The sequence below is a fragment of the uncultured Lutibacter sp. genome (assembly GCF_947493565.1).
Taxonomy (GTDB): Bacteria; Bacteroidota; Bacteroidia; order Flavobacteriales; family Flavobacteriaceae; genus Lutibacter; species Lutibacter aestuarii.
In genome coordinates, this window is the sequence record NZ_CANLRG010000007.1 from 115,344 (window position 1) to 173,014 (window position 57,671).

At 29.6% G+C, this 57,671-nt stretch carries 45 protein-coding genes and 1 tRNA gene (2 of these 46 cut by a window edge); 18 read left to right on the plus strand and 28 right to left on the minus strand.

The features are described from left to right. The 4 genes from rpsB to polA form a co-directional block, all read right to left on the minus strand. Positions 1 to 341, minus strand: partial view of a 30S ribosomal protein S2 gene (rpsB, locus tag Q0714_RS10375; RefSeq protein ID WP_298264743.1) — the 5' end (the start) only. Its footprint begins 394 nt before the window's first position; 341 of the gene's 735 nt are visible here — the first part of the coding sequence; the start codon lies at positions 339 to 341; its stop codon lies off the left edge, out of view. A 172-nt stretch (positions 342 to 513) separates the two neighbouring features. Continuing rightward, positions 514 to 900: a 30S ribosomal protein S9 gene (gene rpsI, locus Q0714_RS10380; protein ID WP_298264744.1), complete on the minus strand. Its 387-nt coding sequence runs from the start codon at positions 898 to 900 to the stop codon at positions 514 to 516. Next, complete coding sequence (rplM, locus tag Q0714_RS10385; protein WP_298264745.1) at positions 900 to 1,355, minus strand: 50S ribosomal protein L13; 456 nt, start codon at positions 1,353 to 1,355, stop codon at positions 900 to 902. The genes rpsI and rplM overlap by 1 nt, the downstream gene beginning before the upstream one ends. Positions 1,356 to 1,544: 189 nt before the next feature. Then, on the minus strand, positions 1,545 to 4,400 hold the full coding sequence (polA, locus tag Q0714_RS10390; RefSeq protein WP_298264746.1) for a DNA polymerase I: 2,856 nt from the start codon (positions 4,398 to 4,400) through the stop codon (positions 1,545 to 1,547). A 128-nt stretch (positions 4,401 to 4,528) separates the two neighbouring features. Between polA and Q0714_RS10395 the strand changes: the two genes are divergently transcribed. Together Q0714_RS10395 and Q0714_RS10400 are read left to right on the plus strand one after the other, a co-directional pair. Then, entirely contained in the window at positions 4,529 to 5,740 is a 1,212-nt protein-coding gene (locus tag Q0714_RS10395; RefSeq protein ID WP_298264748.1) for a metallophosphoesterase, read from the plus strand. Between the two features lie 87 nt (positions 5,741 to 5,827). Continuing rightward, the gene (locus Q0714_RS10400) at positions 5,828 to 6,127 is read left to right on the plus strand and encodes a thioredoxin domain-containing protein (RefSeq protein WP_298264750.1); all 300 of its coding nucleotides are present in this window, start codon (positions 5,828 to 5,830) and stop codon (positions 6,125 to 6,127) included. A gap of 2 nt (positions 6,128 to 6,129) precedes the next feature. Here Q0714_RS10400 and Q0714_RS10405 read toward each other — a convergent pair whose 3' ends face one another. Both Q0714_RS10405 and Q0714_RS10410 read right to left on the minus strand, forming a co-directional pair. After that, a complete protein-coding gene (locus Q0714_RS10405; RefSeq protein WP_298264752.1) occupies positions 6,130 to 6,756 on the minus strand; it encodes a polysaccharide deacetylase family protein in 627 nt (208 codons plus the stop codon). A 9-nt stretch (positions 6,757 to 6,765) separates the two neighbouring features. Next, positions 6,766 to 9,861 (minus strand): DUF2723 domain-containing protein, encoded by a 3,096-nt coding sequence (locus Q0714_RS10410; RefSeq protein WP_298264754.1) that lies wholly within the window; start codon positions 9,859 to 9,861, stop codon positions 6,766 to 6,768. A gap of 170 nt (positions 9,862 to 10,031) precedes the next feature. Here Q0714_RS10410 and Q0714_RS10415 point away from each other — a divergent pair. The 6 genes from Q0714_RS10415 to Q0714_RS10440 all read left to right on the plus strand — a co-directional run bounded on the left by Q0714_RS10415 (position 10,032) and on the right by Q0714_RS10440 (position 20,410). Then, positions 10,032 to 10,102, plus strand: a tRNA-Gln gene (locus tag Q0714_RS10415). Positions 10,103 to 10,356: 254 nt separating this feature from the next. Further along, positions 10,357 to 13,713, plus strand: coding sequence for a glycoside hydrolase family 2 TIM barrel-domain containing protein (locus Q0714_RS10420; RefSeq protein ID WP_298264756.1), 3,357 nt, complete (start codon positions 10,357 to 10,359; stop codon positions 13,711 to 13,713). 167 nt (positions 13,714 to 13,880) lie between these two features. Further along, positions 13,881 to 17,102: a glycosyl hydrolase gene (locus Q0714_RS10425; RefSeq protein WP_298264757.1), complete on the plus strand. Its 3,222-nt coding sequence runs from the start codon at positions 13,881 to 13,883 to the stop codon at positions 17,100 to 17,102. Positions 17,103 to 17,258: 156 nt separating this feature from the next. Then, on the plus strand, positions 17,259 to 18,359 hold the full coding sequence (locus Q0714_RS10430) for a HAMP domain-containing sensor histidine kinase (RefSeq protein ID WP_298264759.1): 1,101 nt from the start codon (positions 17,259 to 17,261) through the stop codon (positions 18,357 to 18,359). 5 nt (positions 18,360 to 18,364) lie between these two features. Further along, entirely contained in the window at positions 18,365 to 19,690 is a 1,326-nt protein-coding gene (locus Q0714_RS10435; protein WP_298264761.1) for a sigma-54 dependent transcriptional regulator, read from the plus strand. A gap of 360 nt (positions 19,691 to 20,050) precedes the next feature. Next, positions 20,051 to 20,410, plus strand: a complete 360-nt coding sequence (locus Q0714_RS10440; RefSeq protein WP_298264762.1) for a hypothetical protein — start codon at positions 20,051 to 20,053, stop codon at positions 20,408 to 20,410. A gap of 135 nt (positions 20,411 to 20,545) precedes the next feature. Here the strand turns inward: Q0714_RS10440 and Q0714_RS10445 are convergent, their stop codons facing one another. The 7 genes from Q0714_RS10445 to Q0714_RS10475 form a co-directional block, all read right to left on the minus strand. Continuing rightward, a complete protein-coding gene (locus Q0714_RS10445; RefSeq protein ID WP_298264764.1) occupies positions 20,546 to 23,032 on the minus strand; it encodes a heavy metal translocating P-type ATPase in 2,487 nt (828 codons plus the stop codon). A 119-nt stretch (positions 23,033 to 23,151) separates the two neighbouring features. After that, complete coding sequence (locus Q0714_RS10450) at positions 23,152 to 23,517, minus strand: heavy metal-binding domain-containing protein (protein ID WP_298264765.1); 366 nt, start codon at positions 23,515 to 23,517, stop codon at positions 23,152 to 23,154. A 79-nt stretch (positions 23,518 to 23,596) separates the two neighbouring features. Then, entirely contained in the window at positions 23,597 to 24,169 is a 573-nt protein-coding gene (locus Q0714_RS10455; protein ID WP_298264766.1) for an AraC family transcriptional regulator, read from the minus strand. Positions 24,170 to 24,202: 33 nt separating this feature from the next. Continuing rightward, positions 24,203 to 25,975, minus strand: a complete 1,773-nt coding sequence (locus Q0714_RS10460; RefSeq protein ID WP_298264768.1) for an efflux RND transporter periplasmic adaptor subunit — start codon at positions 25,973 to 25,975, stop codon at positions 24,203 to 24,205. 1 nt (position 25,976) lies between these two features. Next, a complete protein-coding gene (locus Q0714_RS10465) occupies positions 25,977 to 27,197 on the minus strand; it encodes a TolC family protein (protein WP_298264770.1) in 1,221 nt (406 codons plus the stop codon). Next, complete coding sequence (locus Q0714_RS10470; protein ID WP_298264771.1) at positions 27,187 to 30,876, minus strand: efflux RND transporter permease subunit; 3,690 nt, start codon at positions 30,874 to 30,876, stop codon at positions 27,187 to 27,189. The genes Q0714_RS10465 and Q0714_RS10470 overlap by 11 nt, the downstream gene beginning before the upstream one ends. A gap of 113 nt (positions 30,877 to 30,989) precedes the next feature. After that, the gene (locus Q0714_RS10475; RefSeq protein WP_298264773.1) at positions 30,990 to 31,403 is read right to left on the minus strand and encodes a hypothetical protein; all 414 of its coding nucleotides are present in this window, start codon (positions 31,401 to 31,403) and stop codon (positions 30,990 to 30,992) included. A 434-nt stretch (positions 31,404 to 31,837) separates the two neighbouring features. Here Q0714_RS10475 and Q0714_RS10480 point away from each other — a divergent pair, with 434 nt between their 5' ends. After that, complete coding sequence (locus Q0714_RS10480) at positions 31,838 to 32,347, plus strand: gamma carbonic anhydrase family protein (protein ID WP_298264774.1); 510 nt, start codon at positions 31,838 to 31,840, stop codon at positions 32,345 to 32,347. 5 nt (positions 32,348 to 32,352) lie between these two features. Here the strand turns inward: Q0714_RS10480 and murI are convergent, their stop codons facing one another. The 8 genes from murI to Q0714_RS10520 all read right to left on the minus strand — a co-directional run bounded on the left by murI (position 32,353) and on the right by Q0714_RS10520 (position 40,251). Further along, positions 32,353 to 33,147, minus strand: a complete 795-nt coding sequence (gene murI / locus Q0714_RS10485) for a glutamate racemase (protein WP_298264776.1) — start codon at positions 33,145 to 33,147, stop codon at positions 32,353 to 32,355. 79 nt (positions 33,148 to 33,226) lie between these two features. Continuing rightward, positions 33,227 to 33,727 carry an OmpH family outer membrane protein gene (locus Q0714_RS10490; RefSeq protein WP_298264778.1) on the minus strand — a complete coding sequence of 167 codons (501 nt, stop codon included), beginning with the start codon at positions 33,725 to 33,727 and terminating at the stop codon, positions 33,227 to 33,229. A gap of 19 nt (positions 33,728 to 33,746) precedes the next feature. Continuing rightward, positions 33,747 to 34,538: an OmpH family outer membrane protein gene (locus tag Q0714_RS10495; RefSeq protein WP_298264779.1), complete on the minus strand. Its 792-nt coding sequence runs from the start codon at positions 34,536 to 34,538 to the stop codon at positions 33,747 to 33,749. A 65-nt stretch (positions 34,539 to 34,603) separates the two neighbouring features. Then, positions 34,604 to 37,168 (minus strand): outer membrane protein assembly factor BamA, encoded by a 2,565-nt coding sequence (bamA, locus tag Q0714_RS10500; protein WP_298264781.1) that lies wholly within the window; start codon positions 37,166 to 37,168, stop codon positions 34,604 to 34,606. Then, positions 37,161 to 37,916, minus strand: a complete 756-nt coding sequence (locus Q0714_RS10505; RefSeq protein WP_298264783.1) for an isoprenyl transferase — start codon at positions 37,914 to 37,916, stop codon at positions 37,161 to 37,163. The genes bamA and Q0714_RS10505 overlap by 8 nt, the downstream gene beginning before the upstream one ends. Further along, positions 37,916 to 38,596: a DUF6089 family protein gene (locus Q0714_RS10510; RefSeq protein WP_298264785.1), complete on the minus strand. Its 681-nt coding sequence runs from the start codon at positions 38,594 to 38,596 to the stop codon at positions 37,916 to 37,918. Before Q0714_RS10510 ends, Q0714_RS10505 begins: the two co-directional genes overlap by 1 nt. Before the next feature lie 111 nt (positions 38,597 to 38,707). Next, a complete protein-coding gene (locus Q0714_RS10515) occupies positions 38,708 to 39,589 on the minus strand; it encodes an NAD kinase (RefSeq protein ID WP_298264786.1) in 882 nt (293 codons plus the stop codon). Between the two features lie 2 nt (positions 39,590 to 39,591). Next, the gene (locus tag Q0714_RS10520) at positions 39,592 to 40,251 is read right to left on the minus strand and encodes a CBS domain-containing protein (RefSeq protein WP_298264788.1); all 660 of its coding nucleotides are present in this window, start codon (positions 40,249 to 40,251) and stop codon (positions 39,592 to 39,594) included. A gap of 100 nt (positions 40,252 to 40,351) precedes the next feature. Here Q0714_RS10520 and Q0714_RS10525 point away from each other — a divergent pair, with 100 nt between their 5' ends. From Q0714_RS10525 to tig, 4 genes are all read left to right on the plus strand, one after another. After that, the gene (locus Q0714_RS10525; RefSeq protein ID WP_298264789.1) at positions 40,352 to 41,068 is read left to right on the plus strand and encodes a pyridoxine 5'-phosphate synthase; all 717 of its coding nucleotides are present in this window, start codon (positions 40,352 to 40,354) and stop codon (positions 41,066 to 41,068) included. Positions 41,069 to 41,075: 7 nt separating this feature from the next. Next, positions 41,076 to 41,840: an alpha/beta fold hydrolase gene (locus tag Q0714_RS10530; RefSeq protein WP_298264791.1), complete on the plus strand. Its 765-nt coding sequence runs from the start codon at positions 41,076 to 41,078 to the stop codon at positions 41,838 to 41,840. A 55-nt stretch (positions 41,841 to 41,895) separates the two neighbouring features. Next, positions 41,896 to 42,249 carry a phage holin family protein gene (locus Q0714_RS10535; RefSeq protein ID WP_298264792.1) on the plus strand — a complete coding sequence of 118 codons (354 nt, stop codon included), beginning with the start codon at positions 41,896 to 41,898 and terminating at the stop codon, positions 42,247 to 42,249. Positions 42,250 to 42,336: 87 nt separating this feature from the next. Continuing rightward, the gene (tig, locus tag Q0714_RS10540; RefSeq protein ID WP_298264793.1) at positions 42,337 to 43,659 is read left to right on the plus strand and encodes a trigger factor; all 1,323 of its coding nucleotides are present in this window, start codon (positions 42,337 to 42,339) and stop codon (positions 43,657 to 43,659) included. 72 nt (positions 43,660 to 43,731) lie between these two features. Here tig and Q0714_RS10545 read toward each other — a convergent pair whose 3' ends face one another. From Q0714_RS10545 to Q0714_RS10570, 6 genes are all read right to left on the minus strand, one after another. Next, positions 43,732 to 44,064 carry a hypothetical protein gene (locus Q0714_RS10545; RefSeq protein ID WP_298264795.1) on the minus strand — a complete coding sequence of 111 codons (333 nt, stop codon included), beginning with the start codon at positions 44,062 to 44,064 and terminating at the stop codon, positions 43,732 to 43,734. Positions 44,065 to 44,334: 270 nt separating this feature from the next. Beyond that, positions 44,335 to 46,170 (minus strand): pyruvate kinase, encoded by a 1,836-nt coding sequence (locus tag Q0714_RS10550; RefSeq protein WP_298264797.1) that lies wholly within the window; start codon positions 46,168 to 46,170, stop codon positions 44,335 to 44,337. 76 nt (positions 46,171 to 46,246) lie between these two features. After that, positions 46,247 to 47,578 (minus strand): DEAD/DEAH box helicase, encoded by a 1,332-nt coding sequence (locus tag Q0714_RS10555; RefSeq protein ID WP_298264799.1) that lies wholly within the window; start codon positions 47,576 to 47,578, stop codon positions 46,247 to 46,249. A gap of 51 nt (positions 47,579 to 47,629) precedes the next feature. Continuing rightward, on the minus strand, positions 47,630 to 48,256 hold the full coding sequence (locus Q0714_RS10560) for a methyltransferase domain-containing protein (protein WP_298264801.1): 627 nt from the start codon (positions 48,254 to 48,256) through the stop codon (positions 47,630 to 47,632). A 4-nt stretch (positions 48,257 to 48,260) separates the two neighbouring features. Then, the gene (locus Q0714_RS10565) at positions 48,261 to 49,859 is read right to left on the minus strand and encodes a M1 family metallopeptidase (RefSeq protein WP_298264803.1); all 1,599 of its coding nucleotides are present in this window, start codon (positions 49,857 to 49,859) and stop codon (positions 48,261 to 48,263) included. Between the two features lie 103 nt (positions 49,860 to 49,962). Continuing rightward, on the minus strand, positions 49,963 to 50,469 hold the full coding sequence (locus Q0714_RS10570) for a hypothetical protein (protein WP_298264804.1): 507 nt from the start codon (positions 50,467 to 50,469) through the stop codon (positions 49,963 to 49,965). A gap of 190 nt (positions 50,470 to 50,659) precedes the next feature. Between Q0714_RS10570 and clpP the strand changes: the two genes are divergently transcribed. The 3 genes from clpP to dnaG all read left to right on the plus strand — a co-directional run bounded on the left by clpP (position 50,660) and on the right by dnaG (position 54,672). Beyond that, the gene (clpP, locus tag Q0714_RS10575; RefSeq protein ID WP_298264805.1) at positions 50,660 to 51,319 is read left to right on the plus strand and encodes an ATP-dependent Clp endopeptidase proteolytic subunit ClpP; all 660 of its coding nucleotides are present in this window, start codon (positions 50,660 to 50,662) and stop codon (positions 51,317 to 51,319) included. A 30-nt stretch (positions 51,320 to 51,349) separates the two neighbouring features. After that, on the plus strand, positions 51,350 to 52,591 hold the full coding sequence (gene clpX, locus Q0714_RS10580; RefSeq protein ID WP_298264806.1) for an ATP-dependent Clp protease ATP-binding subunit ClpX: 1,242 nt from the start codon (positions 51,350 to 51,352) through the stop codon (positions 52,589 to 52,591). Between the two features lie 101 nt (positions 52,592 to 52,692). Then, the gene (gene dnaG / locus Q0714_RS10585) at positions 52,693 to 54,672 is read left to right on the plus strand and encodes a DNA primase (RefSeq protein WP_298264808.1); all 1,980 of its coding nucleotides are present in this window, start codon (positions 52,693 to 52,695) and stop codon (positions 54,670 to 54,672) included. On the opposite strand, the gene Q0714_RS10590 is transcribed toward dnaG, so the two are convergent. Then, positions 54,669 to 55,040: an SPOR domain-containing protein gene (locus Q0714_RS10590; RefSeq protein ID WP_298264809.1), complete on the minus strand. Its 372-nt coding sequence runs from the start codon at positions 55,038 to 55,040 to the stop codon at positions 54,669 to 54,671. The two genes, dnaG and Q0714_RS10590, sit on opposite strands and share 4 nt — an antisense overlap. Positions 55,041 to 55,258: 218 nt before the next feature. Between Q0714_RS10590 and Q0714_RS10595 the strand changes: the two genes are divergently transcribed. Further along, positions 55,259 to 56,827 (plus strand): c-type cytochrome, encoded by a 1,569-nt coding sequence (locus Q0714_RS10595; RefSeq protein ID WP_298264810.1) that lies wholly within the window; start codon positions 55,259 to 55,261, stop codon positions 56,825 to 56,827. Positions 56,828 to 56,859: 32 nt separating this feature from the next. Then, positions 56,860 to 57,671, plus strand: the beginning of a protein-coding gene (locus Q0714_RS10600) for a TAT-variant-translocated molybdopterin oxidoreductase (protein ID WP_298264811.1). It continues 2,245 nt past the right edge of the window; the window shows 812 of its 3,057 coding nt (coding positions 1–812); its start codon is at positions 56,860 to 56,862; its stop codon lies off the right edge, out of view.

Consider the following 57,671-nt stretch of genomic DNA (forward strand, 5'->3'; position numbering starts at 1 on the left):
ATTTTTTTAACAGCTTTTCTAATAGTTACAAAGTTTGTTAACATTCCACCAGGCCATCTTTCAGTAATGTATGGCATGTTAATGCTTTTAGCTTTGTCTGCAATAATTTCTTTAGCTTGCTTTTTGGTAGCTACAAAAAGTACTTTTCTACCTGAGGCTGCTATTTTCTTTAAAGCTTCAGAAGCTTCTTCGATTTTTGCAGCAGTTTTATAAAGGTCAATTATGTGAACACCGTTGCGTTCTCCATAAATGTATGGAGCCATGTTTGGATCCCATTTTCTAGTTAGGTGTCCAAAGTGTACACCTGCATCTAATAATTCTTTAATTTCAATATTTGTCATTTGTATGTAGTTTACGTTCCGTTGAGTTAGCAATAGGGAAGTAGCGAAGAATCGATCTTCCCTATTTGGATGCTAAACTTTTTACAGTCATTGACTGATCAACGACAACTTTGTTTTAATTTTAATTTCAATGAACCACCAAAATAATTGGTGACACAACTCCAAAAAACGATTAACGTTTTGAGAATTGGAATTTTTTTCTTGCTTTCTTTTGACCGAATTTTTTACGTTCAACCATTCTAGGGTCTCTAGTAAGTAATCCTTCTGGTTTTAAGATGGCTCTATTTTCTGGGTTTAATTCAACAAGTGCTCTTGAAACTGCTAAACGAATAGCTTCAGCTTGTCCTGTTACCCCACCTCCATAAACATTTACTTTAATGTCAAATGCGGTTGCATTGTCAGTTAAGTTTAATGCTTGCATAATTTTATACTGCAATGTTGGAGTCGTAAAATAGCTTTTATAGTCTTTTTTGTTAACCGTAATGTTTCCTTTTCCTTCAGAAACATAAACACGAGCAACTGCTGTTTTTCTTCTACCTATTTTGTGTATTGTATCCATTATCTAAGATCGTTAAGGTTAATAGCTTTTGGTGTTTGAGCATCATGTTTGTGCTCAGTACCAGCGTAAACGTATAAATTTTTGTACAGGGCACTACCTAATTTATTTTTAGGCAACATTCCTTTAACTGCTTTTTCAACCAAACGAGTTGGATCTTTTTGAAACATTTCTGAAGCAGATAACGATCTTTGTCCACCTGGATAACCTGTATGACGAATGTATGATTTGTCACTCCATTTTTTACCAGATAAATTAATTTTTTCCGCGTTGATAACTACTACATTGTCTCCACAATCTACATGAGGAGTGTAGTTAGTTTTGTATTTACCTCTAATTAGCATAGCTACTTTAGAAGCTAGACGACCCAACGTTTGACCGTCTGCATCAACTACTAACCACTCTTTATTTGCGGTCTCCTTGTTAGCTGACACTGTTTTGTAACTTAATGTATTCACAATTAAATTCTTTGTTATAATTAAACATTTATTTTTTTTCCCTAAAAAGGGAGTGCAAATGTACAAACTATTATTTATATAACAAACAGTAAGTTAGGCTTATTTTTTACAGTTAATAAAGTTGTAATAAGTATACGTTTAATATCGTGAAATTTTATTTATTAGAAAGGTGAATTTTAAGTTATTTTATTAATGTGCTTCTAGCCAGTTTTTCCCTTCTCCTAAGTCAACTGTTAATGGAACTTCAAATTTAAATGCATTTTCCATTTTTTGTTTAATTATTGGTTTTAAGGTTTCTAGTTCATCTATATGCATATCAAAAACCAATTCATCATGAACTTGTAATAACATTTTAGTTTTATAATTACCTTCATTTAAAAATTGATAAATACCAATCATTGCTAATTTAATAATATCAGCAGCACTTCCTTGAATTGGTGCATTCACTGCATTTCGTTCGTCAGCAGAACGTACAATAGCATTTTGAGAATTGATATTTTTAAGATAACGTCTTCTATTTAAAATAGTTTCAACATAGCCATTTTTACGTGCAATAGCTACCTGATTGGCAATAAATTGTTTAAGTTTTGGAAATGTTTTATAGTAGTTATCTATAAGCTCTTTGGCTTCAGTTCTAGATTTATTGAGTTGTTGAGCCAATGTAAATGCACCTTGACCATAAATAATTCCAAAATTAACTGCTTTAGCATCTCCACGTTGCGTTCTAGTAACTTCACTTAAAGGAACACCAAAAACTTTTGCAGCTGTTGCAGCATGAATATCTTCTCCGCGTTTAAAGGATTCAATCATACTTTCATCTCCGCTTAAAGCTGCTATAATTCTAAGTTCAATTTGCGAATAATCAGCGGCAACTAATAGGTAATTTTTATCTCTTGGAACAAATGCTTTTCTAACTTGTCGACCTCTTTCTGTTCTAATAGGAATGTTTTGAAGGTTAGGGTTGTTAGAACTCAATCTACCAGTAGCAGCTACGGCCTGGCTATACGTTGTATGGATTCTACCTGTTTTAGGATTTACTTCATTAGGTAAGGCGTCAACATAAGTATTTTTAAGCTTTACCAATCCACGCCATTCTAAAATTTCTTTTACTATTTTATGTTTTGGAGCTAATTTAGAAAGTATTTCTTCACCTGTAGCATATTGTCCTGTTTTGGTTTTTTTTGGTTTAGCTACTAATTTTAAGTGATCAAATAATACATCTCCTAATTGTTTAGGGGAGGCTAAATTAAATTCAATGTTAGCTTCTTTATAAATAGTTTTTTCTAATGTTAGAATATCTTCTGTTAATTTTTCAGATAAAGAATTTAAAAAAACGTCATCCATTTTAATGCCTTCTAATTCCATACCTGCCAATACACGAACTAAAGGAATTTCAATTTCATTAAATAATTTAGTGAGATTGTATTTTTCCAACTCTGTTTCAAAAAAGTTCTTTAGTTGAAAAATTATATCAGCTATTTCACCAATATATTCAGCTTGTTCTTTTAAATCAATTTCTCTAATTGAAAGTTGGTTTTTACCTTTTTTACCAATAAAGGTTTCTAAGGCAAGCGGTTTGTAATTTAAATAAGTTTCTGAAAGAACTAAAAAATCATGACGCATATCTGGGTTCAGCAAATAATGTGCTAACATGGTGTCAAATAGTTTGCCTTTTAAGTGGATATTAAAATTGTTTAGAACTTTTATATTGAATTTTATATCCTGACCAATTTTTTCAATTTTAGTAGTTTCAAAAAATGGACGAAATTCTTCTAATATAGATTTAGCTTCTGTAATATTTTGAGGTAAAACTACATAATAGCCTTTCCCTTTTTCATACGAAAATGATAATCCAACTAATGCTGCTTCAAAGCAATTTTCTCCTATAGTTTCTATATGAAAGCTTACGGACTTTTGTAAAAGTATTTTTTCAAGGAGTAGTTTTCTTGCTAATTTTGAATTTACATATTGATAAAAATGATTGGTGTTTTCGGTGCTTTTGTAAGTAGATGTAAAAGTTTCCTTTTCTGAATCTTCAGAAGCGTTTGAAAATAAGTCAAATTGTTGTGAAGTTGCAATTGGTGCTTTTGTTGTGGTAGATTTAGCTTCTTTTTGAGATTTATTATCACTTGCGGAATTAACAGATGCATAGGAGTTTTCAACATTAAAAATTTTGTTAAAACTATCAGCAATTCTTCTAAATTCTAACTCTTGTAAAACTTCATTAACTTTGGCAAAATCTGGATGATTTAACTCAAAATTTTCTTCATGAAATTCAACGGGACAATCTAACATAATAGTCGCAAGTTGTTTTGATAGCAATCCTAAATCTTTATTAGCCTCTACTTTTTCCTTCATTTTACCTTTAAGCTCGTGAGTGTTGGCTAAAAGGTTTTCCATACTACCGTATTGTTTAAGAAACTTTTTGGCAGTTTTTTCACCAACACCGGGTAATCCAGGGATGTTATCAATAGAATCTCCCATCATTCCTAAAAAATCGATTACTTGTTCTGGGCGCTCTACTTCAAATTTTTTCTGAACTTCAGGAATTCCCCATATTTCAATGCCATTTCCCATACGAGAAGGTTTGTACATAAATATATTTTCTGAAACCAATTGGGCAAAATCTTTATCAGGTGTTACCATAAAGGTTTGATAGCCAGATTTTTCAGCTTGTTTAGATAAGGTTCCTATTAAATCATCAGCTTCAAAACCTTCTTTTTCAATAATAGGAATATGCATTGCTTTTAATAACTTTTTGATATAGGGAACAGCAATTTTTATAGCCTCTGGTGTTTCTTGTCGATTAGATTTGTATTCAGGAAAAGCTTCATTTCTAGCGTCAGAACCTCCTTTGTCAAAGGCTACGGCTAAATGGTCAGGTTTTTCTCTTTTAATGACATCTAACAAAGAATTTGTAAACCCTAAAATGGCAGAAGTATCCATACCTTTCGAATTTATTCTTGGATTCTTTATTAAAGCATAATAACCACGAAATATTAATGCATAGGCATCTAAAAGAAAAAGACGTTTTTGTGTAGACATTTGTAAAAATTATTGAGTTCTTTATATTGGAGTAAAAGTACTAAAATGAATTTTAACAAATCATTAATTTGCTTAATTAACAGTTTTTAGGCTTATAATGTATATTTACCAAAAAAGAAGATTATTTTATGATTAGATGGATTATTTTTATTGTTTTTGTATTGTTTATTGATTTTTATGCATTTCAAAGCGTAAAAACCATTACCAAAAACAAGTATATATTGCTGTTTTATTGGTTAATTTCGTTTGCGGTTTTAGGAAATGTTATTTATCAACTAACAACTTTTAATAATTCGAAAGGATTAACACAAGCTGTGATGTTAGCTTTTGGCTTGGTAATTTTATCAATTACCCCAAAAATACTGGCAATTGTTGTGTTATTTAGTGAAGATATTTTTAGAATTGTAAAATCAGGGTTCAATTATTTTTCATCTAAACACACTGGGAATTTTTTTCCAGAAAGAAGAGAAGCTGTTAGTAAAATTGCTTTAGGAATTGCAGCCATTCCATTTAGTTCAGTTTTGTATGGGATGGTTAAAGGAAAATATAATTATCAAGTTATAAAGCACACGTTATATTTTGATGATTTACCAGTTGCTTTTGATGGTTATAAACTCACACATATTTCAGATATACATAGTGGTAGCTTTGATAATGAATCAAAAATTGACTATGGAATTAATTTAATAAATGAACAAAACTCTGATGTAATTTTATTTACGGGTGATTTGGTTAATAACACTGCAGATGAAATGGATCCTTGGATTTCAAATTTTAGCAAATTAAAAGCAAAAGACGGTAAGTATTCAGTTTTAGGGAATCATGATTATGGAGAATATGTGCGTTTTAAAACCCCGCAAGAAAAAGAAGAAAATTTTAAAGCTATAAAAGATATTCATCCAAAAATTGGATTTAACTTATTGTTAAATGATAGTGTTTATTTAGAAAAAGAAATTGATAAAATTGCCTTAATTGGAGTTGAAAACTGGGGAACTCGATTTAAAAAAGCGGGAGATTTAAATTTAGCTTCATTAAAAGTAAAAAAAGAAGACTTTAAAATTTTATTAAGCCACGACCCATCTCACTGGAATACAGAAGTGAAAAACCATGATACAAAGTACCACTTGACATTAAGTGGCCATACCCATGGAATGCAGTTTGGAATTGAAATACCAGGAATTAAGTGGAGTCCGGTACAATATGTGTATAAACAATGGGCAGGCATTTATAAAGGGTATGGAAAGTATCTAAATGTTAATCGCGGTTTTGGATTTTTAGCTTTTCCTGGAAGAGTTGGAATTTGGCCAGAAATTACAGTAATTACACTGAAAAAGAAATAGATATCCTTTTTTTAATTTAAAATGTTACATTTGTATAGTTACAAATTGTTATTTTTTGAGGTTTTGTTCAAAAAAATATAAAAGAATATGGCAAAATTTGGAGAATTAATTAGCTCAGATATCCCTGTTTTAATAGATTTTTATGTAGAATGGGAAGAAGAAAATTCCGATGATTTTCACAGTGTGCTTCGTGATGTTGCAGCTGCTTTAGGTGATAAAGCAAAGGTGATTAAAATAGATATTGAAAAAAACGAAGTATTGGCTAATGCTTTAAGAATAAAAGGGAATCCTACATTTATAATTTATAAAGATGGTGAAATGAAATGGCGTCAATCAGGTACTCAAGACGCTAATACACTTATAAATTTGGTGCAACAATACGTATAGTTTTAAGTTATTTTCTTAAAACTATAACCTTTGTGCGAGTAGTATTCCAAAATTTTAGGCAATACATAATATAGTTTTTCTTTAGCTTTTAAGCTGTCGTGAAAAACTATAATACTTCCATTTTCAGTATTTCTAACCACATTTTCTAAACATTTTTCAGGGCTAATTTTTAAATCAAAATCGGCACTTAACACATCCCACATAATTATTTTGTAACCTTGTTTTCTTAGTTTTTTTGATTGCGATAAACTTAATTTCCCATAAGGAGGTCTGAAAAGTTTAGAGGTATTATTAATAAAATTAGTTGTTTTTAAACAATCATCAATATATGCATAAGTAGTAGTTTTCCAACCATTTAAATGATTGAATGTGTGATTACCAATAGAATGCTTTGCTTCAATAATTTTTTGATAAATTTCTGTGTTTTCTTGAATGTTTTTGCCTATGCAAAAAAAAGTAGCCTCTGCATTGTATTTAGCCAATTCTTTTAAAACCCAAGTAGTTATTTCTGGGGTAGGACCATCATCAAATGTTAGGTAAATAACTTTATTTTTTCTAGAAAAACTCCAAGCCCAATTATTGAAAAATAATTTAAGAAAACTTGGAGTTTTAATAAAATATGGTTTCATATTTTTGAATTATTCGTCTTCAATTAAAAAATCAAATAATTTTAAATAGCTAACATATTCTTCTTTCATTGCTGTAGAAAATTCTTCTTCATCATAACGAATGGTAGTTCTTACAATTTGATCGTACATTCTTAAGCTACGTTCAATTTCATCAAAAACGCCTTCAATATTATTAGGGTCAAACTGACTGTAATAGGTTAGTTGTTCTTGTAAAACAGTATTTAATTCAGCAGTTAATTTACGTGCTTTCTCAGTTTTTTCTAGCATATAATATAAATCTACATATGAAATTAACATGCTGTAATGGCCAAATTTGTGAACAGGCATTTTTTCTAACGAAATATCAATTATTTCTGCTGCTTTATCTAACTGATTTTCTTCAATTAATTTTCGAGCCAAGCGCTCCATGTTATTTCTATAGGTAACGGAGTTTTTACGTGTTTCAGGATCTAAGTAAATATTGTCGTCGGTGATATTTCTCCAATCCCAATTTTTAACATTTTCATACATTATGTCTGTGTTAATTCTTCCCATTTCAAAGAAATTTCCTTCATCGGGTGTTAAAATTGGCACAAACTTATAAGTCATACCATCCAACTGTAAATAATCTTTTAGCCAAATATATTCTTCATCAGCTTGAGCACCACCTGTAAAATAGATTGCTTGTTTCCAATTGTTGTTAGCTAAAATATCTAACATTAAAATTCTGTTTTTAGTAAGCGCACCATTAAATTCAATATCAATATAAGGAACAATTAAATCGGCATCTTTTTGGGCAACAATACCATTTTTTAGCACCGCATTTTTATCAACTGGAATTCTAATTTTATTTGTTGGAAGTACTTTTTCAAAAATTCCATCATCATCTAAATCGTATTTAGTTACGTCATTATCGCTCTCAATCCATTTCATAAAATAATCAATATCTACAACAGAATCTTTAAACTGAGGGAATAATTCTTCAAAATAATAAGCTACATCTAGAGTTCCCCATTTGTATTTGTCATGGGTTAATTGTGATGGAATAGGAGGCGCTTTATATGTTTTACGCTTCATTTGATCAATATACCAGTCGGTTTGAAAAAGACTGGTGTTAATCAATTTAAGATCGGTTCTATAATTTTCCACTTCTTGCATATACCATAAAGGGAAGGTATCATTATCACCAATAGTAAATAAAATGGCATTTTCATCACAAGAATCTAAATAAGCTTTTGCATTTAAATGTGATGTGTATCTGTTAGATCTATCATGGTCATCCCAATTTTCTGAAGCCATTAGGGTAGGTACAGCAAGTAAAGAAATTAATGAAACTGCAATGGCAACTGAATTTTTATTGGCGTAATTTTTTAGTTTGTCGTAAAGAGCATATACTCCAAATCCAATCCAAATAGCAAAAATATAAAATGAACCAACTACGGCATAATCTCTTTCTCGAGGTTCAAATGGTTTTGGATTGGTGTAAAAAATAATTGCTAAACCAGTGAAAGCAAAAAATAGGAATAAGGTGTAAAAGTCGTTTTTATCCTTTTTTAAATGAAAAAAGAATCCTATTAAACCTAAAATTAGAGGTAAAAAATAGTAGGTGTTTCTACCTTTGTTGTTTTTTACATCTGAAGGTAAATTGGTTTGAGGGCCTAAATGCCATTCATCAATAAATTTAACGCCACTTAACCAATTCCCATTTTGTAGGTCTAATTGTCCTTGTTCATCATTTTGTCTTCCTACAAAATTCCACATAAAATATCTTCCATACATGTATCCAAATTGAAAATCAACCATAAATTTGATGTTTTCAATAAAAGTTGGTCTTCTTTTGCTTGCTTGTGGAATTCCAGCAATAGCCTTGTAATTTCTAATTACAGAGGCATCAGTACTTACCATTCTTGGAATAAATCCTTTGTGTTTACTGCTCCAATTAGGGAGTGCATCTTTATAATGATTAACAATCACATACTTTCCAGTTTTTTCATCTTTTTCATATTTTGGCTTATCATCTTTGGTTGGATTGCTTTTATCTGATTCTCTATTATAGATCAAAGAATAATAAGTGTCGTAAAATACATTGGCATCGCCGTATTGTTCACGGTCATAATAAGCTAATAACTCACGTGCACTAGATGGATTGTTTTCATTAATGGTAGTGTTAGCATTGGCTCTAATAGGTAACATAAGCCAGGATGAGAAACCAATCATAATAAATAATACAGAAAGTATAATTGTATTAGCGTTTACCAATTGTTTTTTATGAGTGTAGTTAATTCCATAGTAAAATGCTGCAATTAATACAATTCCAGCGATAATACTTCCTGAATTAAATGGCAGCCCAATTGAATTCACAAAAAATAATTCTAAAGCACTAAAATATTTCAAAGTATAAGGGAATAACATTTTAAAAACAAATACCAATACCATAATTGAAACAATATTTGCAATTATAAACTGCTTGGTATTTAAAGATTTATATTTTTTGAAAATGTATAAAAATACGATGGAAGGTATTACTAATAATGAAAGTATATGAACTCCAAAAGATAACCCAACAACAAAGCTTATTAATAGCAACCATTTGTTACCTTGAGGTTGGTCTAAGACCGCTTCCCATCTTAATCCTAACCAAAATAATAAAGCCATTAAAAATGAAGACATTGCATAAACTTCACCCTCTACCGCACTAAACCAAAAACTGTCAGAAAATGTATAGGCTAATGCCCCTACTAAACCACTACCTAATATTGCAATAAAAGAACTTTTAGATATTTCAGTTGAATTGGAAGCTTTTTTTACTAATTTTTGAGCTAAAATTGTAATAGTCCAAAATAAAAACAGGATGGTAAATGCACTGGCTAAAGCAGACATGAAATTAACCATTTTAGCTATTTCTGTAACCTCACTTGTAAACATGGCAAAAAATGCTCCTAACATTTGAAATAAAGGAGCTCCTGGAGGATGCCCAACTTCCAGTTTTACAGCAGTTGAAATATACTCTCCACAATCCCAATAACTAACGGTTGGCTCTAAAGTTAAAGTATAAGTAAGTAGTGCAATAGAAAAGGTAACCCATCCAAGAATGGTGTTCCATTTAGTAAAATTGAATGAATTCATAAAAAAAAATTTATCGAGGCGAATTTAGTAAAATTAAACTTAAATATTGAAAGTAAGAACGCTATGAACTCAGAAATAACTATTAAAGTATCGTTAAAAATTTTTTCTTTAAAAAAAACTAAAAATTATTTGTTGAATTAAAACTTTGGTTTAAATTTGCACTCGCAAAATGACCCATGGTGTAATGGTAGCACTCCGGTTTTTGGTATCGTCAGTCAAGGTTCGAGTCCTTGTGGGTCAACAAGCAAATAAAATATCCCTTTAAACATTGAGTTTAGAGGGATTTTTGTTTTTTAAGTGCTTCATTAAAAAATTTAATGCATAATATTCTTTTCAGTTGGTTTATAGTTGATTAAAGTAGCTAAGTATTTCTTATTTTTAGCTAAATAATGTTTTTTTGAACTACCATTTAGAAACATAGTTTATAGATTATTTTAAAAAAACATATATAATAGTAAAAAATACATTTATTTTGTAAGAAATAATTTAAACATCATGCAAAAACATTTAATTCTAAGAGTTTTTATTTTATTTGGATTTACTACACAAATATTTTCACAAGAAAAAAATCCAATAACTAATTACAAATTTTATATTGAAAATAAACAAATGATTGGTGATAATAAATTAAAACCTAGAGCATCATTTAGTTCATTTTCTTCTTCTGAAAATGCGTTAACAAATGATATATCAAAATCTTATTATAAATTATTAGATGGTTTTTGGAAATTTAATTGGGTAAAATCGCCAAAAGATAGACCTACGGAATTTATGAACCCTAATTCCGATATTTCAAATTGGGAAACTATTAAGGTGCCTTCTAACTGGGAGGTTGAAGGTTTCGGAATTCCTATTTATGTAAATCATCAATATGAATTTGCAGATTACAAAGCAATGATTGCTGATGATATGGAGTTAGAAAATAAAATGTATCCTAAAAACCCAGGAGATGTTCCAGATAATTACAATCCTGTTGGTTCTTATCGAAGAGATTTTACAGTGGATAGTAATTGGACTGAAAAGGAAGTGTTTTTGCATATTGGAGCTTTGAAATCTGGAGGTTTTGTTTGGTTAAATGGACAATATATTGGATATTCTCAAGGAAGTAAATTACCTTCTGAATTCAACATCACTTCAGCATTAAAAGAAGGAAAAAATACCATTGCAATTCAAATTTTTAGATGGACTGATGGTAGTTATTTAGAATGTCAAGATTTTTGGCGTATTAGTGGAATTGAGCGAAGTGTTTATATGTACGCGCAGCCTAAAGTTAGAGTTGAAGATTTTGAAGTTGTTTCTACACTTGATAATGGTTATGAGAATGGAATTTTTGACATTACCGTTTCATTAAATAATCATACATCAAAATCAAAAAAAGTTGAATTGAGCTATAAACTTTTTGATGAAAATCAACAAATTATTTCATCAGGAAAATCAAAAGTTACCATTAATTCTATAAAAAATGAGACTATAAATTTTAATGATCAATTAAAGCAAGTAAAACAATGGAGCGCAGAGCATCCAAACTTATATACCCTGCTTATTGAGTTGAAAAATTCTAAAGGAAAGCTGCTAGAGGCAATTCCTTCTAAAATAGGATTTAGATCAGTTGAGATTAAAAATGGACTTCTTTTAGTAAATGGACAACGAATTACACTAAAAGGAGTCAATGCACAAGAAACAGATCCTGAAACAGGTCATGTAATGTCTGAAGAAATGATTTTAAAAGACATTCGTTTATGGAAAGAAAATAACATAAATGCAGTGAGGTTAAGTCATTATCCAAGAGGAAGAAGATTTTATGAATTGTGCGATGAATATGGAATATATGTAGTAGATGAAGCCAATATTGAATCTCATGGAATGTATTACGGAAAATATTCATTAGCCAAAAAACCAGATTGGGAAAAAGCTCATGTAGATAGAATGCTTAGAATGGTAGAAAGAGATAAAAATCATCCATCTGTAATTATTTGGTCTATGGGTAATGAAGCAGGTAATGGAGTTAACTTTTTTAAAGGGTATAATGCAATTAAATTAGCAGACAAAACAAAGCGACCAGTACAATACGAAAGAACATACAAAGATAATGATGGAAATTTATTTGATATGGATATCAATACCGATATTATTGTACCACAATATCCATCACCTCAACTTTTTGAAGAGATAGGAAAATCTAAAACCGATAGACCTTTTATACCAAGCGAATATGCACATGCGATGGGAAATAGTACAGGTAACTTTCAAGACTATTGGGATATCATAGAAAAGTATGACAATCTTCAAGGAGGTTTTATTTGGGATTGGGTAGATCAATCTATTTGGAAAACCAATGATAATGGAGAGCGCTATTATGCTTATGGAGGAGATTATGGAGAACATATGCCAACAGATAATACTTTTTTAAATAATGGAATTGTATTTCCAGATCGTTCACCGCAACCTGCTTTATATGAAGTGAAAAAAGCACATGAGTTTATAAATTTTAAAGACAAAGGAATTAATAGATCTAATGAATTAAGAGTTTTAGTCGAAAATTTATATGATTTTACCAACTTAGATCAGTTTGCTATTACAGCAAATATCAAGGCTGATGGAGTTGTTTTAAAAACGATAACTGTAGGTAATATTTCTGTAGAAACTCACACTGGGAAACTAATTAGAATAAACTTAGACAATATCAATTTTAAAGAAAATACTGAGTATTTTGTCGAGTTTTCAGCAACTACTAAAAATAGCTGGGGAATTTTACCAAAAAACTTTGAAGTGGCTCGTGAACAAATAGTACTAAAAACAAAATATTTATATGCTAAAAATAATAACATTGTTAAAAAGAACGAGTTAACATTGAATAATAATTCAGAAAATATTTTAATACAAAATAAAAACGTAACTATAGTTTTTAATAAAAAACAAGGTCGTATTAGTTCCTATAAATATTTAGGAGATGAACTTTTAAAAGATGGAAAAGGGCCTCAACCTAATTTTTGGCGAGCAGTAACGGATAACGATTTTGGAAATAAAATGCATCTTAAAAATGTTGAGTGGAAAAAAGCTTCTCTTTTTTCAGAAGTAAATAAAATAACTTCCGTTATAAATAAGAATGGCGATGTGGTGTTAAATGTGACTTATAATTTACCAGGAGTTGAAACTACATTTAATTCCAAATACACAATTACTGGTGAAGGTTTAATACAAATTGATAATACATTAAACCAAACTAACTATTTAGCAGATATTCCACGTATTGGAATGCGTATGCAATTACCAAAAGAGTATGATACTATGGAGTATTATGGTCGTGGTCCTTGGGAAAATTATCAAGACAGAAAAGCATCAGCTTTTATAGATGTTTATAAATCTAAAGTAAAAGATCAATACGTACCATACATTCGACCACAAGAAAATGGTTATAAAACAGACGTACGATGGGCTTCTTTTTCAAATAAAAAAAATAACGGATTATTAGTGATTTCAGGTGAAAATTTAAATGCGCTTGGATTGAGTGCGTTACATATGCCAAATGAAGATTTTGATACCACAGAGGGCATAGTTTATGGCGATGTAAAAGATGTTGATGAAAAATACAGAATTGATGGAATTCCTAAAATTAATGCTTCAAAACACACTATTGATGTTGTTGAAAAAGATTTAATTCAATTAAATATTGACCTAGGTCAAAGAGGTGTAGGGGGAGATGATAGTTGGTACTCGATGCCTCAAGAAAAATATCAGTTAAAAGGAAATGTTAAACATTCTTATTCTTTTTATTTACTTCCTTATAAAAATAAAACAACCAAAGATTTTATTAATTTAAGTAAACAGTATTTAAAGATTCCAAAAAAATAAACTTCAAAACAAATTTTTAAAACCTTTTAGCTAGCTAAAAGGTTTTTTTATGTTAAACCATAAAACTTCTTTTCACAAAATTTTAATAAAAAATAAATTAATAAGGTTTAGTAAATGCTTAAATTTATGACTTATAATCAAATTAAACTAATCTAAACAATTACCAAATGCTTAAAATGTATAAAAAGGGATGGATTTTTACATTCTTCCTAAGTGTACTAATGTTAGTACCTTCGACTCAATTTTTTGCTCAACGAAAGAAAAAAAAATCTTCAGAAAGTAAACAATTTGAATTAAAAGAAAACATGTTAAATATACTTAAATTTAGAAGTATAGGTCCAGCGGCTTATTCTGGACGTATTTCTGATTTAGCAGTAAACCCTGATAATCCTTCAGAATACTATGTTGGTGTAGCATCAGGAGGTTTGTGGAAAACCATAAACCATGGAACAACTTTTGAGCCTATATTTGATGATCAATCTGTTTTTTCAATTGGCTGTTTAGCAATGGATCCAAATAATTCAAATGTAGTTTGGGTAGGAACAGGGGAAAACAATTCTCAGCGTAACCTAGCCTATGGAGACGGAGTTTATAAAACTACTGATGGAGGAAAAACATTTACTAATATGGGGCTCAAAACAAGCTCTCAAATAGGTAAAATTATGATTGACCCAAGAAACAGTAATGTAGTATATGTTGCTGCACAAGGGCAAGCATGGGGGCCAGGAGGAGAAAGAGGTTTGTATAAAACTACCGATGGTGGGAAGACTTGGAATAGAGTTTTAGAAATTGGAGAATATACTGGAGTATCTGATATGGAAATGGATCCTAGAAATCCAGATATTTTATATGCCTCAGCTCATCAACGCGAACGTAGAGTTTATTCAAAAATTAATGGAGGACCTGAATCAGCAATTTATAAATCTGTTGATGCTGGAGCTTCTTGGACAAAACTTAAAAAAGGGCTGCCAAAGGGTGATGTTGGTAGAATAGGGTTGGCATTATCACCAGCAAATCCAGATATAATTTATGCAGTAATTGAGCTTCCTGGAAGCAAAAGTGGATTTTATAGATCTACCGATATGGGAGAAAGCTGGGAGAAAAGAAGCGATAAAGGAACAACAAGTCCTCAGTATTATAATGAAGTTTATGCAGATCCATTAAATCCTAATCTAGTTATTTTAATGGATACAAGAAATGCACTTTCTGAAGATGGAGGCGTTACTTGGAAAAATATTGAAGGAAGAAATAAACATGTGGATAATCATGCAATTTGGATTGATCCTAAGGATACCAACCATTATTTAGTAGGATGCGATGGTGGTTTATATGAAACGTTTGACAGAGCAAAAACTTGGCAATTCAAGAATAATTTACCAATAACTCAATATTATCATGTAAGAGTAGATAACGAATTTCCTTTTTATAATGTGTATGGAGGAGCACAAGATAATGGTTCTTGGTTTGGACCTTCACAAACACATCGAAGAAACTTAGTAAATTCAGATTGGACGTATACCATTGGAGGAGATGGCTATCTTTCTATTCCTGATCCTAATAATCCTGATATCCATTACTGTGAGTCTCAGTATTGTGGATTAAGAAGATACGATAGAACAACTGGAAATAGTATTTCAATTCAACCACAACCAACAACTGATGAAGAATATAGATGGAACTGGAATACGCCATATTTTCTTAGTCCATTTAACTCAAAAACACTATATGTAGCAGGAAATTATGTATTTAAAAGTACAGACATGGGAGGTACATGGAAAAAAATTAGTGGAGATTTAACCCGTCAAATAGATCAAAATAGTCTGCCAATGATGGGGAAAATTTGGCCACCTGAAGCAATTGCTAAAAATTTATCAACTTCTAAATTTGGAAATATTTTTGCATTAGCAGAATCACCATTAAAGCAAGGAATGATTTATGCTGGAACCGATGATGGCTTGATTTGGATTACTGAAAATGATGGTGAAAATTGGACAAAGTTTGATAAATTCCCAGGAGTTCCAGAAATGACTTTTGTAAATTATGTACTGCCATCTCAACATAATGAAAATGTAGCATATGCTTGTTTCGACGGAAGAAAAAACAGCAGCGATTTTAAACCATATTTGTTAAAAAGTACCGATAAAGGTAAAACATGGACATCAATTGCTGCAAATTTACCTTCGGGTACTGTTTATTGCATTCAAGAAGATTTTTTAAATCCTAATATTTTATTTATTGGAACAGAATGGGGAGTTTGGACAACGATTGATGGAGGTAAAAAATGGGTGCAAATTAAAAATGGTATCCCAACAATTCAAGTAAAAGACTTAACAATTCAACAACGTGAAAATGATTTGGTTGTTGCAACTTTTGGACGTGGTTATTATGTGTTAGACAATTATTCTTCATTAAGACATTTAAATGAAGAGATTGAGAGTAAGGAAGCACATTTATTTGAGATTAAAGACGCACTTTTATATTTTCCATCAAGTAATTTAAATTATCAAGGAGATGTTCATTTTAGAACGCCTAACCCAAATCCTTCTGCCAAGTTTGAATATTATGTGAAAACAGGGTATGAAACCTTAAAACAAAAAAGAATTAAAGCTCAAAAAGCCGCTGAAAAATCTGGAACTTTTGTGTATCCGTCAGAAGAAGAATTAATGGCTGAAGAGCAAGAGGATAAACCAACATTAATTTTTACCATATATGATAGTAAAAATAATATTATGAGGAAATTAACATCGCCATTAAAAAGTGGGTATAATAGTATTTTTTGGGATTTAAGTTATTTATCAAATCGTGGCGCAAAAGTGGTTCCAGGAGAGTATAAAGTTGCAGTTGATAAAAATGTTAAAGGAGAATTTACTCGTTTAGTTGAACCAAAATCATTTAAAGTAGTTTCATTACCAAATGGGTTAGGAACACCAAATTATGAGAGTAATTTTGAATTCCTAAAACAAGTTACAGATTTAAATGTAAAAGTAATGGCAAGTAGAACACAAATTGAGAAAGTGAATACTACGTTGAAAAATATGAAGACTATTTTAAGTAATATGCCTGTTGAAGCAAGTGTTTTAGTAGATAAGATTAATGATTTACAGAAAGAAACTGATGCTATTTCAAAAGTTATTATAGGAGGTTTTGGGGCAAAAAATTCAGTAGCTAGCAGACTTGGTTTTTCAATGTATGCTACAAGATCTGCCCAAGTAGATGTTACTGGAGCGCAAAAAGAACAATTTGAAATTGCTAAAACTCAGTTTACGGCTCAAGAAACTGATTTAAAAAAGTTAGTGATGGAAAAATTACCAACGCTTCAAAAAGAGTTTGAGACAAAAGGAGGAGTGCTTTATAATATTCCTGATAGACGTAGGTATTATGAAGATTAATTAAAATTTTATTGATAGTCATAAAAATCTCTTTAGTTTTCTAAAGAGATTTTTTTATTTAAGATGAAAACCCTTTAATAAATAACTTCAAAGAAGAAAAATGTAGTAAATTTATCCAACTATTTATAAAAATTGAAATACCAAAAAAACTGTAACATGGTACCTTTGATCACTATAGAAGAAAAACTAAAAGAACGAATAAAAGAACTTACTTGTTTATATGAGGTTACTTCGATTATAGTAAATTGTGATTATGACCAACTACAAAAAAGTTTACAAGCTATAGTTATTTGCCTAAAAGATGCTTTACGTTATAGTGAACAAGCCTGTGTAGAAATTAAAACCGATGATTTTTTTGTTTCCACAGAAGAGTTTCCAAAAAAAATGGTTCTTATAAGTTCACCAATTCATATGTTTAATAAAGAAGAAGGAGTTTTAAAAGCAGGGTATTTAAATACTAATTTTACAGAAAAAGTATTTTTATATGAAGAAAAATTACTTTTAGCTAAAGTTGCTATTGAAATAGGTAATTTATTAGAGCGTAAAAAAATTCAAGAAAATGAAGCTCTTTTAAAAAGAAAAGTTGAACGAGCTGATAGAATTAGTATATTAGGTGAAATAACAGCTGGAATTGCTCATGAGTTAAATACACCATTAGCAAATATTTTAGGTTTTGCTGAACTGTTAAAAAGTAGGTCAAAAAAAAATAGCCAAGCTGAAAAAGATATTGATAAAATTATCAATAGTGCAATTTATTCAAGAGAAGTGGTCAAGAAACTTATGTTTTTTGCCTGTGAGATGCCTCAAAAAAAAGAGCTAGTAACCATAAATGAAGTAATAACAGACGCCATAAATTTACTAGATCCAACATTCAAAAAGAACAAGATAACCTATTATTTAAACTACAGTCATCCTTCAATTCAATTAAAAGTAGATATCATTCAACTCACTCAAGTTATTTTTAATCTAATTTTAAATGCCATTTATTTTTCACCCGAAAAAGGGGAAATTATTATCAATGTAACAGACAATTTAAAAGATGTTGAATTAAAGATTTCTGATGAAGGACCAGGAATAAAAAATAGTATTTCAGACAAAATATTTGAACCCTTTTTTACTACAAAGCCTGTTGGAGATGGTTCAGGCCTAGGTTTAAGTGTGGTTCACGGTATTATTAAAAGCCATCAAGGAGCTATTAAACACGAACCTAATTACCCTAAAGGAACTACCTTTGTTATTAATTTTCCTAAATTATAGATGTAATGACTTTAAAGCAAGAAAACATATTAATTGTTGATGATGATATTAATATATTAGAACTTATCCAAAGACATTTACAAGATTTAAATTATCATAGTTATAAGGCAATATCTGTAAAAGAAGCCATTCAAATTTTAAAAGATACTTCTATCGACTTACTAATAACAGATCTTAAAATGCCTGAAGTTGATGGTTTTCAGTTGATTAAGTATGTGTCGGAACATTATCCATCATTGCCAAAATTAGTTGTTACGGGTTACCCATCATTACATGAGGCAGTTGATGTTATGAAATCTGGAGCTATTGATTATTTAGTAAAACCTTTTACTAAAGAAGAATTAAAAGAAGCGGTTTTAAAGTCATTTTTACAAAAACCAAAAACAAATTTTACATCATCTAAAGTTGAAAAATCAACTAATCAAAACTATGGTGAATTAATTGGAAATTCGAAAGAATTAAAAAAAGTGACTGAAATTATTGAAAGAGTAAAAAATAATAAAGCAACTGTTTTTATTCATGGAGAGAGTGGTACAGGAAAAGAATTAGTAGCAAGGGCAATTCATTATATGGGGAAATTTGCTCGTGCCCCATTTATAACAGTTAATTGTGCAGCCATTCCAGAATCTTTATTGGAGTCCGAATTATTTGGGTATGTAAAAGGAGCTTTTACGGGTGCGGATTCTAATAGAAATGGTTTTTTTCAAGCTGCTAATACTGGAACTATTTTTTTAGATGAAATTGGAAGCGCCCCATTGGCTGTTCAGGCAAGATTATTAAGAGTGCTACAAGAAAAAGAAATTACTAAAATTGGTTCGCAAAAAGTTGAAAAATTAGATTTGAGAGTTATTACGGCTACCAATAATAATTTAGAGGAACTCATTCAAAAAAAATTATTTAGAGAAGATTTATATTACCGTTTAACGGTAGTTCAAATTAAGATTCCACCACTTAGAGATAGAAAATCTGATATTCCTCTTTTAGTTGATAAATTTTTATTTAAGTATGGAGTAGAGTATAAAGATAAATTTATAAAAATTTCATCGGAAGCAATGGAAATTTTAATGCGTAATCACTGGCAAGGAAATATTAGGGAACTTGAAAACGTAATACAACAAGCTGTAATTTTATGCGATAATAATATTGAGATTAAAGATTTACCTAACTATCTTAAATTTAAAATTAATTTTGAAAATTCTACATTATTATCCCTTAAAGAATTTGAAAAAAACTACATTCTTAAAGTTTTAGCAGCTACTAACAATAACAAAACTAAAGCTGCAGAGATTCTTCAAATTGATAGAAAAACACTACGTCAAAAAATTCAATAGAAAATTTACATTTAACTGAGAGTTTTTGTTTCACATGGGGAATATTTCCTCAATTCATTTTATTTAAAAGATTCCTCAATGTGCTTGTAATCAAGTTGTTGAGAAATTATTTAGTTGCCTTTTATAGATTTGGAATAACTATTGATATTTGTATTTAAAATTAAATAATATCATTATGTATAAAATAGATAGTAGTTTATGTTCGACTTGCATTCATTTAAAGTCTTGTACATTAACTGAGAGTAAGCGATTTATTTGGTCATGTAGTGAATTTGAAGTAAATAAAATTAATGAAAAACATGATATAGAGATTAAAAAAACAGAATTTGAATTTAATTAAAAATTAAACTTGTTAAAAAAATGCCATTATTTTATAATCACGAATCTGATGAAGAAATAAGTGTAAAGCTGCAAACTAAAGAGTTGGCTAATTGGATTGAGCATTTAGAGTTTGTAACCACTGAAATAAATCATTTACTTAAGTTAAAAAAAGAGTTAGTAATAAATAAAATTTTAGAAAAAGAGTTGCTTGATAAAAAAGAAGAAAATGAAGTTTTATTGAGTATTTTCTATAATTACAGAAGTAAAGTTGAAAATTCTATTGAATGTATGGATATAGCTTGTGATATGTATTATCTAAACCAGCAAGAGATTTTTAGAGAACAGTATTTATTTCATATCAGAGAATATAGAGCTTTAAAAGCTGAAATTTTAGCATAATTTTTTAATGTGTTTGAGTAAAAATTGTTATGAAAAAGCCATGATTCACCATAATAATTGGTGTTGATGTTTAATTTGCTAAGCGTATTTAAAGCGTGTGTAAAAACTTACACACGCTCATACGCGATTATTTATTTAAATTTTCACGTTTCTTAATCTAAGTGCATTGGTAATTACAGATACAGAGCTAAAACTCATAGCAACTGCAGCAATAATTGGAGAGAGTAAAATACCAAAAATTGGGAATAATAATCCTGCGGCAATTGGTACTCCTAAAATGTTGTAAGCAAATGAAAAGAATAAATTTTGTTTTATATTTTTAAGGGTCTTTTTGCTTAGTGTATTAGCTTTAACAATACCTTCTAAATCTCCTTTAACCAAAGTTATTTCAGCACTTTCTATGGCCACATCTGTACCAGTACCCATAGCAATGCCTATATTAGACTGTGCTAATGCTGGAGCATCATTAATACCATCACCTGCCATAGCTACAATGTTACCTTTTTCCTGTAGTTTTTTAATATAATCTAATTTATCTTTTGGTAAACAATTCGCTTTATAATTACTCAACTTTAATTCATCAGCAACGGCTTTAGCAGTATTTTCATTATCTCCTGTTAACATAATAACCTCAATTCCTTCTTTTATTAGATTGTGGATAGCCCTTTTACTGCTATCTTTAATAGCATCTGAGATGCTTACATAACCTAACGCAATATTATTAATAGCTATATAAGAAACTGTTTTACCAAGTTTTTGTTCAGAAAGAATTTCTTTTTTTAAAGTTGAAGGAATTTTGGCGTTTATGGTTTCCATCAATTTTAAATTTCCTAAAGCAATTTTAGTTTGTTGAATGGTTCCTACAACTCCCATTCCTGAAATAGCTTCAAAGTCGGGTACTTTAGTTAATGCTGCATTTTTTTTATGGGCATATTGTACAATGGCCTTAGCCAAAGGATGTTTACTATATTGATTTAAAGAGGCTATATATCCTAAAACTATTTCGGGCTTTTCATCTAAAATGTAAATTTTTTCAACTGAAGGTCTTCCCTCTGTAATTGTACCTGTTTTATCTGTAATTAAAACATTTACTTTATTCATAATTTCTAGAGCTTCTGCATTTTTTATTAAAATTCCATTTTGAGCTCCTTTTCCTATACCAACCATCACAGACATTGGTGTTGCCAAACCTAGAGCACAAGGACAAGCTATAATTAAAACGGCTACCGAATTTACAAAAGCATAAACCAATGCCGGATCTGGCCCAAAATTGGCCCAAACAATAAATGTTATAATAGATATAACAACCACAATAGGAACAAAGTATTTAGAAATGGTATCTGCTAATTTTTGGATAGGAGCTCTAGATCTACTCGCATCACTTACCATTTTTACAATTTGAGATAAAAGGGTTTCAGAACCTACCTTTTGGGCTTTCATTACAAAAGATTTTGTAGTATTGATGGTTCCAGAATTTACATTATCATTAACCGATTTATCTACAGGAATAGGTTCTCCTGTAATCATAGATTCATCAATACTACTCGAACCTTCTACAATAATTCCATCAACGGGAATTTTTTCACCTGGTTTTACACGTAGCAAGTCATTAACTTTAATAGTGTTAATTGCCACTGTTTTATCAACCCCATTGATAACTAATGTAGCTTCTGAAGGAGCTAATTTTAATAGCTCTTTAATTGCTCCACTGGTTTTGCTATGTGCTTTAGCTTCTAACAATTGCCCTAATAAAACTAAAGTAAGAATTACTGCAGTTGCTTCAAAATAGATGTCTACATGACCAGACATCCCTTTAAATTCTGAAGGAAATACTTCTGGAAAAAATAAACCAATTATACTAAATATAAAAGCCGCTCCTGTTCCAATACCAACTAAGGTAAACATGTTTAAATTCCAAGATACTATGGATTTCCAGCATCTTACAAAAAACATCCAGCAAGTATAAAACACAATTGGAATGGTTAAAATAAACTGCAGCCAATCCCAAAAATATTGTGAAGTAATTTCTAAAAGTGGATTTTTAGGTAAATGTGATGACATAGATATGAAGAAAACAGGAATTGCTAATAAAGCTGAAATTTTCATCTTTTTAACTAACTCTTTATAGGTTTTATCTTCTTCGCTTTTGCTAGGCTCCATTAAAACTAAATCCATTCCACATTTAGGGCATAACCCTGGAGTATTCTGAATTATCTCAGGGTGCATTGGACAGGTATAAGTTGTTTCTTGACTAAGTTTAGGTTGTTCAATTAAATCCATTCCGCAAACTGGACATCCTACGTTTTTAGTATAGGTTTTAGTTCCTTCACACTGCATTGGACAATAAAAAACACCATTTCCTTTTTTTTCAGAGGTATTAGAGTGTTTTTTTTTGTCCTTTTTCCCGACGTTTGGTAATTCAATGGTATAATGTAAACCTGCATTTGTTAAAACTTGTTGTAAGTTTTCTATTGTAATATGCGAAGTCATGTCAATAATAACTTCTTTAGTTTTCAAATTTACAGTAACTTTTTTAACTTCTTTTAGGGTAGTTAATGCAGTTTCAACATTATTTTTACAACCTGAACAGGTCATTCCTGAAATGTAATAGGTATGTTTCATAAACCTTAATTTTAAATTTGATACACTTTTTTTAAGTGTTTTGGGCTATGATATTTGTATAAAATACGGTAAAAAAGAGAGTTTTTAAAACTCACTTTTTATATTTCTAAAATTTTATTTTAATTTTTTAGGTGTTTATGTTCACCTTTTTTGTTTTTTTCAAGTTCTTTTAAAGTCAAATTCATTCCACATTTTGGACATTTACTAGGTTGGCTATTTTTAATATCTAGATGCATTGGGCACGTATAAATGGGTTTTATTTTTTTAAGATTCATACCACATTCTGAACATTTACCAGGTTTATCACTTTGAATTGCTGAATGCATTGGACAGACGTAGGTATTTTTGTTTTTTACTTTAGAATGATTCATATCCATTTTTGTTGAATCATGTTTTACTTTTGTTTGCTTTTTTTGTTGAGAGAAAGCTGTTAATGTTGAAAAAAGTCCTATCAATAGAACAATGCTTAAAATTTTTGTTTTCATGTTTTTAGTGTTTAATTTACGATACTTATTAAAGTGTAAAAGTCTAAATATTTCAAAAGTTAATTGTGCACAATTTAGGTTAAATTGTATCTAATTTTTTTCGAGAACTTTGTTTTTTGTATTCAGTTGGTGTAAGCCCTGTAACCTTTTTAAACTGCCGAGAAAGATGTTGAGGACTGCTATAATTTAGATCATAAGAAATTTGACTTAAGGTTAATTCGTTATAAACTAGCAATTCTTTAACTCTTTCAATTTTTTGCAGAATGATATATTTTTCAATAGTATTTTTCTCTAAATCAGAGAAAATTTTACTTAATTGAGAATAATTTAAACCGATTTTTGATGCTAAAAAAGCGGAGTAATTTTGATTTAATAATTGATGTTTTTTGTGATGAATATTTTCAATAATTACCGTTTTTATTTGATTTATTATTTTAGCTTCAAACGTTTCAACAATTTCAAAACCCTCCTTTTTTAGAAGGATTTTTAAAATTGTTAATTCATGTTCTGTAAGTGTATTTTTGAAATGAATTTCACCTAATTTTACACATATAAATTTCAGGTTGTTTTTTCTAAGTTCTTCAGTGATAACTTTAATACAGCGATCACAAACCATATTTTTTATTGCAATTGTGAAATTCTCGAGTCTCATGTTTTTGAATTTTGTGATAGAACTACTTGCTGGTTATTCAATAGTTGCTTGTACTACACCACATTTTAGCATCATTTCTCCATAATAAGGGTTTTCTATATTTTCATTCAAACTTAACCAAATAGCACCTTTATCGCTGTTTGCCATTGGACAAAATTGTTTATATACTTTTTGATTTGCACCAAAACTTTCAACAGATTTAGTAATGTTATTAGATAGTGAAATAAACGAATTTCTTTGGGCTTTAATATCATTTGTGATTTCTATTTCTTTTGCAGAAGTAGTCAACTTATTTAAAAGAGTCATCCATAACTTATGAGATTTATTTTCAGTTAATAACTTCATATCTACAAGTTGTAAATTTTTCAACAAAATTGAAGCTTCTTTTTGAGCGACATTAGAATTATCATTCACCAATGCATCTTTAACTTGTAAATAAGCTAAGAGCACTTCATGAAGCTGTTGTTGAAATTTTAAAGGAACGTTTATTTGTTCAATACTATTTGTTGTTTCTTCTAGATTTGAAGTTTCTTGCATTCCAATATGATTTTCGTGTCCAGTAATTACGTTACCACTTTTTGTATTCATCATGCTTTTTTTACCTTGTAATTGTGCTGCAGCATCTATGGTAAAGGTTCCATTAGTAACAATTTCTTCTTGTTCATACAATCCATCTAAAATTTCATAACTATTGCCAATCTCATTTCCTAAAGTTACTTCTCTCATTTCAAAAACAGGTTCTAGACCTTCTTTTTTTACATAAACTACAGATCTTTCACCAGTCCACAAAACAGCTGATTTAGGGATGATTAGTGTTTTTTGTTGGTTGTTTTTTGTATTTGAAGGTGTAATAAAACCTTTAATAAACATTCCAGGTTTAAGAGTTCCTTTAGGATTGTTTAATTCAGCCCTAACAGTTACCGTTCTAGTTAATGTGTTTAATATTGGGTCAATAAATGAAATTTTAGCTTTAAACTCTTTGTTTGGGTTTGCATTGGTGGTTATACGAATTTCATCTCCCAATTGGATACTGGAAAGTTGTTTTTCATACGCATCAAAATTTGCCCAAACAGTAGTTAAGTTAGCAATAGTAAAAAGCCCTTGACCTTCTTTAATATAAGTACCTTCTTCAACCATTTTTGTACTAACCACGCCAGTAACATTTGCGTAAACAGGAAAATTAGTAATAATGGTTTTCGATTTCTCAATTTTATGAATCTGATTTTCTGAAAGTTTCCATAATTTTAGTTTGTTTTTTACAGCATTGTATAAGCTTACATCAGAATTTTTAATTTCTGAAGCTGTCAATAATTCTTTTTGAGCTGTTACTAATTCTGGAGAATAGATAAGAGCCAATGGTTGTCCTTTTGCTACCATTTCTCCTGTTGAATTTACAAATAGTTTTTCAATTCTTCCTCCAAAATGAGCTGTTTGTATGGCATTTGTTTTTTCATTTTCTTTAATTTTTCCAACAAGAAAAAGCCCTTCTTTAGGAGTAGTATTAAAGCCTATAACGGTGGTTTCTATATTAGCCAAAGCCAAAGCATTTGTACTCATTTTAAACTCATTAGCTGTTAGTCCATCAGCTGAAGTTTCAGCAGGAATTAAATCCATACCACAAATTGGGCAATCTCCAGGTTCAGGTTGCATAATTTGAGGATGCATTGAACAGGTCCATTGTTGATTTTCTGTTTGAGAAGTTTCGTGATTGTGGTTTTCTTCTACATTTGAAGAATTTCCAAATAACAACCATCCTGAAATTAGACCAGTTGTTAATATTCCTATGTAAATTATATATTTTTTCATCTTAGTTATCTTTTGTTAAAAATTCTAGAGTTGATTTTTGAATTTCATACTCTTTTTCTGAAATCACTTTTTTTAGTTGAAATTTTAATTGTAATTGCTGAATTTCAAGTAATTGTTCAAAATCAATTTTTGAAGTTTCATAAGCAGCTAACAATACTTTTTTTGCACTTTCTGCCTCATCAATATTTTTGATTTGTGTTGCAATTGAAACCTTTGAATTAGAAAGTTTACTTTTTGCATTTTCAAAAATGGTTTGTAATTGATTGTATGTATTAACTTTAGTTATTTCAATTGCTTTTTGCTCTAATTGTAATTGCTTTTGTTTAGAGCTGTATTTTTTAGAAAACAAAGGAAATGAAACGGTAACCATTGGCATAACAATATCTTTTCCGTTATCAGCAAGGTTTTCAATAGCTCTATTTTCAATAAAACCATAGTCTAAGCCAATTCCTATAGTTGGTAAACTTTCTTTTTGAGTTGCTAATTCAGTTTTTTTAGTAGCACTTTTTAAATTATCCAATGCTAACATTTTTGGATTGCTAGAAATGTATTCTTTGTTAAAAGTTTGTAAATCAATAATTGTTATATGATCAGCAATTGATATAACTTCGTTTTGATTTCTATTTAATAAAAGGTTGAAAGTAATTTTTTTAGCTTTCAAATTTTCTTGAATGGTATTTAATTGGTTTGTAAGCTCATTTTTTTCGATTCTAATTTTAAGAACTTCTACCATTGTAGATCGATTATTTTCTAATGCATTAAGTGCTAAATTTTCAAAAGTGTTCAGAATTTCAATATTTTGTAGTAAAATATCTTCTTTAGCTTTTAATTCAAACAACTCAAAATATGCAGTTTTAATTGCCAAAAAGAGCTTTCTTTTTGCAAAATCATAAGTGTTCAACTGGGCTTTAGCCTTAAATTGAGCACTTTCTTTTTTTGCATTTAAAGTACCAAACCAAGGCAACATTTGTGAAGCTGAGATTTTAGCTTTTTGAGCCCCAACTCTTGTTTCTACTTCTTGAGCAAAATACCCTACCGATATATTAGTATTTGGAATGCTACCCACTTCATTTATTTTTTCTAAAGCACTTTGATATTGATATTGAATGGCTTTTAATTCAGGGCTGTTTTCTGCAGCAATAGTTAAATAATTATCTAAAGTTTGCGAATGAGCTGTGAAGCTAATTAACAGCAAAATTATATGTATTAATTTAGTTTTCATTTTTCACTTTTTTTAATGAAACTTCTTGTTTAAGGCTGTATAATACTGGTACAACAAATAAGGTGATTAAAGCAATTAACATGCCTCCAAAACTTGGAATTGCCATTGGAATCATAATATCAGAACCTCTACCTGTTGAAGTTAAAACTGGTAGTAAAGCAAGCATTGTGGTGGCTGTTGTCATTAAACAAGGGCGAATTCTTTTTTCTCCTGCTTCAATTACAGAAGTTCTTATTTCTTGTGTTGTTGTTGGTTTATTTTTTTTAAAAGTTTGTGTTAAATAGGTCGCCATTACTACACCATCATCGGTAGCAATTCCAAATAACGCAATAAAACCAACCCAAACAGCAACACTTAAATTAATAGGATGCATTTGAAATAATTCACGAAGATTTACTCCAAAAACATCAAAGTTTAAAAACCATGACTCTCCATACAGCCATATCATCATAAAACCTCCAGCAAAAGCAACAGCTATTCCTGTAAAAACCATGAATGAAGTTGTTACTGAACGAAATTGAAAATATAGAATTAAAAAAATGATGATTAAGGCTAAAGGAACTACTATCGATAATGTTTTTTCAGCTCTTAATTGGTTTTCATATGTTCCAGTAAATTGGTAATTAATGCCTTTAGGGACCACCAATTCTCCACGATCAATTTGACCTTGTATTGCTTTTTGAGCTCTTTCTACCACTGTTACTTCGGCTTCATCTTTTAGTTTGTCAAATAGCACGTAGCCAACCAAAAAGGTGTCTTCACTTTTTATCACTTGAGGGCCTTGTTCATATGTAATTGAGACCACTTCTGATAATGGTATTGGACTACCATTAGGTGTAGGAACATATATTTTCTCTAAATCTTTAGGACTTGTTCTTTGCTCTCTTGGATAGCGAACACGAACTCCGTATCTCTCTCTTCCTTCAACAGTTTGTGTTAATAATTTTCCTCCGACGGAAATTTCTAAGATACTCTGAATATTTTCGATATTTAATCCATATCTAGCCAATTTATCTCTGTCTATTTCTATAAGTAAATAAGGTTTTCCAACAATTCTATCGGCAAAAACCGCTTCTTTTTTTACACCAGGTATTTGTTTTAATACAGTTTCTAATTTTAAACCAAATTCTTCTATTTGTTTTAAATTTTGACCTTTAATTTTAATTCCCATTGGAGCACGCATACCTGTTTGTAACATAACCAAACGAGTTTCAATAGGTTGTAATTTTGGAGCTGAGGTTACACCTGGAAGCTTTGTTACTTTGACAATTTCATCCCAAATATCATCAGCATTTTTAATTTTTTTACGCCAGTTTCTGTAATACTCTCCTTTAGAATCTTTAATTAAATTTCTGGTTTCTATTTTGGTTCCTGAAGCAATAAACTGCCCTGAAATTGTTTCAAATAATCCATTGTTATTTACTTTAAATTTTAATCGTTTACCCTCTTTATCTAATTTGTATTCTGGTTTGTAAATAATAACATTTTCATACATAGAAAGTGGAGCCGGATCTAAAGCGCTTTCAACTCTACCTGCTTTCCCAACAACGGTTTTAATTTCAGGAATAGTTGCTACAGCCATATCTAATTGTTGTAAAACACGCTTGTTTTCGGCAATACCAGAATGTGGCATAGAAGTTGGCATTAATAAAAAAGAGCCTTCATTTAAAGCAGGCATAAATTCTTTACCTGTATTTTTCCATACACTTACACCTAAAATAATTATTAGTGTTGGAATACTTAAAAATAGTATTTTGTTATTTAATGCCCATTTTAAAATAGTTACATAAAACCTTCTAAAAAGAATAAAACCTCCGAGTAATCCAAAACAAATAATAGCTACAAAAATTAAATTTATACTAACTGAATAATCCACTCCTAAAGGTCTCCAATAAACGCTTAATAAGGTTATAATTGCAAGTGCTGAAATAATGATATTAACCAAATTTGATTTTTTTTCAGAAAGAATTTCTTTGATTTTTAAAAGGCCAGAAATACCAAATGCTATTAATAATAAAGCAATATAATAACCACTAAATATACCAACAATACCTGTAATAATTAATCCAATATTCCCTACATATCGTCCTTTTTTTATGGGTGATTTCCATCCAAATAACCAAGCAGCAAATGGGGGAATTAAAAATAAAGCAACAATTAAGGAAGCGGTTAACGCCATGGTTTTTGTAAATGCTAAAGGTCTAAATAATTTACCTTCAGCTCCTATCATAGTAAAAACAGGAATAAAACTAATAATGGTAGTCATTACTGCAGTAATAATTGCTCCAGAAACTTCAGTAGTTGCATTATAAACTAATCTATTAATAGGAGTTTTATGACCATCTTCATCCATATGCCTAATAATGTTTTCAGATAAAATAACACCTACATCTACCATAGTTCCAATAGCAATGGCTATTCCTGATAGTGCAACAATATTAGCATCTACATTAAATAATTTCATTGAAATAAAAACCATTAAAACGGCAATTGGTAAAAGACTTGAAATTAAAATGGAGGCTCTTAAGTTGAATACCATAACAATTATTACTAAAATTGTAATTAAAATTTCTAGAGTTAAAGCTTCATCTAAGGTGTTTAATGTTTCTTGAATCAATTCAGTTCTATCATAAAACGGAACTATAGTAAGTTGCGATGTTCTTCCATCTTTTAATACTTTTGAAGGTAGTCCGGCGCCAATATCAGTAATTTGTTTTTTGACATTGGTAATAACCTCCATTGGGTTTGCACCATAACGAGCTACTACAACGCCACCAACTACTTCAGCACCTTCTTTGTCTAATATTCCTCTTCTTTCTGCTGGGCCTAATGAAACTTTGGCAACATCCTTAATTAGAATTGAGGTAAAATTTGAAGAAGTTACTACAGCATTTTCAATATCTTCAACCGATTTAATATATCCCAATCCACGAACTAAATATTCTGCTTGATTAATTTCAATGGTTTTGGCACCAATGTCTTTATTGGTATTTCTTGCAGCATTTACAACTTGTTGTAATGAGATATTATATTCTTTTAAAATATCAGGATTAACATCTATCTGGTATTCTTGTACGTAACCACCAATTGAAGCAACCTCAGAAACTCCAGAAGCCGAAGATAATGCGTATTTAACGTAGTAATCTTGAATGCTTCTTAATTCATGTAAATCCCAGCCTCCTGTTACATTTCCGTGTTCATCTCTACCTTCTAAAGTATACCAATATATTTGACCAAGCCCTGTGGCATCAGGACCTAATGCTGGTTGAACATCGTTGGGTAATAATCCATTTGGAAGCGAGTTTAATTTTTCTAAAATTCGACTACGACTCCAGTAAAATTCAACATCTTCTTCAAAAATGATATAAATACTTGAAAGTCCAAACATTGAAGAACTTCTGATAGTTTTTACCCCTGGAATTCCTAATAAGGAGGTTGTTAATGGATAGGTAATTTGGTCTTCAATGTCTTGAGGAGATCTCCCATCCCATTTAGTAAAAATAATTTGTTGATTTTCTCCAATATCTGGAATAGCATCAACAGCAACTGGGTTTCTAGGAAAGTTTCCTGTTTCCCAATCAAATGGAGCCGTAGAAATACCCCATCCAATAAATACAACTAATATGAGTACGGCTACAAGTTTATTTTCTATTAAAAATTTAATGCTTTTATTTAGCATAAGTAAGTATTTTAAATTGTTTAGAATTTTATTGTTTTTTTGCATAAAATGCACCACATTACAATCTCAGATTAATAAAAATTAATTGAGATAATATTTCTAAAAATTTAAAATCAAATTAAATAAACTTCGTCTAAGACTTGTATGTCCCAGACCAGTAAGGGTGGAGAGTAATCTTTAAATGGAACAATGTTTTTATCTAATCCTTCAAATAAATTAACATAGGTATAAATGAAAGATGCAACAAAAAAATGTTGTTCATAATTTAATTTAATGACATCTATTTTTAATTCGCTTTGTCCTTCAAATTGGATAATAACATCACTACAACAATTGTCTTTTTTAATAGTACAATCTTCAATTGGAGATGTTTGCATTTCCATACCGCAAGACTCCGCTTTAGAAAAAAGAGCGCTGTCCACTAGTAAATCACCACAAAAGTGTTCACTAATAGTAAATGACATTGTAGAAAAAAGTACTACAAATGCCATTAAAACAGCGGTTATTTTTTTAAAAACTTGTTTCATAAACTTTTACAAAGATACGATATTTTAGAATTATTTGTTTAAAACTTTGTTAAATACACTAAAAAGACTTCTATTTTTTTGTAAATGAATAAACAATGTTAAGTCAGTTTTTATGAATAAATACTATATTTGAAGTTGTTTAAATTAACAGTGTATTATTGCGAGGCATAATTCCAAGATATTAAATACACAAAAAATATTGCCTATTTACTCTGATTATTTATTAGAGAATGTTTTTTTAGTTCATCCATTAGCAGTATTAAGTAATTGCGAAAAGATTAGATTGACTTATATCAAATAGCAAGGAGATATTTTATTAGATTGGAGATTGTTATCAACTTATAGTAGAGGTCAATTTATGTTGTAAACAACGCAAAATATGGTTGTCCAAATATAAATGGCTCTTTTTAAATGTTAAATAAAAAATAGTTTAAATGATTATAAAAGAATTGAATGGAAACAAACCTCAGTTTGGGGATGATTGTTTTTTTGCAGAAAATGCGGTTGTAATTGGAGAAGTTTCTATGGGAAATCAATGTAGTATATGGTATAATGCAGTTATTAGAGGAGATGTTCACTACATTAAAATGGGAAATAAAGTAAATGTTCAAGACGGAGCTGTAATTCATGCTACGTATCAAAAGTATCCAACTAATATTGGAAATAGTGTATCAATAGGTCATAATGCCTTAGTGCATGGATGCACCATACATGACAATGTATTAATTGGTATGGGAGCAATTGTTATGGATGATTGTGTTGTTGAAAGTAATTCTATTATTGCAGCTGGTGCGGTGGTTACCAAAGGAACTCATATAAAATCTGGGAGTGTATATGCAGGAGTTCCTGCAAAAAAGGTTAAAGATATTAGTGAAGAATTAGTTTCAGGTGAAATCGATAGAATTGCAAATAACTATGTGAAGTATGCTAGTTGGTATAAGTAAATTAACTAAAAGTCTAATTTTTCAACCTTAAAATTAATAGAAACATCTTTAATAATTTGTTCTAAAATTTTTGGTTCTGAATTTGTATATAGTTGATGAACTAAATTAGTTGTTGAATTTGCTAGCAGCTTATTTTTTTCTAAAACACTTTTGGTTTGTTTTGCAACCGCTTCTCCAGAATCAATTATAATTACATTTTCTCCTATAATTTTGGTTATTTGTGAAATTAAATATGGGTAATGTGTACAGCCTAATACTAAATGGTCTATATTAAATTGAAGCATAGGCTTTAAATACTTGGTAAGTAAAGTGTTTAATTCAGCCGAGTTTGTTTTGCCATTTTCTATTAGTGTTACTAAACCTTCACCATCTTGTTCAATAATAGTTATATTTTTAGTATATTCTTTGGCGGTTTTTGCAAATAGTTTACTACTAAGAGTTCCTTTAGTAGCTAAAATACCGATGGCTCCAGTTTTACTAAATAATGCGGCAGGTTTTATAGCAGGTTCAATACCTATAAATGGAATAGGGTAGTTTTCTCTTAAATAATCAATTGCATTTGTGGTAGCTGTATTGCAGGCAACAATAATTAATTTACATCCTTTTGAAATTAAAAATTCGGTGTTTTTAATAGCTAAGGTTAAAATTTCCTGAGAAGATTTTTCACCATAAGGTGCATTTTTACTATCTGCTAAGTAAATTGTTTTTTCATTAGGTAATAACTTAATAACTTCTTTCCAAATTGAAGTTCCGCCAATTCCAGAATCAAATAAGCCAATAGGTTGATTATTTTTTGTCATTATAGTTATCATCTCTTAGATTAAAAGTAAAAAAAATCCCGCTATTGCGGGATTAAATTTTATAAGAAATTAGGTTTTTTTAGTTAATTCCTAATTTAGCTTTTACAGCAGGAAGTAAATCTGTTCCATTAGCTACAATTAAAGTTGAAGCTTCTAAAACGTATGTAAAACCTTGTTCAGATGCAACATCTTCAATAGCTTTTTTAGCTTTTTCTAAAATAGGTTTTAGCTTTTCGTTTCTTTTTTTAGTGATATCTTCTCTTGCAACTTGAGATGCTTGATACAAGTTTTGTTGGTCTTGTTGTACTTCAATTCCTCTTTGTTGGTTAACCTCATCTGTTTGAGATTTAGCTTCAGCTTCGTATTTTTTTAATTTAGCTTCCAATTTGGCTTCTTCAGCTTTCAGTTCTGTTTCGTAAGTTTTGCTTAACTTTTCTAATTCCGTATTTAATACTTTAGTTTCAGGCATTAAGCTAATTAACAAATCTGTACTAATATGACCTACTTTTGTTTGTGCTTGTAAAGAATTAAATCCCAAAGTTATTATTGCAACTAATAATAAGGTTCTAAATTGTTTCATTTTTTTCTTGTTGTTTAAATTAATTATTCTTGTTTTTTTCTTCTTTGGCTTTTTTTGCCTCTTCAATTTCCTTTATTCGTTTTTTTCTTTTTTCTTCTATAGCTTTTTTAAGGTCTTCTCTTTTTTTAAGTTGAGCGGCTTTTTTAGCTTCAATTTTCTTTTGCAGGGCGGCTTTTTTTGCAGCTCTTTCATCTACTTTTTGTTCGGCTGCATCAGTTTTTTTATCATTTATATCGTTAATGCTCTCAACTTCGTTATTTTTATTTTTTCTTTCATTTGCTTCTTCAACTTTTTTAGTTCGTGTAATACTACTAATTACTAAATCACTAATGTCAAATGAAGAATTGGTGTACAGCATTATTAAATCGCTAGACTTATCTAAAACAAAATCGTATTTACGTTTTTTTGCAATATCTTGAATAGAGTTGTAAACTAAATCTTGTATTGGTTTTACTAATTGCTTTCTTAAAAAATATAAATCACCATCCGATCCAAAGTGTGCAATTTGTAATTGTTTTAATTCTAATTCTTTAATTTCAATGTCTTCTTCTTTATCAATTATTAATTCTTCTGTTAATAACGCTTTTTCATTAATTAATTCAGCTTTTAAATTGTCAATTTCTTTTTGTTGTTTTTCAATTTCAGTTTGCCATTTAGCTGCTTTTGCATTTATTTTTGCTTGAGCATCATTATATTCAGGAATATTTTCTAAAATATATTCCATATCAATATAACCTATTTTTTGAGCCTTTTGAGCAGTAATTGTAATGGTTGAAATTAAAAACGCAAATAAAAGAACTTTTTTTGTCATAACTAATATGTATTTAGAAAAAACCGTGCCAATTTAAAAATCATTACAAATATAACTGATTTAGTTTAAAATTGTTGTCCTATTATAAAGTGTGTTTGCCAACCAGATTTTTCTGTACCTCCAGGTAGAGGATCAAATCCATGAGCAAAATCAATTCCTAATAATCCAAATGCCGGCATAAAGATTCTTAAACCTAATCCGGCAGATCTTTTTAACTGAAAAGGATTGAAATTTTTAAAACCATCGTAGGAGTTACCAGCTTCTAAAAATCCTAAGGCGTAAATTGATGCAGAAGGTTTTAGGGTTATTGGGTAGCGAAGTTCTAATTGAAATTTATTATAAACAGTACCACCATCAATAGATGAAAGTCTTCCATTTTCGTAACCTCTTAATGCAATAGTTTCTCTACCATCTAATTGATAAGAAGCCATTCCATCACCACCTACAAAGTATCTTTCAAAAGGAGAATCTCCTAACTCTTTATTGTAGTTTCCTAAAATTCCAAATTCAGTATTAGTCATTACCACCAAGTCTTTAGTTAGTGCAGTATACCATTTCCCTTTAAAACTAACTTTGTAATACTCTAACCATTTATACTTTTCACTTAACTCCATAGAGCTATAATCTTTATCATTAACCAATGAATATGGAAAAGTTAATTTTGCACCAATACTAAAGTCTGATCCGTAAGTTGGAAAAACAGGGTTTGCACCTGCAGAACTTCTTGCAAAAGTTAAGTTATATGCTAAATTATTTAAATTACCATTACTTAAAGTTAAATTTCCGATAGCCATTCCATATTCTTTTAAATCGTATAATTGATAGCTTATACTTTGTGATAAAGTAAAATAGTTATCAGGCCATTTTAAACGTTGACCTAAACCAATTGAAGCACCTATAATATTTAAGCGTTGATCTTTATCAACTTTATTAGTTAGGTAATTGTATCTAAATTGTTTTGAATTGTATATTGAAAATGATAGTGATTTAGGTTTTTTACCACCTAACCAAGGTTCTGTAAATGAGAAACTTGAAGTGGTGTAATACCTACTTTTTTGTAAGCGTAGTGATAAAGATTGTCCATCTCCAGTAGGAAGCGGTTTGTACGCTTTTTTGTTAAATAAATTTCTTACTGAAAAGTTGTTAAAGGATAAACCTAGAGTTCCAATAAAAGATCCTCCACCATAACCTCCTTGTAATTCTATTTGACTTCCTCCCTTTTCAGCAACAGTATAATCTATATCTACTGTTTTATCTTGATAGTTTGGATTGATATCTGGTGTTATAGATTCTGCATCAAAAAAGCCTAATTGACCAATTTCTCTTATGGTTCTAATAATATCGCTTTTACTGTAAAGGTAACCAGGTTTGGTTCTTATTTCTCTATAAACTACATGGTCATTGGTTCGATCATTTCCATTCACAGTTACTTTTTTAATTTTTGTAGGCTCATCTTCATAAATTCTAATTTCAACATCAATAGAATCATTATTAACTCTAGTTTCAACAGGTAAAACACGAGAGAATAAATAACCGTTATTTTGATACAGTGTTGAAATATCTTCTGAATTAGGGGTGCCATCACCTGTAACTCTTTCTTTTAATACTTTTCCATTATAGGTGTCACCTTTCTCAATTCGTAGTATTTTTTGTAATACATCATCAGTATATTTGCTGTTTCCTAAAAATTGAATATTTCCAAAAAGGTATTTTTTTCCTTCTTCAACTTTAATGTTTAAGTTTAGGGTATTATCATCATTCCAAGTCATAGAATGATCTAAAACTCTAGCGTCTCTAAATCCTTTTTCGCTATACGTTGTAACAATATTTTCAAGGTCTTCTTTAAAGTTTGCATCAATATATTTAGATCCTTTCCAGAACCTTCCAATCATTTTTTTCTTAGTATTTTTTAAAGCCTTTCTAAGCTTTTTTTGACTAAAGGCATCGTTACCTTCAAAGGTGATATTCTTAATTTTTATTTTTTCGCCTTTGTCAATATTAACTAACATATTAACAGTGTTAACTTGCGAACTATCGGGTCTGGTGTTTAAAGTAACTTTGGTTTTAAGGAATCCTTTTTCTTGATATTTCTTTTTAAAGTAATTTTTTGTAGTTACTATTAAATTGTCTGTAACCATTGCTCCTTTTTTAAGTTCGGCATCAGATTGTAAATCTTTGGCTTTATTTTTTTTAACACCTGTAATAGTTACATTATTTAATTGTGGTAATTCTTCTATTTCAAATTCAAGGTAGGCAACATTTCCATCAATTTTTGAAATGTAAACTTCAACATTACTAAATTGTTTGGTTTCGTATAGTTTTTTTATGGCGCTGGTTAGTTTGTCACCAGGTAATTTTATTTCTTGACCAACTTTTAAACCTGTAAACACTTTTACGGTTTGTTCTTCAAATTTTTTGAGTCCTTTAACAGAAATTCCACCAAGCTCGTAGCTGTTTTCTTTTATAAAAGTTGGTGTTTTAGGAGTTGTTGGTTGAATGCTATCCTTAACTATGGTGTCAACTTTTGCTTGAATCTCTTTTAATTCATTTTCTTTTATTTCTTGTGCGTTAACTAAATTAACTGTAAAAAAAACTGATAAAAGTAAAAGGGCTATGTTTGATTTATTCATTGATTTTTTCAATTTGTTCACTTATTTTTCCGAATCTTCGTTCTCGGTTTTGATAATCTATTATTGCTTCAAATAAATTTTCTTTTCTAAAATCTGGCCAAAGGGTATCTGAAAAATACATTTCGGCATAGGCTAATTGCCATAATAAAAAATTACTGATTCTTTTTTCTCCGCTTGTGCGAATCATAAAATCAACATCAGGCAAAGAAAACGTATATAAATGATTATTTATAATATTTTCATTAATTTCTTCAATCTTAATTTGATTATTAACAACTTTTTTTGATATATTTCTGATAACATTAACAATTTCGTCTCTTGAACCATAGCTTAAAGCAAGCGTTAAAGTTAAAGCGGTGTTGTTTTTAGTTTTTTCAATTACCTCAGTAAGCTCAATTTTAACCTTTTCAGGTAAAAGATTAATATTACCGATAGCGTTTAATTTGATATTGTTTTTTTGAAGTGTTTTTAATTCCTTTTTTAAAGATGAGACTAGTAAAGACATTAATGTTTTTACTTCTAAAGCGGGTCTATTCCAATTTTCTGTTGAAAATGCGTATAAGGTTAAATAATTTACTCCAATTTCGCCACAGCCTTCAATCACTTCTCTAACAGCGGTAACTCCATTTTTATGTCCAAACACCCTTGGTTTCCCTTTCAATTTTGCCCAACGACCATTTCCATCCATAATAATGGCAATGTGATTTGGAACTTTGTTTTCAGCAATATATGATTTTATATCTTTCATTAATAAGGGGTTGCATAACAAGGAGGTCTTCCAAAAGTATATACAATAGATATGCCACTTAGCATATACCAATCGTTACTTTTTGGGTTTCCAAAGGTTAGTGTATTTATTTTAGGATTATTATAATCTAGGTCATCAACAAATGTATATCTTGCTCTTAGTTCAAACGCCACTGCAAAATCATGAAATAATTTAGTTTTATAGCCTATACCAAAAGGAATAGCAAAAGAAGTGTTAGAAGTATATTCGTAATTTTTTGGAGCGGGTTCTTTTGAAACAATATTGTAATTAAAAGCAGCAAGTTCAACTAATAAATATGGTGTTTTACTTTTTCTGAAATCATCGATATTATATTCAAAAAAATTAAACTCTAAACCAACAGCTAATTCTTTTATACTATTGTTAAACCCTATACCTCTGTAGTATCTTTGTTGGTTGGTAGAATTGGTATCATCGGCAGAAATATGAGCGTAAGTAAATGTACCTCTTAAAGCCATTCTTGGATTTATATTTTTTTTGTAAATAAGTCCTCCCATAAAATCATTCGGATTTATATAATATTCAGATCCGATATCTCCAATGTAATTGCTACCACCTACAAAAACACCAATTTCATGAATTTGAGCTATTGAACTTGTTGTTATTGAGATGAATGCAAAAAATACAATTAGTTTTTTCATAAATAAAATAGCGTGCAAATATAATTAATTATAGTTGCTTTTAGAAGTTTAACAATGTCTTTTTTGATAAACTCTTAAATACTCAAAATATTGTTGTTGAAACAACTAACACTAATTGCGAGTATCTTGTCCCCAAAGTAATTTTTCTCTAAGAGTTTTGATAAAAGTTTGTTGATTAATTTGAATCATTTTAAGTTTAAAATTTGATTTTTCAACAAAAACTTCTGTATTGCTATTGATGGTAGTAATTCGAGAATCTAGTGATAAGAAAAATTTATTTTCTCTACCGCTTACTATAAACTTAACAGCTGTTTCATCAGGAATAACTAAAGGTCTGGCGTTTAAATTATGTGGAGCTATAGGGGTTAATACAAAGTTTTTTGCTTGGGGTGTAATTATTGGTCCTCCACAACTTAATGAATATCCAGTAGAACCTGTTGGAGTTGCTATAATTAATCCATCTGCCCAATACGATGTTAAGTATTCATTGTCTAAATAGGTTTCAATAGTAATCATTGAAGCGGTATTTTTTCTGCTTACAGAAACTTCATTTAAAGCAAAATTTAGAGAAGCTAAACTGTCTATTTTTGGAGAAGTTTTTACAGATAATAATGAACGTTCTTTAACAATATATTTTTTTGAAACCAGTAATTCTACTGCATTTGAAATTTCTTCTTTTTGTACTGTTGCCAAAAAACCTAGCCTACCAGTATTAATTCCTACAATGGGTATGTTGGAGTCTCTAATAAAAGTTACGGCTCTTAAAATAGTACCATCTCCACCCATGGTAAACATAAAATCAAATGAACTATTTAAGTCTTTGTGAGATTTAAAAGTGGTTACATTTTTAATAGTAACATGTTTTTTAAGTCCGTTATAATAATTTTGTTCAATAACAAACTCTATAGAATGTTGTTGTAACGCTTGAAGTAAATGTTCAATGTAAATTATGTCTTCAGATTTAAAATATTGTCCGTAAATAGCAACTTTCATTCTTAAATATTTAAGTATTTTTGAAGATATTCCGATCGTTCTTTTAAATCTTCAATGTAAAAATCTTCTTTATGTTTGGAAAGAACCTTGTAGTTGTATCTTCTAAAAGATTGAATAATTTCATTCACATCTTGTGAGTTAAATTTCAAAGTAATTTTAACAATAGCAGCATTGGCTTCAGAAATAAAAAGACCTAAAACTTTGCCGTTATTTGATTCAACAATTTGACACACTTCACTAAAGGAATAATTGCGTTGTTCCTTTTCTAATAATAAAATAGTGCCTTCATTTTTTAAAAAAGGAGTACTGTTGTATAGGTGTAAAACATCTATTAAATCATAATAGCCAACATATTCTTTTTTTTCATTTATTACTGGAATCAAATTAGTTTCATTGGCAGCAAATATTTTTATAAGTTCGAGTAAATTATGATTTATTTCGGCAAAAAACAGTTTAAATAGATATTGAAAATCCCCTATTTCTTTTTCGTCATTTATAATTCCTTGCATATCTGTTTCAGAGATCAAACCAATAAGTTGTTTGTTATCTACAATTGGAAAATGGCAAATAGTAGTTTCATAAAATAGCGATTTTACATCTTTAACTTTTGTTTGAGGTGTAAAAGCTTTAAATTCTTTTAAAATGTAAGGGGTTGTTTCCATTACTTTAACTTTTATAATACAAATTAATCAAAAATAAAACCAAAATCATATTCTTAGTTCGTAAATTTGCAAACTCAATTAAAATTTAAAGGTTTTTAGTATGACAAAGTTAAGCGTTAACGTTAATAAAATAGCAACATTACGAAATTCAAGAGGAGGAGATTATCCTAATGTAGTTAAGGTTTCTTCTGATATTGAGAGTTTTGGAGCCGAAGGAATTACTATTCATCCTAGACCAGATGAACGTCATATTCGTTATCAAGATGCCTACGATTTAAAAAAAATTGTAACAACTGAATTTAATATTGAAGGAAATCCAATTCCAAAGTTTATGGACATGGTATTGGCTATAAAACCAACCCAAGTAACGTTGGTGCCAGATGCAATAGATGCAGTTACTTCAAATGCTGGCTGGGACACTATTAAACATCAATCATTTTTAAAAGAAGTTATTTCAGAGTTTAAATCAAAAGGCATTAGAACTTCTATTTTTATAGATACCAATGCAAAATTAATTGAAGCTGCTGCAACAACTGGAGCTGATAGAATTGAGTTGTATACTGAAGATTTTGCTACAGAATACGCTAAAGGAAACACTCAAATAATTAAACCATACACCGAAAGTGCTATTTTAGCTCATAAATTGGGATTAGGTGTAAATGCAGGGCACGATTTAAGTTTGGATAATATTCAATTTTTTGCTCAAAACATTCCAAATTTATTAGAAGTTTCAATTGGACACGCATTAATAGCTGAATCGTTATATCTTGGTTTGGAAAATGTAATTAATATGTACAAACATAAGTTAAAAGGATAATTTTAACATGAAAATTTTACATGCTACAGTTTTAGGAAAAGGAGAACCATTGCTTATATTACATGGGTATTTTGGTATGAGCGATAACTGGAAAACTTTAGGTACAAAATTTTCTAACAATTTTGAAGTTCATTTAATTGATCAACGAAATCATGGTAGAAGTTTTCATTCTAGTGATTTTGATTATGAATTATTAGTTGAAGATTTATACCATTATATAGCGTATAACAAATTAGAAAAGGTTCATTTGTTAGGGCATTCTATGGGAGGTAAAGTAGCAATGCTTTTTGCTGTAACATACCCTGAATATGTACATAAATTGATTGTTGCAGACATTGCACCAAAGTATTATGAGCCCCATCATCAGCATATTTTAGCTGCGTTAAATGCTGTTAATTTTTCAATACATACTTCAAGAAAACAAGTTGAAGACGTTTTAAAAATTTATGTTCAAGAACAAGGGGTGCTACAATTTTTATTAAAAAATGTTTATTGGAAATCTAAAGGACAGTTAGCCTACAGATTTAATTTACAAAGTTTAACAGAAAACAATAGTGAGGTAGGTGAGGCACTACCTTCTTTTACACATTTTGAAGGTAAAACTTTATTTTTAAAAGGAGAAAACTCTAAATATATTACTAAAAACGATATTTCTTTAATAACGGCTCATTTTGAAAATGCTAAAATTGTAACTGTCAAAAAAGCAGGGCATTGGCTTCATGCTGAAAATCCAACACAATTTTATAATGAGGTTGTCAGTTTTTTAAGTTAATTGGTAAGTTGGCATAATTATAGTTAAATTTATATCTCATTATAAATTATAAACTATGAAATTAATATTAAAAATATTGTTAACAGCACTTGCAGTAGTTGTACTTGCAAAAATTTTACCAGGGGTTCAAATAACCAATTTCACCAATGCAATTATTGTTGCTGTAGTTTTAGGAATTTTAAGAGTCACGGTAAAACCCTTATTAATATTTTTCACATTACCAGCCACCATAGTTACTTTAGGATTGTTTTTATTGGTGATAAATGCAGTAATTATATTATTAGCCGATAAAATTGTGGATGGTTTTGCTGTTTCAGGTTTTTGGGTGGCACTGTTATTTAGTTTGTTACTGTCGATATTTCAATCTATTTTGTATTCATTAATAAAAGAAAACAAAGAAAATAGTTGAATTTGAACTAATTAAATATTTGAAAAGTGCATAAATAGTAGTACTTTTGCACCCAATTTTTAATGATTTTAAGTAAAATAGCATAAAATGAATATTACAAAAGAGAGTATTGATGCGTTAAATGCAGTGGTAAAGGTTGAAGTTTCAGCAGCAGATTACCAAGATAAAGTAGCACAAATTTTGCAAGATTACCGTAAAAAAGCTGATATCCCAGGTTTTAGAAAAGGTCATGTACCAATGGGAATGATAAAAAAACAGTATGGGAAATCTATAATGATTGATGAGGTTAATAAACTAATACAAGAATCATTAAATAAATTTTTAACTGAAGAAAAATTGGACATTTTAGGAAATCCATTGCCAAAAATTCAAGATGATTTTTCTTGGGATGCTGATGATTATTCTTTTGAATTTGAGTTAGGTTTAGCTCCAGAATTTGAGGTAAATTTAGATGCAAAAAAGAAAATTACTCAATACAATATTGTAGCTGATAAAGATTTATTAGATAAAGAAGTTGAAAATATTCAAAAACGTTTTGGTAAACTAGTTTCAAAAGAAGCAGTAGAAGAAGGTGATAATATTACTGGAACCTTTGTTAATGAAGAAAAAGAGATTAACAAGAAATCTACCATTGAATTAGCTTCTATAAAAGGAAAAGTAAATCAAAAGAAATTTATAGGTGCTAAAGTAGGAGATGTAATTGAGTTGAAAACTAAAGGCTTATTTGATGACGATCATAAATTAATGGGAGCTTTAGGACTTACTCACGATGAAATTCATGAGTTAGAAATTCCTTTAACATTTACAGTTGAAGAAATAAATGTAACAGAACTTGCAGAAGTTAATCAAGAATTGTTTGATAAAGTTTTTGGACCAGACGTAGTAAAATCTGAAGAAGAGCTAAGAGAAAAAATTAAAGAAGACGCTGAAAAACAATTTCAAACACAAGCAGATCAACAATTGTTGAATGCAGTTACAGAATATTTAGTAGAAAACACAAACTTTGATTTACCTGCTGAATTTTTGAAAAAATGGTTAGCTGTTGCTGGTGAAAAACCAATGACTCCTGAGCAAGCCGCAGAAGAATTTGAAAAATCTGAGAAAGGGTTGCGTTACCAATTAATTGAAGGTAAAGTTTTAAAAGATAACGAATTGCAAATTAATTTTGAAGAGTTAAAAGACTTTACAAAAGGTTTTGTGAAAGCTCAAATGGCGCAATACGGACAATTAAATCCTGAAGAAAAAGATTTAGATGATATTGTTCAAAGAGTTTTAAGTAACCAAGATGAAGCTAAACGTTTACAAGAACAATTAGTAAGTCAAAAATTATTAAACTTCTATAAAGAAAACATTACTTTTAAAGTAAAAGAAGTTACCTATGAAGAATTTGTAAAAGAAGTTTACAAATAGTAAATAGAGAACATAAGAAATTAAAAAAGCCTTAACTGAAAAAGTTAAGGCTTTTTTTGTTAACAGATGTTTTTAAAAGTTTCTAACTATTTTTAAAGGCATCGAGTAAAATCTCATTTTTAATGTATTTATCGCCGATACTTTTTGATAATTTAATTTATTCATTACATACATAGAAACAAGTTCATTATTAGATTGTACATTTGTGATAATAATTTCACTGTTTTTGGTTAATACAAATTCAATTTTTGCATTAATTTCTTCTTCAACGTTGAAAGGTGCATTTTCTAATAATTTTACTATTTGTTCTCTTAGTTGTTTTGTTTCAATTCTGTCAGTTGATGATGCAAAAAGAGTTGAACTTCCTAATGCAACAATTACAATAAATAAAGCTAATTTTTTCATGATTTTTTGTTTTTAGTTATGCAGCAAATTTATAAGATGTAATAAAAAACTAATAACTTAGAAAGTTATTATAAGGTATCATTTCTATTAATTTTAGCTTTTTATTTTAGCTTTTAACATTATAAAAACATTGAGAAATATTATTAAAACTAGTCGTATTTATATAATGAATTAAAGAAAATGCATCCTATCAATAGCAATTTGTGAATAGCATTTTATTTTTAATAAAAAAATGAAAATAAAGATTAAATTGGAATGTTAACAGATGGTTTATAAATCGTTTTTTGAGAATTCTAGTTTGGGTAAAACCGCCATTTTTTTCTTTTGGATTAGTTGCATTTTACATAAAATTTTATCTAGCATTTTTACAGCTTTTTCTATATACAATCCTTTATTTAGCATTACACATTCTACACGTTGAGACATGGCTGCATCAGTGATTTCGGCTCTTGTAGGAATTCCTTTTTTAGCCAAGTTTTCTAAAACTTGGGTTGCCCAGATATCAGGTAAATGCGCGGCTTCACAAATGCGTAAAATTTCTTCTTGAATAACCGCAAAATTTTTCCATCCAGTTTCAATGGCTAAATCTCCACGAGCAATCATAACACCTATTGGATAATTCTCCATGGCTTTTAATAAGATGCTTGGTAAGTTTTTAAAAGCCTTTTTGGTTTCAATTTTTACAATAATACCTAATGAAGCTTCTAATTTTTTAAATTCATGAAGTAAATCTTCAATATCACTTTTAGAATTTACAAAAGAAAAATTAACGGCGTCTGCATTTTTTGCTATAAACTTTAAATCTTCTTTGTCTTTTTCTGTAAGCCCACTAATTTTTAAATTACTGTTAGGTAAGTTTATTCCTTTATCTGCTTTTAGCTTACCACCTGTTTTTTTTGCATTGGTAATTTCAATCAATAAAAAATTAGCAGTTACTTCTTTTATAATACCTTCAATTTTTCCATCATCAAAATAAATTAATTCTCCTTTTTTAACATTGGAAAATATTTGAGGTAGTGTACAAGAAATATGAGCATATTCTATTAAATTACCTTTTTCGTCATACTTTGTGGGTTCACCTAAAATGGGTTTTTTATTTAACTTCAAGTAATCTCCTTCAAATAAGAAAATTACTTCTTCTAAAGGTAAAATCTCATGAACGGTATGTATTTCTGAAGTTGATTTTTTTTCTAAAAAAACAGTGAGTTGTGTTCCTGTAGTAACAAAAGCAGAATCTGTGCATGATGCAAGCCTTCCTAAACCATGTTTACTCTCAATAGTAATTTTACATTTTTTATCTCTTGAATCTTTAAATGTTATATAAGAGCCTTTCCTTGTTTTTTTTAACCACTTTTTATTTACTGGAATAATTGCATCTACTTCCATATTTTCTGGAGGTAACATGCCAAATGGAGCCAACCACACTTTTGCTGGAACAATTACTTGCCCCAAAGAATTTCGTTTGGGTTTTATGTGAATGACCTTATGACCAGGTTTCATTTTACTAGTTCTTAATTTTGGGCCTCCTAAATCCATCATAATTTTACAATTTGGATTGGCTTCTTTGGTGTTTTTTATAATTTGATTCCAAATGATTTCGTTATCATGAACGCAATTTAATCGTGCGCAATCCATTCCAAGTTCGGTAAGGCTTTTTGCAAAATTTTTATCTTCAGCTGCAATAGTGGGTTGTGTAACCATAATGCGCGTTCTTCGGTTTCTGTTAATTTCACCAAAAAGGGCATTGGCATGTTTTTTTAATAGCTGCTTACTTTCGCTTTTAGAAATATAAGAATGTTGAAAATTAGTATCTGGTGTTTTTAATAAATGGTTGATAATTGTTTTGTATATAAGTATATTGTGCAGAACACTACTTTCTGAGCTAGAAGTATTAGGTAAACCTAATTTGTTTAATTTGTCTTGAAAAACATCATTATCAAAACTTCTAAGTGCTAAATAATGAATTAAGTTTTTTGCACTTTCAGTATAATTTGGATGTACACTTGCAATTTGAGTTTTGTAGGTGTTTTCATATTCCAAAATTTTCTCTAAAATCAAGTCAATTTGGAGTTGTATTTCTTTAAGTTTTTCGGTTTCAAAAAGCATAGCTAAAAATTAGGCTTAAATTTACAATTATTAAGCATAATTATTGCTAGTTGATATAGTAAAAATGTGTTAATTATTACTTTCTTTTTTGACCTCTTGTTTTAGGTTTTTTATATTTTTTTGCAATTTCTCTACGGTAAGACCCTCCTAAATTAACTTTTTTGTTTTTTTCTTTCTTTTCATGAAAAGCTGGACCGCTAGGCTCAGTAATAGTGGTGTTTTTCCCAATAATTTCGGGTGTTATTTTAGGCATTTCTTCATCAATTAATTTAGAAGAAATTTCAATGTTATTAGGCAAGTCAGAAACATTAATTTCTTTATTCATTAATATTTCGATTTCAGCTAAATATTCAGCTTCTTCTTCAGTAAAAAAAGAAATAGCATTTCCTTCTTGTTCCGCACGACCAGTTCTACCAATTCTGTGAATATAATTTTCGGGCTCTTGAGGAATGTCAAAATTAATTACATGGCTTACATTTGTTAAATCTAAGCCACGAGCAATTATATCTGTGGCTATTAGCACATTGAAAAAGCCCATTTCAAAATTTTTAACAGATCTAAGTCGGTAATTTTGTGTTTTATTAGAATGAATGACATCTGCAATTCTAGGTGTAGCATTTTCTAACTCTTCAAATAAGATATTGGCTTGTTTTTTATTTTTTACAAATACCAATACTTTTTTAAAAGTATCTTTATCTTGAAGTAAATGAATTAAAAAATTTACTTTAGTATAAAAGTTTGGAACGGGATAGGCTAATTGATAAATAGTATCTAATGGGCTTCCACTTGCTGCGATTTCAATTTTAGTAGGCGATTTAAAAAAGTCATGAAGCAATTCATTTACTTCTTTAGTTAAAGTTGCAGAGAATAAAATATTTTGACGTTTTTTAGGTAATAAATCTAACAATGTAATTAATTGGGCTCTAAAACCTAAATTCATCATTTCATCAACTTCATCAATCACTAATTTTTGAATTTGCTTCAATTTTAAAATACCATCCAAAGCTAAATCTAATAAACGACCAGGTGTAGCAACAATAATATCTTGACCTTGATATACTAATTGTTTTTGTTTATTTAAGTTTGTACCTCCATAAACGCCTGCAAACCTCACATTTATATAAGGTGTTAAACTTTCAATATCTTTTACTACTTGAACAACCAATTCTCGAGTGGGTACTACAATTAAAACTCTAGGATGTTTTTGTTCAGAATATTTAAGTTGTCTTAAAATAGGAAGTAAGTATGCAAAGGTTTTTCCAGTACCTGTTTGAGCAATACCAACAACATCTTTACTACTCATTATTACCGAAAATGCTTTTTTTTGAATTGGAGTAGGTGTTGTAAACCCCATTTCGTTTAAGGCATTTAATAAAAATTGATTTAAATTTAAGTCAGTAAAGCTCATTGTTTTATTTTTTGCAAATATAAGTTTAATAAAACAGAATTTGGTTTTTAATTAGTTTTCAAAAATAATCAATCGGTTGTTTATGGTTACTTTAGAAAAACCAATATGTTTTTGAATCCATTTAAACGTATTTTCTTGATAAAAAATCACGTGGGTATTGTCGTTTTTATAATACCAGTTTTTAAAGTTTATTGATTCGGAAAAAATATCGGTCATACAATACAATTTTCCTTTAGGTTTTAAAAGAGCTTTTAAAAGCTTGAATTCTTTTAAAGGATGATGAAAATGTTCAATAACTTCACAGCAAACAATAAAATTATAGGTGTTTTTTAGTGCATTTAAATTGTTGTCAAAAAAAGGGTCATAAGTTGTAATATTAAATTTTTTTTCTTGCAACAATTTAGTAATTACAGGTCCAGTTCCACAACCAAAATCTAATCCATTAGCTTTGTTATTAAAATTAGAAGTGACCCCTTCAATAATTGGTTGAACAAATTTTTGATACCCTATATCATTCACATCATTATTATGTTCTTGATATCTAATTTTTTCATTTTCTAATGAAATGTAAAATAGGGGATGCATACAAATTGAACCGCAAACACTACATTTATAGTATTCTTTATTGGCTGATTTACTATAAAGTATAGAGTTGTTATTGCAAAGTGTACATTCCATTTAATTATTGGATGCCTAATTCAAATAATAAGTTGGTATTTGGGTCTAATTTAATTTCTTTTAGCTCAGTTGGTTTAGTTTTAACAATAAAGGGTTCAATTTTATTGGTTACTTGAATGGTTTTAACTTCTGAAGTGCCATCACTATAAATTAATTCTAAATCTAGGGGAAATTCAAAAGGAGTTTCTTGTTGTTGTTCAATAATAATTCTTAATTTATTTTTACTATGTATCCAGTTGGTTGTTAAAATTGGATGACCAGTTTTTTCGAGCCATTGTGCAAAAAACACCTCTAAATTTTTCCCTGAAATATGTTTCATCACATCTCTAAAATCATTGGTAGTTGCATTTCGGTATTTGTAAAAATCGTAATACGTTTTAATTCCTTTCCAAAAATTTTCTTCACCAACTTCTTTTTTAAGCATATGTAGTACCCAAGCTCCTTTTTGATAAGAGTTGATGTTAAGCAAGCTCATATAATTAGTGGTGTTTGTATTTATTACAGGTGAAGGATTTTTTTTGTTATATGCAAAAATGTTGAATCGCTGTTTTTTTAATTTTTCTTCAAAAGCATTTTTTCCTTTCGTTTTTAAAATATATAAATTGGTAAAATAGGTGGCAAAACCTTCACTAAGCCATACGTGAGCCCAATCAATTTCGGTTGCAGAATTTCCAAACCATTGGTGTGCAATTTCATGAGCTATAAGTTCATCGTTTTTTTGTTGACCTGTAACAGATTTTTCATAGTAAAAAATATTTCCAGCATTTTCCATACCACCATAACGTGTTTTTGATTGAACATTTGCTAATTTTTCAAAAGGATATTCGTCTATTATTTCAATAAAGAAAGTTAAAATGTCTTTGGCTATAAAAAAGTCGGAGAAGCCTTTTTCTTTAGTTTGTGGATATACCCATGTTGAAACTGGAATATTGTATGTTTCTCCTGTATTTTGAATTGCAAATTCAGCAATTCCAATAACCATAACTTTTGTTGGTAGTGGTGCAGCAGTTTTATAGTGATATGATTTTAGATGCTCGTCAATGGTTACTTCATCAATTTTTGTACCATTGGCAATAACTTGATAATGGTTTGGAGTTGTAATGGTGTATTCTATTGTTGCTTTATCTGAAGGATGGTCAACACAAGGAAACCAATGGTGAGCTCTGTTAGGCCAATTATCTCCAAAAAAAGTTCTGTTTCCATATAAATTTTCAGAAATAATTAACCCATCTTTTGGAATACCACTATATTTAATTTTGTAGGTGTACACTAAATTTGGGAAAATATGTTTAGGCTGTATGGTTAATTTGTTTTTTTCTTGTGTAAAATTAACAGCAACATTGTTTTGATAAATTGAATCTACTTTCATTCCTAAACCAGTAGAGTCTTGTGCAACCAAATCCAAATCAAATGAGCTTAAAGATTTTTTAAATTTGATAGAAATATCCATTGAAGCATCAATTTTATTGGTAGTGTCATTAACTTCAATAGCCAAATTATAATGCTTAATATCTAAGGTTTGTAAGCGTTGTTTGTAGCTTTGTGAGAAACCAGCTTTAGTAATAAAAACGAATAAAATTGTAATTTTTAAAAATAATCTCATTGTAAAAAAAAATTGAAATTCAAAGATACTTAAAACAATTGTTTATAAACAAAAAAGCCTAAAGAAGAAACTCCTTTAGGCTTTTACAACTAAAACTAAAATATTAACCTTTGTTATAAAGGGTCACAATTTCTGTAATATCTTGTAATTCTTTTGTTTTAATTTTATCAGCTAATAAAGTATTGTCACTTAAAAAATCACCAATAACTTTCTTAAATTTTCCACTTGAAGATGGAACTTTAATTATTTCATCAAAAACTTTCTCAACATAATAATTTGTACTTCCATTATAATTTCTAGCATATAAATTTAATTTTTCTCCAACAATTAGTTGTTTTGCTAAAATCATTTCTCCAGAATTGTATATTCTGCAAAAAGCCTCTTCTCCTCTTGAGTAGCATTTAATGGTTTCAATCGCTGGTTTTTGTTCATTTCCTTCACTATCAATGTAGGTAATATGAAGTAAACTTTTGGCATCACTAACTTTTTTAATTTTCACATTAGTAATGGTGTCATAACGTTGTGTAACGATGGTTCCGTTTTCAAATTCTTGTCCGTACATATTTACTGAAAAGATAAACAGCAAGACTATAATTAATCTAGATTTCATTTGTGTGTTGTTTGTTTGAAATTTCATATCAAATATACAAAATAATATTATGCACGCATAATAAATGAGTAAAATATTATTGTTATAAATGTTACTTTAATTTTGAGAAAAATGAATCAAAGAATAAATTGAGTTTAAAATAAATAAATACTTCTTATCTTTGACCACTTAATACTTTAAATCTTGAAAAATGGATTACGGAAAAGAATTTAAAAAATTTGCAATTAAAGATCAAGGAATTAGTAGTACTTATTACGATAAAATTGTAAGTAGCGTTACTCCTTATATTATTGAAGAACGCCAATTAAATGTAGCACAAATGGATGTGTTTTCTCGTTTAATGATGGATAGAATTATATTTTTAGGAACCGCAATAGATGATTATGTAGCAAACATTATACAAGCACAATTATTGTTTTTAGAGAGTGTAGATAATTCAAAAGATATTTCAATTTATATCAACTCTCCAGGAGGAAGTGTATATGCTGGTTTAGGAATGTATGATACCATGCAATTTATCAAACCCGATGTGGCTACTATTTGTACAGGAATGGCTGCTTCTATGGGAGCTGTTTTAATGTGTGCAGGTGAAAAAGGAAAACGTTCTGCTTTGCCTCATTCTCGTATTATGATTCATCAACCTTTAGGCGGAGCACAAGGACAAGCAAGTGATATTGAAATTACGGCTCGTGAAATTTTAAAATTGAAAGATGAATTGTATGAAATAATTGCAAAACACTCTGGTCAAAAAATTGAAAAAGTTCATAACGACTCTGATCGTGATTACTGGATGAAAGCTGAAGAAGCGAAAGCATATGGTATGATTGATGAAGTATTAATAAGAAAATAATTTTAAGAGTAGTTTAAATTAACTAAAAGCATGGCAAAAGAAGAAGTTTTAGAATGTTCGTTTTGTGGTAGAAAAAAACCAGAAACAGATTTGCTCATTGCTGGTTTAGATGCACATATTTGTGATAAGTGTATTGAGCAGGCACATGGTATTGTATTGGAAGAAATTGCTGAAAACAGCTCATCCACTCTTTCCTCAGAATTGATAGTTAAAAAACCTAAAGAAATTAAAGCTTTTTTAGATCAATATATGATTGGTCAAGATCAAGCTAAACGTGTAATGTCTGTAGCGGTTTACAATCATTATAAAAGATTGTTGCAACCAGTATCGAAAGATGAAGAAGAAATTGAGATTGAAAAAAGCAATATTATTATTGTAGGTGAAACCGGAACAGGAAAAACTTTAATAGCTAGAACCATTGCTAAAATGTTAAACGTTCCATTTTGTATTGTAGATGCAACAGTTTTAACAGAAGCTGGCTATGTAGGAGAAGATGTTGAAACTATTTTAACACGTTTACTACAAGCAGCCGATTACGATGTAAATAAAGCGGAAAGAGGAATTGTTTTTATTGATGAAATTGATAAAATTGCACGTAAAGGAGATAACCCATCAATTACTCGCGATGTTTCAGGTGAAGGAGTTCAACAAGCCCTGTTAAAATTATTAGAAGGCTCAGTAGTAAATGTACCGCCAAAAGGAGGTAGAAAACATCCCGATCAAAAATTTATTGAAGTAAATACCAAAAATATCTTATTTGTTGCCGGAGGAGCTTTCTCAGGAATAGATAAAATAATAGGAAAGAGATTGAACAGACAAGCAGTTGGTTACAGTGCTTCTATTAAAGAAGATAAAGTTGATGAAAATAACTTACTTCAATACATTATTCCGAGTGATTTAAAATCTTTTGGGTTAATTCCTGAAATCATAGGCCGTTTACCAGTTTTAACACATATGAATCCGTTAGATGCTTATACATTAAGAGCAATTTTAACCGAACCTAAAAATTCAATTATTAAACAATACCAAAAGCTATTTAAAATGGATGGTATTGATTTTTCAATCAATGAAAGTGCATTAAGTTATATTGTTGATAAAGCAGTTGAATATAAATTAGGAGCACGTGGTTTGCGTTCACTTTGTGAAGCTGTGCTTACAGATGCGATGTTTGAATTGCCAGGAACAGATGAGAAACTATTGAAAATAACTAAAAAGTACGCAGAAGATAAAATTAATAAATCCACTTTAAAAAAATTAAAAGCGGTATCTTAAATTTTAGTTTCATTAAAAAAATTAACTAACCCTATATTTTTATAGGGTTATTTTTTACCTAATTTTGTAAATTAGAACACTTATAAAAGTATAAAAGACCATTGATTTCAAGAAGTAGTATAGACAGAGTTTTTGAAACTGCTCGAGTAGAGGAGGTTATTGGAGAATTTGTTCAGTTAAAAAAGGCAGGAAGCAACTTTAAAGGGTTGAGTCCTTTTTCTGAAGAACGAACTCCTTCTTTTATGGTATCTCCAGTAAAACAAATTTGGAAAGATTTTAGTACTGGTAAAGGAGGTAATGTAGTTACCTTTTTAATGGAACACGAACATTATTCGTACCCTGAAGCTATTCGGTATTTAGCTAAAAAATACAATATTGAAATTGAAGAAACCGAGCAAACTGAAGAACAAAAACAACAAGCGGATGAAAGAGAAAGTATGTTTTTGGTTTCAGAATTTGCACGTGATTATTTTCAAGATATTTTGTTAAATAACGAGCAGGGGAAAGCAATAGGTTTAAGCTATTTTAAAGAAAGAGGTTTTACAAAAGAAACTATCAAGAAATTCCAATTAGGTTATGCTTTAAATGAATGGGAAGCATTTACCACTGAAGCATTAAACAAAGGATATAATTTAAAATATTTAGAAGCTACAGGGTTAACCATTGTTAAGCAAGATTTACTTTCTTCTACAGGAACTAAACAATTTGATCGTTTTAAAGGACGTGTGCTTTTTCCTATTCATAGTATGAGTGGAAGAGTTTTGGGCTTTGGGGGGCGAATACTAACCAATGATAAAAAAGCCGCCAAGTACCTTAATTCTCCTGAAAGTGAAATATACCATAAAAGCAATATTTTATACGGTATTAATTTTGCCAAACAAACCATAGCCAAAGAAGATAATTGTTATTTGGTAGAAGGATATACCGATGTAATTTCATTTCATCAATCTGGAATTGAAAACGTAGTTTCTTCTTCTGGAACAGCACTTACAGAAAATCAAATTAGATTAATTAACAGGCTTACTAAAAATATTACTATATTATTTGATGGCGATGCAGCAGGTATCAGAGCTTCAATTAGAGGGATTGATTTAATTTTGGAACAAGGGATGAATGTTAAAGTATTAACATTTCCCGATGGGGAAGACCCTGATAGTTTTGCCAAAAAAGTTTCCAAAGAAGAGTTAAAAAACTATTTAACAACAAACGCTAAAGATTTCATCAACTTTAAGGTTTCTTTATTGATGGAAGACGCACAACAAGATCCAGTTAAAAAGGCAGGATTAATACGTGACATTGTAATTAGTATCTCTAAAATTCCAGATAGAATTCAACGAGAGGTTTACATACAAGAATGTTCCAGAATTATGGATATTTCAGAAACGGTATTGTTTAGTGAACTAGCACAGCTCGATAAAAAAGAAAGACGTGAAGCCTCAGGAAAGCCAATTTATAGAGAAACTTCAAAACCTATTTTACAAAAAACTCCTGAATTTGAAAAAGTTAATGAACTTACAAAATATGAACGTGAGATTATTAGAATATTGTTATTATATGGTAACAATAAAGTAGATTTTGTTGATTTTGTTGCTGTAGAACCTACAAGTGAACATGAGGAATATCAATTAAAAAAAGAACATTTTCAAAATGTAGTTTCTAAAGAAATTTACTTGAATTTACACGATGATGAAGTTGAGTTTACAGATGAAGTTTTTAAACAAGTGTATTTTGAAGTTATTGATCAATTAAATCAAAATGAAGCTATTTCTGTTGATTCTTTAGTAAATCATTCGAATAATGAAATTTCAAACTTAGTTACCAATATTTTAATGGATGATGAAAAACATATTTTAAGTAATTGGGAACGAAAAGATATATTTATAAAAAGTAAAGAAAGTGATTTATCTAAAATGGTTTTGGATGCTATTTATAATTTAAGACGTGTACTAATTGAACAAAAAATTAGTGCTCTTATTTCTAATCTAAAGGATGAAGAAGAAAGAGAACAAGTTCTTGAATCTGTGGTAAATTATACCAATCTAAAACAACGTTTATTTGAACGATTAAACAGAGTGGTTTAAACCTTATCTTCTAAAACAATAGCCCCAGAAAAATTTTCTTTAATAATATTTAATATTCTATCAGCTTCTAAACGTGTGTTAAAACTTCCAACTTGTGTTTTCCATTCAGGAGCTTTGTATAAAATATTGGTAGAATACTCAGGATAAATAGCCTCAAAATTTCTTTTAATTTTATACGCTTCAGCTTCTATACCATTATATAATTGAATTTTATATACAATAGAACTCTTATTTTCTTTATTAAATGCTTTTTTTTGCTCAATTAACTGGGTAATCTTTTCATTTTCACTTTGAGAATACATGTTAATAACACTCAAAAAAAGAGCTAAAACGCAAGTAAATAATAGTCTTTTAGATAAAATATTCATAAAATTTTAATTTTTTGTCAAATTTATAGTTTTCTATAAACAAAATAATAAAAGTTTTATTATTTAGAATCAATATAAATTACATTTAACACAATTTTTACATTTTTAGTTTTATTTATAAATAGTACTTTTGTCAAATCCTTTAAAAAATGACTTAAGTCATATATTTTTTAAAGAAAATATTGTACCAAACAAGAAAGAAAAGATTTTTTTTAAGTATGAAAAGTGTGAAACAACACAGTCCATTATCAAGATTAGTCACTAATAGTCTTGCTTTCCTTTTATTTTTTTCACTTAGTTTATCAGCGCAAGAAGGCGATGTTGCAAATGGAGAAAAACTCTTCAAAGCAAATTGTGCTGCGTGTCATAAGCTAGATAAAAAATTAGTTGGCCCTGCTTTAAAAGGGATAACTGATAAAAGAGAACAAGATTGGTTAATTTCTTGGATTAAAGATAGTCCAGGGATGATTAAATCAGGAGATAAACTTGCAATTCAAGTTTTCGAAGAGAACAATAAATTGCCAATGACAGCAAATCCACATTTATCTGATCAAGATATTGTTGATATTTTAGCTTACACTAAAGGAGAGGAGGCAGCTCCTAAAGCAGCACCTGTAGCTCAAGAAGTTGACCCAGGAGTTGAGCGTGGTAAGCAAATTTTTAAAGCAAATTGTGCAGCTTGTCATAAGTTAGAAGGAAAATTAATTGGTCCTGAATTATTAAAAATTACTGATAAGCGTGAAGCAGATTGGTTAAAAGCTTGGATTAAAGATAATAATGCCTTAGTTGCATCAGGTGATAAATTAGCAAAGGAAGTACAAGATAGTAACCCTGCGGCTATGACTGCATTCCCTCAATTATCAGATCAAGATATTGATGATTTATTAAAATATTTAGCTGTAGGTGATGTTAAAGCAGTAACTACAGTAACAGCTGATGCTGGGAGTGAAGAGTTGTTTAATAAACCTGGTTTAGGTGTTTTGCCAACATTAGGGTTAACTATTTTAGCTTTCTTACTATTATCTATTATTGTTGCAGCAACTACAAATAAAAAAGTGGCTGAAGATGAAGAAGCTACAGAAAGCATGTTAAAAACTATGATTTTTAACCCTTTCTTACGTTTCTTAACGTTAATATTTGTTTTATTAGGTGGAGCTTGGATGTTGTTTGGATGGCTAATGCAAATAGATGTTAACGAAGGGTATCAACCAATTCAACCAATTGCATTTTCACATGCGGTTCATGCAGGTGATAATAAAATTGATTGTCAATATTGTCACTCATCAGCGAAACATAGTAAAACTTCTGGAATTCCAACAGCCAATGTTTGTATGAACTGTCATAAGTCAATTTCAGAATATAATGGTGAGTTGTTTGGAGGCCATTCAAAAGAAGATTTAGACAATGAAATCCAAAAAATTTATGATGCAGTAGGTTGGGATAAAGACAATATGAAATACATTGAGGGTTATGAACAAAAACCAATAGAATGGATTCGTATTCATAATTTAGCAGATTTTGCTTATTACAACCACTCTCAACACGTAAATGTAGCAGGAGTTGATTGTCAAAAGTGTCACGGACCAGTTGAAGAAATGCATGAGATGAAACAGTTTTCTCCATTAACAATGGGGTGGTGTATAGATTGTCATAGACAAACTGAGGTTGATTTAACCGAAAATGGATATTACAAAAACATCCACGATCAATTAGCTAAGAAATACGGTGTAGAAAAAGTGACAGCCGCTCAAATGGGAGGTTTAGAATGTGGAAAATGTCACTATTAATATTAATTACGAAGTAAATAACCAAATATAAAATGGCATCAAACAAAAAATACTGGAAAAGTGTTGAGGAGCTAAATACAAAAAGCTCTATTGTTGATACGTTAAAACAAAACGAGTTTGTTGAAGAAATTCCTACTGATGAATTTTTAGGTGATAAAAAGAATTTGGAAGCCTCATCAACAACACGTAGAGACTTTTTAAAATACGTTGGATTTACAACTGCAGCAGCTTCTTTAGCTGCTTGTGAAGGTCCAGTAGTAAAATCAATTCCTTATGTAATTAAACCTGATGATATTATTCCAGGAGTTGCTGAATATTATGCAACAACAATGGCAGATGGTTTTGATTTTGCAAATGTATTAGTAAAAGTTAGAGAAGGACGTCCAATAAAAATTGAACCTAATAAAGAAGCAAATGGAACTACCAATGCACGTGTGCAAGCTTCCGTTTTATCATTATATGATAGCCTTAGATTGAAAGGTCCAAAGGCAAATGGAACTGAAATTTCTTGGGCTGATGCAGATCAACAAATTGTTTCAAAATTAAATGAAGTAAAAGAAGCTGGTTTACCAATTGCTGTTTTAACAGGAACTTGTGCAAGTCCTTCAACAAAAAAACTTGTCAATAAATTAAACGAAACTTTTGGTAATGTAAATCACGTGGTTTATGATGCTGTTTCAGAATCTGCTGCATTAGATGCCTTTGAAGCAATGTACGGTTCAAGAGCATTACCTGATTATAATTTTGAAAAAGCAGAAGTTATAGTTTCAATTGGAGCGGACTTTTTAGGTGATTGGCAAGGTGGAGGTTTTGATGCGAGTTATGCTAAAAGCAGAGTGCCTAA

What these genes read in the sequence shown, in the direction of transcription:
- Q0714_RS10400 (WP_298264750.1), top strand. Translation starts at nt 5,828, where the DNA reads ATGGCAAAATTTGGAGAATTAATTAGCTCAGATATCCCTGTTTTAATA.
- Q0714_RS10550 (WP_298264797.1), bottom strand. Translation starts at nt 46,170, where the DNA reads ATGCTTTTTGAAACCGAAAAACTTAAAGAAATACAACTCCAAATTGAC.
- bamA (WP_298264781.1), bottom strand. Translation starts at nt 37,168, where the DNA reads ATGAATAAATCAAACATAGCCCTTTTACTTTTATCAGTTTTTTTTACA.
- murI (WP_298264776.1), bottom strand. Translation starts at nt 33,147, where the DNA reads ATGACAAAAAATAATCAACCTATTGGCTTATTTGATTCTGGAATTGGC.
- Q0714_RS10505 (WP_298264783.1), bottom strand. Translation starts at nt 37,916, where the DNA reads ATGAAAGATATAAAATCATATATTGCTGAAAACAAAGTTCCAAATCAC.
- Q0714_RS10395 (WP_298264748.1), top strand. Translation starts at nt 4,529, where the DNA reads ATGATTAGATGGATTATTTTTATTGTTTTTGTATTGTTTATTGATTTT.
- Q0714_RS10515 (WP_298264786.1), bottom strand. Translation starts at nt 39,589, where the DNA reads ATGAAAGTTGCTATTTACGGACAATATTTTAAATCTGAAGACATAATT.
- Q0714_RS10440 (WP_298264762.1), top strand. Translation starts at nt 20,051, where the DNA reads ATGCCATTATTTTATAATCACGAATCTGATGAAGAAATAAGTGTAAAG.
- Q0714_RS10405 (WP_298264752.1), bottom strand. Translation starts at nt 6,756, where the DNA reads ATGAAACCATATTTTATTAAAACTCCAAGTTTTCTTAAATTATTTTTC.
- Q0714_RS10475 (WP_298264773.1), bottom strand. Translation starts at nt 31,403, where the DNA reads ATGAAACAAGTTTTTAAAAAAATAACCGCTGTTTTAATGGCATTTGTA.
- Q0714_RS10525 (WP_298264789.1), top strand. Translation starts at nt 40,352, where the DNA reads ATGACAAAGTTAAGCGTTAACGTTAATAAAATAGCAACATTACGAAAT.
- clpX (WP_298264806.1), top strand. Translation starts at nt 51,350, where the DNA reads ATGGCAAAAGAAGAAGTTTTAGAATGTTCGTTTTGTGGTAGAAAAAAA.
- Q0714_RS10450 (WP_298264765.1), bottom strand. Translation starts at nt 23,517, where the DNA reads ATGAAAACAAAAATTTTAAGCATTGTTCTATTGATAGGACTTTTTTCA.
- Q0714_RS10480 (WP_298264774.1), top strand. Translation starts at nt 31,838, where the DNA reads ATGATTATAAAAGAATTGAATGGAAACAAACCTCAGTTTGGGGATGAT.
- Q0714_RS10410 (WP_298264754.1), bottom strand. Translation starts at nt 9,861, where the DNA reads ATGAATTCATTCAATTTTACTAAATGGAACACCATTCTTGGATGGGTT.
- Q0714_RS10595 (WP_298264810.1), top strand. Translation starts at nt 55,259, where the DNA reads ATGAAAAGTGTGAAACAACACAGTCCATTATCAAGATTAGTCACTAAT.
- clpP (WP_298264805.1), top strand. Translation starts at nt 50,660, where the DNA reads ATGGATTACGGAAAAGAATTTAAAAAATTTGCAATTAAAGATCAAGGA.
- Q0714_RS10520 (WP_298264788.1), bottom strand. Translation starts at nt 40,251, where the DNA reads ATGGAAACAACCCCTTACATTTTAAAAGAATTTAAAGCTTTTACACCT.
- Q0714_RS10460 (WP_298264768.1), bottom strand. Translation starts at nt 25,975, where the DNA reads ATGAAAAAATATATAATTTACATAGGAATATTAACAACTGGTCTAATT.
- Q0714_RS10465 (WP_298264770.1), bottom strand. Translation starts at nt 27,197, where the DNA reads ATGAAAACTAAATTAATACATATAATTTTGCTGTTAATTAGCTTCACA.
- Q0714_RS10445 (WP_298264764.1), bottom strand. Translation starts at nt 23,032, where the DNA reads ATGAAACATACCTATTACATTTCAGGAATGACCTGTTCAGGTTGTAAA.
- Q0714_RS10555 (WP_298264799.1), bottom strand. Translation starts at nt 47,578, where the DNA reads ATGAGCTTTACTGACTTAAATTTAAATCAATTTTTATTAAATGCCTTA.
- Q0714_RS10570 (WP_298264804.1), bottom strand. Translation starts at nt 50,469, where the DNA reads ATGAAATCTAGATTAATTATAGTCTTGCTGTTTATCTTTTCAGTAAAT.
- Q0714_RS10590 (WP_298264809.1), bottom strand. Translation starts at nt 55,040, where the DNA reads ATGAATATTTTATCTAAAAGACTATTATTTACTTGCGTTTTAGCTCTT.
- Q0714_RS10490 (WP_298264778.1), bottom strand. Translation starts at nt 33,727, where the DNA reads ATGAAACAATTTAGAACCTTATTATTAGTTGCAATAATAACTTTGGGA.
- Q0714_RS10495 (WP_298264779.1), bottom strand. Translation starts at nt 34,538, where the DNA reads ATGACAAAAAAAGTTCTTTTATTTGCGTTTTTAATTTCAACCATTACA.
- Q0714_RS10425 (WP_298264757.1), top strand. Translation starts at nt 13,881, where the DNA reads ATGCTTAAAATGTATAAAAAGGGATGGATTTTTACATTCTTCCTAAGT.
- Q0714_RS10535 (WP_298264792.1), top strand. Translation starts at nt 41,896, where the DNA reads ATGAAATTAATATTAAAAATATTGTTAACAGCACTTGCAGTAGTTGTA.
- tig (WP_298264793.1), top strand. Translation starts at nt 42,337, where the DNA reads ATGAATATTACAAAAGAGAGTATTGATGCGTTAAATGCAGTGGTAAAG.
- Q0714_RS10430 (WP_298264759.1), top strand. Translation starts at nt 17,259, where the DNA reads ATGGTACCTTTGATCACTATAGAAGAAAAACTAAAAGAACGAATAAAA.
- Q0714_RS10510 (WP_298264785.1), bottom strand. Translation starts at nt 38,596, where the DNA reads ATGAAAAAACTAATTGTATTTTTTGCATTCATCTCAATAACAACAAGT.
- rpsI (WP_298264744.1), bottom strand. Translation starts at nt 900, where the DNA reads ATGGATACAATACACAAAATAGGTAGAAGAAAAACAGCAGTTGCTCGT.
- Q0714_RS10420 (WP_298264756.1), top strand. Translation starts at nt 10,357, where the DNA reads ATGCAAAAACATTTAATTCTAAGAGTTTTTATTTTATTTGGATTTACT.
- polA (WP_298264746.1), bottom strand. Translation starts at nt 4,400, where the DNA reads ATGTCTACACAAAAACGTCTTTTTCTTTTAGATGCCTATGCATTAATA.
- Q0714_RS10560 (WP_298264801.1), bottom strand. Translation starts at nt 48,256, where the DNA reads ATGGAATGTACACTTTGCAATAACAACTCTATACTTTATAGTAAATCA.
- Q0714_RS10455 (WP_298264766.1), bottom strand. Translation starts at nt 24,169, where the DNA reads ATGAGACTCGAGAATTTCACAATTGCAATAAAAAATATGGTTTGTGAT.
- Q0714_RS10470 (WP_298264771.1), bottom strand. Translation starts at nt 30,876, where the DNA reads ATGCTAAATAAAAGCATTAAATTTTTAATAGAAAATAAACTTGTAGCC.
- Q0714_RS10565 (WP_298264803.1), bottom strand. Translation starts at nt 49,859, where the DNA reads ATGAGATTATTTTTAAAAATTACAATTTTATTCGTTTTTATTACTAAA.
- Q0714_RS10545 (WP_298264795.1), bottom strand. Translation starts at nt 44,064, where the DNA reads ATGAAAAAATTAGCTTTATTTATTGTAATTGTTGCATTAGGAAGTTCA.
- Q0714_RS10530 (WP_298264791.1), top strand. Translation starts at nt 41,076, where the DNA reads ATGAAAATTTTACATGCTACAGTTTTAGGAAAAGGAGAACCATTGCTT.
- Q0714_RS10435 (WP_298264761.1), top strand. Translation starts at nt 18,365, where the DNA reads ATGACTTTAAAGCAAGAAAACATATTAATTGTTGATGATGATATTAAT.